Below are 57,671 nucleotides of genomic sequence, written 5' to 3'. Positions count from 1 at the left end.
TACGCCGAGAATAAAGGCGAAGGAGGTCATCAGGATCGGTCGCAAACGCTGCGCCCCGGCATGACGGGAAGCTTCCAGCAGTTCCATCCCTGCATCTTCGTTCTGCTTGGCAAATTCGACAATCAGGATCGCATTTTTTGCGGCCAGCCCGATCAGCACGACCAGTCCGATCTGGGTGAGAATATTATTGTCCATCCCCATCAGGTTGACCCCCAGTATCGCCGCAAGCAAACACATGGGAACAATCATGATGACTGCCAATGGCAGGACCAGACTCTCATATTGCGCCGCCAAAAGCAGGAAAATGAAGATCACCGCCAGCCCAAAGATGACGGTCCCGGTATTGCCAGCCTGCTTTTGCTGAAAAGCCAGCTCGGTCCATTCAAAATCAAAGCCTTGGGGCATCATTTCTGTCGCCAGTTTCTCCATCGTCTCCAGCGATTCTCCGGTGGAATAGCCGCTAACCGTATCACCCTGCAATTCGGCCGAGGGATAGAGATTGTAGCGCACAACCCGATAGGCACCACTATCATCCTTCAGTGTCATTACCGCATCAAGGGGCACCATCTTGCCCGCCGCCGACCGGGTCTTCAGCCGACCGATATCGCTTACCTGGTCGCGGTGCGCCGCGTCTGCCTGTGCGGTGACACGAAAGGTCCGCCCGAGATAGTTGAAGTCATTGATGAAAGTCGAACCCAGATAGGTGCCGAGAGTCGAGAATATATTCTCGACCGGAACGCCTAGCCGTTCCGCCCGCTCCCGGTCGATATCAGCATAGAGGCGGGGTGTGCGGGTGTTGAAGGTGGTGAATACAGAGGTCAGGCCTTCCTCGCCGTTGGCCGCCATCATCAGACCCATGGTTACCTGTTCCAGGGTTTTCAATCCGGCGCCCCCGCGATCTTCGACGATCATTTTCCAGCCGCCTCCGGTGCCGATTCCGCTCACTGGCGGCGGTGGAATGATAAGCACATTTCCCGCTGTGATGGATGCCATGGCGCCACGTAATTCCTGAGCGACCGCATCTGCATCGACTCTTTCGCCGTGCGGTTTCAGCGGAATGAACATGGTCCCTGCATTGGGTGCGAGTGTGAAGGTCGCCCCGTCTAGCCCGGCAAAGGCAACCGTCGCCTCGACCGATTCGTTGGCGAGCGCGACCTCTTGCGCTTTAGCCAATATTTCATCGGTGCGCTGCAATGATGCTCCGGGCGGCATTTGCACGACAGCGATCAGAAAACCCTGATCCTGTGGAGGGATGAAGCCGGTCGGCGTGTCGTTGAAGCGCCATGCGGTCAGCCCGATCAACACGGCATAAACCACCGAGACGATCAACAGCATGCGCACTGCACGCGAGGTGAACCTGCCGTAACGTTGCGAAAGACTGTCGAAACCGCGGTTGAATCTACGGGAAAAACGCCCAGGAAATCCGCGCCATCCTTCCTCCGGCTCCGCATCCCCTCTTGGTTTCAGCAGCAGCGCGGCAATGGCCGGCGACAGGGTCAGGGAGACAAAGGCAGAAATTATCGTTGCACTGACGATGGTCAGGGCGAATTGTTGGTAAAACTGACCGGATATGCCGGGAATGAACGCAGTCGGGATGAACACACCGGCAAGAACCAGTGCGATGGCAATCAGCGCGCCCGAGACTTCGTCCATTGTTTCATGCGCCGCTTCCAGCGCGCTCAATCCTTTTTCTTCCATCAGCCGTTCGATATTCTCAACTACGACAATTGCATCATCGACGACGATGCCGATCGCCAGCACCATGCCGAACAGTGACAGATTGTTGAGCGAGAAGCCAAAGCCCGCGAGCATCGCGAGCGAACCGATCAGAGACACCGGGATGGCGATGATAGGAATGACCGCTGCGCGCCAGCTTTGCAGAAAAACAAGCACGACGATCGCGACCAATATGATCGCTTCAATCAACGTATCCTGCACCGCCTCGATCGAAGCCTCGATATACTCCGTGGGATTATATGGGATTTCGTAGTTCATTCCCGGCGGAAAGCTTTGCGACGCCCTCTCGAGTTCGGCCTTGACCGCCTCGGCCGTTGAAAGCGCATTTGACCCTGGGAGCTGGGTGATCCCGATGGCGACGGTCGGTCGTCCCTTTAGATAAGCGTTGACGCTATAGTCCTGCGCACCGAGCTCAACCCGGGCGACATCACCCAATCGCGTCAGCCGCCCCTGATCATCCCGTTTGACGATGATCTGTCCAAACTGTTCCGGAGTGGTCAGCCTGCCTTCGGTCTGGATGCTGAGCTGGAAGGCGGTGCCGCCTTCGTTGAATGGCGGTTGACCGATTGAACCGGCCGACACTTGTGCGTTTTGGGCGCGCACCGCGCTGGTAATCTCGTCGACCGTCAGATTGCGTGCCGCAGCACGATCGGGATCGATCCATATCCGCATATTATAGTCACGACCGCCGAATTGCCGTACGCCGCCCACTCCGGGAATCCGCAAAAGCCGGTCTATGACCTGCAACTTCACATAGTTGGACACATATTGCTGCGGTAACGAGTCGTCGCCCGAGTAGAAGGTTGAAACCAGTAGTATATCGGGCGAGTTCTTGAGAACGGTAACACCGATTTGCTGGACTTCGGTCGGCAATCGCGGTTCCGCCGAGGACACCCGGTTCTGCACCAGAACCTGTGCCTGGTCGATATCCACGCCCTGGGCAAAGGTCACCGTGATCGTGAGATTGCCATCGCCAGTCGACGAAGAGGACATATAGATCATGTCCTCGACGCCGTTGATCGACTCCTCCAGCGGTGCTGCCACTGTTTCGGCCAGGGTTTCCGACGTCGCGCCCGGGAAGCTGGCGCTGACCACTACGGTCGGCGGAGCGATTTCGGGATATTGCGCCACAGGCAGGCTGGGATAGGCGACGATCCCGAAAATAACGATCAGGATAGACAGGACCGCTGCGAAGATTGGTCGGTCGATGAAGAAATGGGAAAATTTCATTCCTTACTCCGCCGGCGTTGCTTCGGTGGGGGACGGTGCTTTCGCAGGGATCGATACCGGTGCCGTATTGTCGGAGCGCGGCTTGATCTGGGTCAGCTTGGCCTTGACTTCCATCCCCGGCCGCAGCGCGGCCAGACCGTCGAGTACCACTTTTTCGGTTGGTGCAAGCCCGTCGCGGATGACCCGCAAACCTTCCACCATCGGTCCGACCTCAACGACCCGCTGGGTAACTTTTTTGTCCTTTCCGACAACGTAAAGCAATTTTCGAGTTTGATCGGTAATCAGCGCCTCGTCGGGCACAAGCATCGCTTGATAGGTTCCGGAGCCGAGCAATCGTGCGCGTCCAAACATGCCGGGAACCAGGAATCCATCGGGGTTCTGGACTTCGGCATGGGCCCTGATTGTCCCGGAATCCGGATCAATGGCGGAATCGACGAAAGTCATGCGCCCGCGCCAGTTATAACCGCTGTCGTCGGCCAACTGGATTTCGATCGGATTCTGGGCATAGCGCGACGACCGCCGTTCACCCCGCTGATCCTGGCGAATATATTTGAGGTAAAAGCTTTCGGCCCCCTCGAAGCTGAAATAGATCGGGTTGACCGTGCCAACACGGGTCAGCACGGTCTGCCCCGCGATAACCGTATCGCCCAATGCGACGCGCTTGTCCGATATCCGGCCGCTGATGGGCGAACGGACGGTGGTATAGGATAGTTGCAGCCGTGCGTTATCCAGCCGTGCCTGCGCTGCACTGCGCTGGGCTACGGCGCTGCGATAGGTCGCCTGCTTCTGTTCAAATTCTTCCTTGCTCACTGCCTCATAGGCCAGCAATTCCCTGGCGCGCTCCATCTCGGTGCGGGCGTTGGCAACGGTCGCCTTGCTCTCGTCGAGAGCGGCTCGTGCCTCAGCCACCGAATTACGAAACGTTCTTTGATCAATGACGAACAAGACTTGACCCTTGCTGACCTCGACCCCTTCGCGGAAAGATATTTTCTCGATAGTGCCGTTCACCCTCGGCATGATTTCAACGTCCTGGATCGCTTCGAACCGGCCGATGAATTCGTCCCAGTCAACAACTTCCCGTTGCAGCGGCAAGGCTACCGAAACTATATTTGCAGGTGGCGGCGGCGGTGCTGTCTCGCCACAAGCCGCTACCAGCAGCAGCGCAAACAATCCCAGAACAGGCCGAACGCGCCGGGATAGGTAAACGGGGAATGCGAAAGCCATGGACGATTCCAATGAATGATTATCGGTTTTGAAAACTTGTTCATATTGCGGGTAACCTATGAGATGTTGCAGTGCAACATAGCTGTTGTTTTTGCTATTAAACAATTTCACCACCGTTTCAGAATTTTGAACTTCCGGCGTTTTGAGACGAAAAATGTGCGCAGACACGCCATATAGCGCAGATAGACAGCGTAATTTTGTCGAAATGTTTCTTCCTCTCTGGCTGCAACAGAATATGGGTGACAATCCGATTTGGGGCGGGCTGGCGACCGGCCTGCCGGACCGGATCACAGGACTCGGCATGACAAAAGCGGAACCCTGTTGCGAGCGGTTTGACTACTAAGGAATGGTACCGCTCGGCTCCCCTGTCACACCGTTGGCCAACCGTTGGGGGGAACATACAAAGTTGGATCAGCGCAAAAATTTCATTCTTGCAACCAATGAAACCGATCGATAAAGGCTAATGATAATCGATTGCAACAAGGACTTTTTATTTGACACAAAGAGCGATCCGGCTCTGGTTTCTGGCGCACAAGTGGACCAGCCTGCTCTGCACGGTGTTCCTGTTAATGCTCTGTATGACCGGTCTGCCGCTTATATTTCATGATGAAATTGACCTGCTGACCGAAGAGCAGCCTGAATATGGCATGCCTGATGTGGGTTCGTCCAGCGACGCGGAGGGCCTGCTCCCGCTCGATGAAATGATGCGCCGCGCGCTGGCTCTCCGTCCCGGTGAGGTGCCGGTTTACATGGCCTTCGACAATGAACAGCCATCCATGACCATCACAACGGCCCCGCGACCGAATTCGCCAGGAGCGGAAATGACCATCCAGTCATTTGATCGCTCTACCGGCCAACAAATCGGCGTCGCAGCGGACAGTGATGGTGGTGTGATGCACTTCCTGCTGCAATTGCACACGGATATGTTTCTGGGCTTGCCGGGCATGCTCTTCCTCGCGGTGATCGGAATATTGTTCACCGTTGCCCTGATATCCGGTGTGGTGCTTTACGCGACGTTCATGCGCAAACTCGATTTCGGGACCTTGCGCGTATCGCGCAGCCCCCGTCTCAAATGGCTCGATTATCACAACCTGCTGGGCATTGTCGCGCTGGCCTGGATGCTGGTTGTCGGCCTGACCGGCGTGATCAATGCGCTGTCGACGCCGATCGAGGATATCTGGCAGGCAAATGAACTGGCTGATATGACCATCGAATATGCCGGGCGCGAAGCACTGCCACCGGAGCGTTACGGGTCGCTCGATCATGCCATGGCGCAGGCCCGAGCTGTGCTGCCGGGTAACAACCCGCAATTCATCGCCTTTCCCGGCGGAACCTTCAGCTCGAAACATCATTATGCCGTGTTTTTCCAGGGCGATACGCCGCTGACTGAGCGGTTACTGACTCCCGCCCTGATTGATGCAGAGACCGGGACGTTCACCGATGCCAGGCCGATGCCATGGTATTATCAGGCGCTTTCGCTCTCGCGTCCACTGCACTTCGGCGACTACGGTGGACTGCCTCTCAAACTACTGTGGGCGGTGCTGACGCTGTTCACCATCGTGGTGCTGGCCAGTGGCCTCTATCTCTGGCTGGTGAAAGGCGAGCCCTCTTCGCGGGCGCATCTTCGCAAGCTTGAGCAGATGGCGGTCGCGGCAGAATGATCAAACGCAAACAGCACAGCCTGTCGCTCCGCGCAATCTTCGCATGGCCGGCAGCCATCTTCCTGCTCGGCATTGTCGGCCTGGTGATCGCCCTGACCGGGGATGGCTGGCGCGATGGTCTGTCCTGGCTGGGGCTGGCAGCGCCGATCGCCGCCCTGGTTTGGGCGATGCGGACTCGGCGTAGCTGATAATTCCAGATTATATTTTGAGGGAGTTGAATAATGAATCACAAACCTGCGCGTACCGCGCTTCAGTTCACCGTCAGTGCCACAGCGCTTGCGCTGGCCTTCCCTGCATTCGCTCAGGGACCCCAGGCTGACAAAGACCTGATCATCGTCACCGCGCAGCGGGATAACCAAACCGGCGTGAGCCAAAGCGGCAGCGCCGGTGTGTTGGGCGACAAGCCTGCCGAAGACTTGCCCTTCAGTGTACGCAGTTACAATTCTGCCTTGATCCTCAACCAGCAGCCACAAACGCTCGGTCAAGTGCTCGAGAATGATCCGACCATCCGGACGACGACCGGTTTTGGCATCGCAGGCGAACTGTTCAATATTCGCGGTTTCACGCTTGGCGGTGACGATATCGGTTATGACAGCCTGTACGGTATCATGCCGCGCCAGCTGGCGGCGCCCGAACTCTATGAATCGGTGGAGGTGCTCAATGGCTCCAGTGCGTTCCTCAACGGAGCAGCACCAGGCGGCTCGGGGATTGGCGGTAGCGTCAATCTGATTCCCAAACGCGCCAATGATCGTGACACGACCCGTGCGACTGTAGGATATACAGCATCCGAACATGTCGGCGGCAGCTTCGATATTGGTCGCCGACTGGGCGTCGATGGTGAATGGGGCATCCGCGTCAATGGTGCGGTTCGGAGCGGCGATGTCTCGGTCGACGACGAGTTTCGCAGCACCTATGTGCTGGGTGGTGCAATCGACTATGATTCCGGCCCGCTGCGCCTTTCGCTCGATCTCGCTTACCAGCGGATAAAGGTCGCGCACTTCCGTCCGAAATTGCGGGTATCCGGCGTCAACGTGATCCCCGACGAACCCGACGCCAGCACGAATTTCGGCCAGCCTTGGCAATATACAACGCTTCGCGATATCTTCGGCCAGTTCCGCGCCGAATATGATATTGCGGAGAATGTGATGATATACGCTGCCTTCGGCGCGCGCGACGGATCGGAAGAGGGCGTATACAGCACGCCATTGCTCCTCGATGCGACCACTGGCGATATTTCGGTCACCAGTTCTTATATCCCGCGCACCGACAATAATGAAGCGGCCACTGCGGGGTTGCGCGCCCGGTTCGAGACCGGCGGGATTTCCAACGAGATCAATTTCGGCGGATCGATGAACTGGCTGGTGAACCGGAATGCCTATGAATTTTACACCGTCTCACCCGAGCTTAACAATCTCTACGACCCGATCGAGGTAACGCGGTCTTCGACCGTCTCCTTTGTCGGCGGCAACCTAGATGATCCGTTCCCGATTTCGCGGACCCGCCTGCGGAGCGCGTTTATTTCCGACACGGTCGGTTTCTGGGACGACCGTGTGATGTTCACCGCCGGCGTGCGTCTGCAGGAAATTCGTTCGAAATCCTACTCTGCTTTTACCGAGGCGCTGACAGGTGAATATAAGGAAGATGCCTGGACACCGGTATTTGGCCTGGTGGTCAAGCCGGTCGAGGGGCTGTCGCTCTACGCCAATCGTATCGAATCTCTAGTACAGGGCGCAAGCGCGCCTGTCAGTGGTGCCAACCCCAATGGCGGCGCAGCGCTGCCGGTCAGCAATGCCGGTGAAGTGCTCTCGCCCTACGTATCTGAGCAATATGAGATTGGAGGCAAGCTCGCCCTTGGTCCGATGGACCTGACGCTGGCGCTGTTCCAGATAGATCGGGAAACGGCTATTCTCCGTCTCGATCCGGCGGATTCAACAATGCTGGAATTTGGGCCTTTCGGGATCCAGCGCAATCGGGGGATAGAGTTCACCCTCGCAGGTGAAGTCACCAAGGGTTTGCGCCTGATCGCCGGTGGTTCGGTGATCGACGCCAAATTGCGGCAGACGCAGAACGGCGTCAACGAAGGCAATAACGCGGTGGGCGTCCCGGAATTTCTGCTCAACGCCAATGTCGAATGGGACGTGCCCTTTGTGCCCGCGCTGACGCTGACCGGTCGTGTGGTCCATACCGGCGAGCAGCCTGCCGACATTACCAATACATTGTTCCTTGATGCCTGGACGCGGTTCGATATCGGAGCGCGTTACGTAACGCTGGTGGGCGAAAATCCGCTGACGTTGCGGCTCAGCATCGATAATGTGGCCAACAAGGCCTATTGGGCGTCGGCTTTCGATACGTTCCGCCCGGATCTGGCGCTTGGCGCACCGCGCACGTTCAAGGCGTCTGCTACATTCGATTTCTAAGAGGTCATCGACTCCCGCAGTATGTCCTGCGGGAGTCGCTTAACAATCTGTATTTCTGTCAGCCCACGGCAACCAGACCAACCGTGCTAAAGAGCTTCACTCTGTGTCAGTGCGTGGTTCACTCACCGCACGAAGGCCATCCCTTGCGGTTCCTCTTGCATTCCCCGCCGATTCCGTCCCGACAATCTTCTCGCATAATGGCATAGGGTTTCTATTTGGCATGTATAGCTATTCCGGTTTCCAATCACGAGCGAGTTGATCCAGCAGACGCACACCAAATCCGGACGCGCCTTTGGGCGTCAGCGGTCGTGCGGAACTATACCAATCCACACCGGCAATATCGAGATGCGCCCAAGGCAGCGATTCATCGATAAAATAGCCAATGAAATGCGCGCCGGCGCTGGCACCAGGCGCATCAGTGACGCCCGAATTTTTTACATCAGCAATGTCCGAACGCACGGCTTTCGCGTAGGCTGGATGGAGCGGCAATCTCCATAGATGCTCTCCGCTTTTCTCCCCAGCGTTCATCAACTGGTCTGCCACAGAATCTTCGCGAGCGAACAGTCCGGCATATTGGTCGCCCAATGCCCGGCCGACCGAACCGGTCAGCGTCGCAATATCAACCAGCGCAAATGGTTTGTAGCGATCCGCTACATATTGCACCGCATCGGCCAGCACCAGCCGACCCTCGGCATCGGTACTAAGAATCTCCACCGTCTTGCCGCCATAGGTGCGGACAACATCACCAGGGCGCTGCGCATTGGCACCGGGCATATTTTCGGCCAAGGCTGCGACCGCTACGACATTTACCGGCGCACGGCTTTTGGCCAGGGATAATGTTGCCCCCATCACGGCAGCGGCTCCTGACATATCCGCCTTCATCGCCCACATGCCGGTATTGGATTTCAGTGATATACCGCCCGTATCAAAAGTTATTCCTTTTCCTGCGAGCGCTAGCGGAGGCCCGCTTGCGCCGCGATAGCTGACGATCATCATCCGCGACCCGCGCGGGCTGCCTTGGCCAACGCCAACAATGGCGCCCATATTGAGTTTCCGCATCGCTTCTTCATCAAGAATCTCGATGCTCACGTTTGAGATGCCTGCAAAGGCCGCACGTGTGCGTTCCACGAAACTTTGCGGATAGAGTGCGTTGGCCGGTTCGCTTTGCAGATCGCGGACAAAGCGTACCCCCTCGGCGAGATTCCTGTTTCGACCATTCCAAAGCGTTTGTGCCTCGCTCGCTCCGTTGCCTGCAATCGTCACCTTCTGGCTGGCCGGACGCTTTTCAACGTCATATTGATAACGATCAAACCGGTATTGGCCCAGCGCCAACCCGAGCGCTGCGTCCGCCATTGCTGCGGGATCAGGTGCGCCGACAACGGTCAGCTCAGCCTCCTCCTTCATCAATTTTTGGACGGCGCTGCCTGCGGCTCCTCGCCAGTCAGGACCCCGCTCATCGGGCTGGTCAGCTCCGACAATCATTATCAACGGGCGCTCCCCAATGCCCCTGAGCTTCAGGCTTTGACCCTGGTTTCCTTTAAATCCCTCGGCGGCAAGGGCCGCCTCCACCGCGTTGCGCTCCGCCTCGGAAAGGCCCGCTACATCAGGCAACTCCGCGCTTCGGGTCAGGATGACAAGCGCAGTAGTTGCGGGTATTTGCTCTGTGAACCCGATTGGCCGTTCCTGGCTGTTCCCGGTCGTACTCGCCGGAACGCCCGATCCAATGACCGACTGGGCCTGTACCGGTACGGTCATCGCCAGCAGCGGCAATACGGCAAACAGCGCGAGGCCGTGAGTCTTCATCTTTGTCATATATGATCCTTTGTGGCTGTGGCTTTCAGGTTGGCCAATGTTATAACTTTGCGGCAGAGCAAACCAAGTGGAAATTCGAACGCCCTGGAAAAAGGGGATCATGATCAGTTTTTTACCCGGCAAGATGATGAACAATATTCTGCTTTCAATGACCGCGTCAGGACTGGCTATGTTGCGGCGCCACCGTTACTGCATAGCGGACGTGCAATTGAGGTGGCTTTTTTGTCCGGGGGGAAGAGGCAATGTTGAAGCAAGGTAGGTTACTGCGTGTTCTTGGCCTCGCTTTCGGCCTTGCGGCTGTCGTCGGTGGCGTCATTGGTCAGGGAATTCTTCGAAGTCCGGGAGTGGTCGCGGCGTCGACCGGATCGCCTGTGCTTATTTTTGCTCTGTGGGCGGGTGTCGGACTGCTCGTTTTGATCGCCGGGATGTGTTACGCCGAATTGGCGGCGGCTATTCCGCGCGCCGGCGGCTTTTATGCATACGTTGCGCGGGCGATCGGCCCGCGCGTGGGGGTCGCCGTAGGTCTGGCCGGACTATTCGGATCACTTCTTTCTCTCTCCATTCTCTCCTTCGTTATCGGCGAATTCCTGATTCGATTGGGCGTTTCCGACAGCGGCTTTGGCCCACAAGGTCTCGGTCTGCTTGCGCTTGCGGGCTTTTGCATGGTGAACGCGTTGGGCACGCGTGTTTCGGGCGGTTTGCAAGTTGGTTTTGCTGCATTCAAGGGCAGCGTGCTGATCGCACTCGTGATTGCGTTATTGGCCAGCCCCGGCGCCGTGCCTCCGACGCACCCCCCGGCCTTTCTTCGCAGCGACTGGATCGCGATTGGTACCGCGTTGATCGTGATCTGGAATACTTTCAACGGTTGGCAAAATGTAGTGTTTTTTGCCGAAGAAGTGGATGACCCGGGACGCAATATACCACGGTCGCTCGTCTTCGGCATAGTTGCAATCACCGGGATCTACCTGTTGGTGAATTTTGCCCTCGTCCACACGCTCGGCACTGCCGCTATGGCGGGATCGGAACTCGCGGTGGCCGATGCGGCAGGCCTCGCGATCGGTGAAACCGCTGATGTCGCAATTGCTGTTTTCAGCGTGATCTCTGTCGCTGCGATCGCGAACTATATGCTTGTCTCAGCAAGCAGGCTGCTCTTTTCACTGGCGCGCGCGGGCTTGTTCCCGGCGCCAATGGCTTATGTGGATCCCCGTGGCACTCCATTGTTCGCAATGCTTGCGATCGCCCTCGCCGCGAGCGTGTTTCTTGTGACAGGCACTTATCTCACCTTGGTTTCGATGCAGGCACCCTCAACGATACTTGCATTGATCGTGGTTATGGTTGCGCTCGTGATTCTTCGCCGCCGGGAACCGGGCTTGGCGCGCCCTTTCCGGGTTCCGCTTTATCCGTTCTCGGTCGGATTTGTGATTCTTTTCGCGAGTGCCCTGTTCGTGGTCTCCCTTATTCAGGACCCCATATCGGGTGCGCTGGGTCTGCTGGTCAACGGCGGGCTTATCGCCGCAGTCCTGATATTGGCGGGGCATCGCGCCAAGGACGCTATGCCGCCCGATTTGCACGAAACTGAGCAATAGTTTTTGGCCTCTTCTCCGATCGCGTCGACAGACCTCGGGCGGTTTGTCCCGATATTATTTTGTGCCGGTAAAAATTGCAGGCTAACAAAACAGGAAATGCAACGATCTCGGGGACGGAAATCATGAGGAAATTTGGTCTGGTCGGAGGACTGTCGTGGCTTTCCACCATCGACTATTATCGCGAATTGAACAAGGAAGTGAATCGGCACTTCAATGACAATGTTAATCCCCGCCTTTGCGTTGTAAGCCTCAATCAAAAGGAAATTCACGATCTTCAAAAGGCAGACGACTGGCAAACAATTGCCAGCATATTAATCGAAGCCGGAAAAGAACTGCAATCCGTTGGATGTGAGGGCCTGGCCTTTTGTGCAAACACACCTCACAAAATATACGAGGATGTACAGGATCATCTGGACATACCGGTCCTCCACATCGGCGATTCTGTTGGAAAATATATTGGCAAGATGGGCTACAGAAAAATCGGCCTGCTCGGGACACGTTATACGATGGAGGGGAATTTTATCCGGTCAAGGCTGGAAGACCGATATTCAGTTGATGTTATCGTCCCTGAAATGGAAGCAAGATGGAAAGTCCAATCGTTCCTGTATCAAGAAATGTCGCGTGGCGTTTTTTCCGTTGAAGCACGAGATTATTTTCTGGGATTGATCGACGATCTTAAATCCAAAGGTGCGCAAGCCGTGGTCCTTGGTTGCACAGAATTCCCGATATTGTTGAACAATGTCGATGCGGCTTTGCCAAAAATCGATAGCGCGATGTGTCACGTCGATGACATTGGAAAATTCATTCTGTCGATCTGAGCGCGGTGGTTCCGGAAATTGTCAACCTCACCATTCTGGCCGCATTATGCGGATCGCTCTCGTGGCTCCGCTACAAGCCAAAGGTCTAAAACGTCTATTTTTCTAAATGGAAGAATTGAAGAACGCCAAGGCTATCGCTGTTGCCTGCCGCCGCCTTGCAGATGTGATCATTGCGTCACCATCGCCATCAATCTCTCTTTCTATTCGAGCGACCATCTGATGAACATCGCTGTGCGTTATTTCCGCGCCGGTCATTGCGCGAACAAGAACAGGATAAGGCGTCTCCATGAGTTTCTTCTTTTTAAAGCGTGTTGAATAGCCAAATCATATACTAAAATGCCCTGGCGGACATCCTTAAAATTTTTCGGACAACCAACAACGAAATTGTTGATTTCCATTATTCTCCGGCTGCGCGTCAATCGGACATCAGGGTTCCAGACAGATTCAAATAATAGCAAAAAAATATGGGGTGAAACGCAATATCATTCGTTTGAGTGTGGATCATGATGTGTGCAAAAATATTCTCAAACGCATGAAAGGAGTCTCCATGACCATACAGCTTGGGCAGATATCCCCCGACTTCGAACAAGACAGTACCCATGGACGTATCAGCTTCCACGATTGCTTAGGTGATAGCTGGGGCGTGTTGTTCAGCCACCCCAAGAATTTTACGCCGGTATGCACGACCGAACTTGGTGAGGTGGCAAAGCTTCGGCCCGAGTGGGACAAGCGCAACGTAAAGCCCATCGGCCTGTCAGTTGATCCGGTCGAGGCGCACCATAAATGGGAAGAGGATATTGCGGAAACGCAGGGCGCTAAGCTTGATTTTCCGATGATCGCCGATCCTTATGGACGGGTTTCCGCTCTCTATGACATGATCCATCCCGATAGCGATCCAAATGTGACGGTTCGCTCGGTCTTTGTAATCGATCCTGCAAAAAAGGTTCGTCTGATTCTCACCTATCCGCCCAGCACAGGGCGGAACTTTGACGAAATACTTCGCGCCATAGACAGCCTTCAGCTCACGGATGCGCGCAGCATTGCAACCCCGGTGAACTGGGCGCCGGGAGAAGCGGTCGTAATTTCTCCAAAAATGTCAGAAGAAGAGGCTGCCCGTCAGTTTCCGCAGGGGTACAAGACACTCAAGCCATATTTGCGGATCGTTGATTTGCAGTCTGCCAACGAATGAGCAACAAGCTTGTGAAAGGCCCAACGCGCGCAAATTTCGTGATGTCTGACGACTACAGTCTTTTGACGTTATTCGGTAGAAACCGCGCATGGGCGGCATCGAAGACCCTCACCGACCCAAGGTTTTTCGATCGTCTCGTCGATCAGCAACGACCGCGCTATTTCTGGATTGGCTGTTCAGACAGCCGTGTGCCCGCGACCGAAATTGTCAATCTTGATCCGGGCGAAATGTTTGTCCACCGCAATGTGGCCAATTTGGCGTCGGCCTCGGATCGCAGTTTCGCTGCTGCCCTGCAATTTGCCGTCGACGTGCTCCGCGTGCAGCATATCATGGTGGTCGGCCATTATGGCTGCGGCGGGATAGAGGCCGCAATGAATGTTGATAGCGAAGACGCGATTGGCCATTGGCTTGCACCTGTGCGGACATTGTACCGCCATTCGTGCCAGGAAGATGGCGGCCAATTGTCTGCCAATGCTTTATGCGAACAGAATATATTTGCCCAGGTAGAGGCGCTGGCGGCCAATCCAATCGTTCGCGCCGCATGGAGTCAGGGGGCATCCCTCGAACTCCATGGCTGGATATATGCGATCGAAGATGGTTTGTTGCGACCGCTTTGCGGGCCGGTTCGGGCGCCTGGCACCACCGGTAGTTCCGCAGTTCCAGCAGCACCGTTGTGATTGTCTGTCGTGATTGCAAGCATATCAAAACAGATATCCCGAATGCGATATCTGTTCACAAGCCGATGACACAATCGATCGGGCGGGGGCCGTAGCCAAGCAGTGACGACACGCGCTTTGCTATTCTAAAATCGTCAGATATCATGCCACGAATATCTGGTAGGAAAGTTGGAGCAATGGGGGTTGTAAAAAGCGCAGCCGTTATATCGCCGGGCAAGGATATGGAATCGATACACGCGGCCCTGAATAGGAGGGGATTTGTGCAATGGATATTGTCGTAGCCCGAACCTTTCTGGAAGTGGTGAAAACCGGAAGTTTCGTGAATGCAGCCACCAATCTCAATTTGACGCAAACCGCAATTAGCGCCCGCATACGGGTATTGGAAGAACAGCTCGATCGACCGCTTTTTGTGCGCAGCAAAGCCGGTGCCAAGTTAACCCCCGCCGGGGAGAATTTTTTCCGTTTCGCCACCACCTTGGTCAAAGTGTGGGAAAGCGCCCAGCGCGCAGTCGCTTTGCCTCCAGGGCGCGATACGGTGGTCTCCGTAGGGGCGGAACTAAGTTTGTGGAGTCCGTTGCTGCGTCACTTTCTTTTGGGGATGCGCCGCGAGTGTCCGGAGATAGCCATGCGGATCCGGATCGAACAATCGGAACAGCTGATTGAACAAGTGCAGGATGGGTCCCTGGATGTCGCTGTCGTTTACGCCGCCCCGCACAGACCCGGTTTGATTGCCGAGCTTTTGTTCGAGGAGAAACTTGTGCATGTGCGGACCACGCCCATCGATCAGGATTTGACACCCGAAGACTATATTGAAATTGACTGGGGTGAAGAATTCGCCGCCAGCTATCGCTCCGCGTTTCCGGATATGCCCAATGCGGTGGTTTCCGTCAGCTATGGGCCATTGGCACTTGATTATCTGTTGGCCACAGGCGGCAGCGGCTATTTTCGCAAGGGATCTGTTCAGCCTCATCTGGAGGAGGGCCGACTTGCACTGCTTCCGGATAGTCCGCAATTCTCATATTCGGCTTATGTCGTTCATTCCTCTACCGCCAATATGGAAGTCATGGCCCGTATCCGTCGCGGATTGCGGATCGCATCGGAGATTTCGAGATGAGCAATAGTGATTCACCGCCAAACAGCACCGAGTATGGAGCGGATGGCTCTCCGCTCACCCATCCGGGACTGCTTGACGCCCTTAACCTGTTGCTGGAAGCCGAGCGCGCCGGCACCCGGGTCGCCATTTTTACGGACAAGGAAGTCCAATCGGGTGATCTCAAGAAATTTCTCGTCATGCTCAAACATGACGAGGCCCATTGGTGCGACATGCTGACACGCCATATCGAAAAACGGAATGGCACAGCGTCTCTGCAGTGCGGGGATTTTTTCGACAAGTCGATAGCCATTGATGATATCCGCGAGAGGCTGGAATTTCTCAATCGTGGCCAGGCGTGGGTCGTTCGCAAACTGGACGTTCTCCTGAGCAGCACGACAGACGCCGAATTGCGTGCCGATTTACAGATGATGCGCGACAACCATGTTGCCAATATAGCGGAAACCACCCGAATATTGGATGCCAGCTAGAATCTCTGCACCAATCATCCATCAATATAATTGGGGTAAAGCAGCAGAAAATTGCGTTTCGGTCGGCTTGATCCTTATGATAAATTCAAACCAGAAACTGAGCTTTTCATAGACCGTACCGATTGGGTTTCTGGATGGCTCCAGAGTGTCTCTTTCGGGCAAGCCAGCTTGGTGTCGATTGGCACCTGATTTGCTCTCCAGAGGCGTGAGGAGGCAGAATTGGCGTTGACGAATGAACTGTTACATGACGGGTTCCACCCGCCGATCGATGAACGCAGGCCCGCTTTCATGCAAAGATGGTTCATGTCCACCAATCACAAGGATATCGGAACGCTATATTTGATTTTCGCAATATTTGCCGGAATCGTGGGGGGCGCTATTTCCGGCCTGATGCGCCTTGAGCTTGCTCATCCCGGGATCCAATATTTGACGCATTGGGTGGCCAGTGGCGATTATACCGAGGCGCTCCATCTGTGGAATGTGCTGGTTACGACTCATGGCCTGATCATGATCTTCTTCGTGCTCATGCCGGCAATGGTCGGCGGTTTCGGCAACTGGTTTATACCGATCATGATTGGCGCACCGGATATGGCTTTTCCCCGGTTGAACAATGTTTCTTTCTGGCTCCTGGTACCGGCATTCTGCTTGCTGTCAGGGTCCGTCTTTGTGCCGGGAGGGACCGGCCTGGGGGCTGGAACAGGATGGACCTTATACGCTCCTTTGGCTACCGCAGGTTCTACCGGGCCGGCCGTGGACATGGTAATCTTGTCGATCCATATTGCCGGCGCATCTTCCATTCTCGGCGCAATAAACTTCATCACCACTATATCCAATATGCGCGCACCCGGCATGACCCTGCACAAAATGCCGCTGTTTGTTTGGGCTATTCTGGTCACCGCTTTCTTGCTGCTGTTGTCGATTCCCGTGCTTGCGGCTGCTATCACGATGCTGCTGACGGATCGCAATTTCGGCACGGCGTTTTTTGACTCGGCGAGCGGCGGAGATCCGGTACTCTATCAGCATCTGTTCTGGTTTTTCGGTCATCCAGAAGTCTATATCATGATCCTGCCCGGCTTTGGCATGGTCAGTCAGGTTATTTCTACATTCAGCCGCAAGCCCGTGTTCGGTTATCTCGGCATGGCCTATGCGATGGTCGCGATCGGCGTGATCGGTTTTGTGGTTTGGGCGCATCACATGTTTACCACCGGTATGTCGGTGAACGTTAAACTATATTTCACGGCCGCTTCCATGGTAATCGCTGTCCCAACCGGGATCAAGGTTTTCTCCTGGTTGGCGACGATGTGGGGAGGTTCGATCAGTTTCCAAACGCCACTGCTCTGGGCGCTTGGTTTCATATTCCTGTTTACCATCGGAGGCGTAACCGGAGTTGTGCTTGCGAACGGCGGAATAGATGATGCGTTGCACGATACATATTATGTGATCGCTCATTTCCACTACGTGCTGTCTCTTGGCGCGGTCTTCGCAATTTTTGCCGGATTCTATTATTGGTTCCCCAAAATGTCGGGGCGCATGTACAATGAGTTGCTGGGGAAATTGCATTTCTGGTTCTTTTTTGTGGGCGTGAATATTCTGTTTTTCCCGATGCATTTTCTGGGGCAGCAAGGAATGCCACGCCGGATACCGGACTATCCGGCTGCCTATGAATTCTGGAATTATATCGCGTCTCTGGGATACGGGGTCCTGCTCGTTGGTATGCTTTTCTTTTTTCTGAACATGGCGGTCTCGTTTATGGGCAGACGCTATGCCCCTGCCAATCCGTGGGGGCCTGGTGCAACGACACTCGAGTGGACGCTCTCAAGCCCGCCGCCCTATCATCAGTTTTCAATTCTGCCCCGGATAGATTGATGCTATGATAACAGGCCGAGACAAACAGACGCACCGGCGGGCGGGCATCATACGTCAGAGTTTATTCGCAATGTGAAGGTTCAATGAAACGGTAATCGAGTAGGAAATGGGAATCCCGGCAACACGGAAATCTGATCAAACGCCAACCCGATGTATGGATATGGCTGTTGCGGCAAGACTTGCAGCAAAGCGATATTTTGATGGCGCTGGGAATGTAGACGATATTTCCCGAAAAATCGTCCGCCAGTTTCTCAGCAAGAATGAATATCCGTCAGATGATTTGAACAGTCCCTATCAGTTGAAGGTACTGACCAGCGAACTGGTTCGGCAGGCGACTGCGATCATCGAACATAAATTGACCTCTGACCGGATTGATGAAGCATCAAGAGAGTCTTTTCCCGCAAGTGATCCACCTGCGTGGATCCACTGACCAGATTTGTTTCAGGCTCACAGGCCTGATCTTTCGCAAAGCGTTTGCGCGCTGATGCGGTTAGCATCCAGGCCGGATCATTTGGAAAGGGATTTGAGATAGGCGATGATCTGTTTCCGTTCCACCGGATCTTTCAAGCGGAATCCCATCGCGGTTCCCGGCGCAACAGCGGTGGGATTGGCGAGCCAGCGATCCAGATTTTTCTCGTTCCATCTCAGATTGAGCTGCTTGAGCGCCTTGGTATAACGATAATCAGGAACGGTTCCCGCCTTCCGTCCGAATAGGCCGCGATGGCGGGGCCCGACACGGTTCTGATCAACCGAATGACAGGCCCCGCACCGGCGGGTGTACAGTTGTTTTCCGGACATGACAGCACGGCCGGACATCAAGGCGGATACAGGAATGAATTGGGCTTCGACCGGAGCGCTATCATGAACAGCGACAGAGGCCGATGGCATTGAAACGGCGCGCTCCGTAGGGCTCTGCACAACGATGAATGCTGCGATAGCCGCAATCAACCCCAGCGCGATCTTCGGTCGAATATTCATTTCATGATACCTGCTTGCATGATGGCTGTCTTATCCGAATATCAAAGCGGCTTTCGGAATGGGTTCGCCCAGCGCATTGCCCAGAATCGCGGCATGGAACGCCTCGTCACCCGCCATCTGGGCGGCAACTTGATGAAAGTCGACGCCCAGCGAGGGGATAAGACCCAGATAGGCGTTCGCCGCGCCGCGCTCCAGACCGAGCGCGAGACGCAGGACGTCGGCCTGGTTTTTCAACGATGCAACATTCAGGGCCTCGGCATATTCGGCGTCCGTTTTCGCCGCCACAGGCGTTCCTCCCAGTTGTCTCACAGCTTTTTCCAGTTCGTCGCGATGGCCTTTATGGTGGCCCTGGAATGTTACCCCGATATCGACGACAGCGGGATCGAGCAGTCCGCTGGTTGCGGCAATCTGATAGGCGGCAATACCTTCGTGTTCGAGCGCAATGGCGGCGTTGAGCAACGATACGTCCTGCGCTGTATCTCCGCTGCCATTGGCGGTTGCCGCATTGGAACAGCCACCGACGATCATTGCGACCGCAGCGACCGACAGAGTCTTCCCCGCTCCTCCAATAAGCGAACGGCGCGAAGGCATTGGCAGTTGTCGGTCAGTCATGTTTCATTCTCCATTCTGGTTGATGCATATTGCGTTAAGAATCCGGTCCGTCATTGCCTCGCAATCTGCGCCTGCAAACACGATCATGTCGTCGAACAGGTCGGCATATTCGGTTTCCAGATCCTGACGTAAAAGTCGGCGCGCGCGAAACAGCCGGGACCGGACAGTCGCCGGATTTATGTCCAGAATATCGGCTGTTTCAGTCACCGACATTGCCTCGACATCGCGCAGCACAAAGACCGTGCGAAATTGCTCCGGTAGGCGGCCAATCGCGAGCTTTAGAAACTTGCCGAGTTCTTCTCTTACCAACCGGCTATCAGGCTGGCTGCGTGCACCACCGAGCGAAGCATAGTTGGAGCGATAATCTTCCATCAGGGCTACATCCTGCTTGTTAAGTGCGGCTTTGCGACGCTCAATCGAGCGCTGGCGATCTATCGCCGCATTCAGCGTAATCCGGGTGAGCCAGGTGGAGAGCGAGGACTGCCCCTCAAATTGTCCGATTACGGCGAACGCCTTGAGATAGGCATCCTGAACAACATCCTGTGCATCGGCATGATTGCGCAAAACGCTCCAGGCGGTCCGAAAAAGCCGTTGATTGTTGCGCATGGTGATCAGACTGATTGCTGACCTGTCCCGGGCATGGGCGTATCTGGCCAGTTCCTGATCGTTCAGTTTTTCATAATTGATAGCGGCGTTAGTCATTAACTATTTCGTCCTTCTGGCCATTTGACGACACAGATCAGAAAATGTTCCCGGCTTGACTTTTCCCTTCGAGAATTCGAGATTCCGGACATTGCGAAGACTAGCGATACCGAATGGATCAGGATGCACCGCTTTCTGTCACGTCAATGGCTTGTCATAGTCGAGTTTTTCTCATTTGTTGTCCACACGCGGTGATTTTTTCCGCATCCCGACCTTGCAGTCGGGAGTAGTCTTTCGGGCGATTTTTTGTTATAAGACGGGCACGATGTTCGGGGATTCGAGTCGGGAATGTGCATAGACATTGCGACGTGGAAGTGAGACCGACATGCAAGAAACTTTTGTATCGACATTTGCTGTTGAAGACGGGGTGCAGTTGGCACCGCATCTTTCATTTTGTACGAAATAAGCCCGCATATATATTTTAGGCAAAGATCGCAGATCAAGGATCAATGGCCGCCGATGTGGTTCCTGTTCCCCACCGGCATCGATTGAAAATCCTGATCGTAAACTCGTACCATAACAACCAGATTCTCGGGGGTCCGTAGATCATTATCATCACAGAAGGATCAGACGATGTACAACGCACAACAGATCAAAGCAGGTATGGAGGTCATTGACAGCGAAGGACGGCATATCGGAATTGTCGACCATGTTGACAAAGATGCTGTCGGTTTGGCCCGTGAAGGATTTTCCGATAATCTCCATCATTTCGTCCCCCTGGCTGCCGTGTTAAAGATCGATGGTAGGAAGCTTGTCGTCGAACCCGGTCACGCGACTACGATCGAAGCGGTTGAGGGTGCCATTCTCTATGCAAGACGTAGATCGCCGGCACAGCCTCCGATTTTCGGCACGAGTGGCCATGGGACGGGCAGTGGTGGTTCTGGCTTTTGATTGTTTCACCGCTCGTTTGCGGTAAAAGAGTCCTGAGACAGGGCGTAAACAAACCGGATTTGTCGGCGGCTTCATCGACGTGGTGCAGTGCATCCAGGCACGGACCCGTCGCGGGGGGTGTCGGCAGCCATCCGATCTCAGCCAAACAATAGTCACACGGACCAAAAGGAATTGCACATATGCAACCCGGGGCAAAGCATGAGAAGGTGACGAATGACGGGCAAGCATGAGGTCTGGATTGCGCGCATTTATGACAGGGACGCAAAAAGTCGCGGCGTCCGCCTGCTGATCGATCGCTTGTGGCCGCGCGGCATCGCAAAAAAGGAAATCGATGAATGGATCAAGGATGTCGCTCCAAGCAATGAATTGCGCAAATGGTTTGGCCATGATCCGGAAAAATGGGATGAATTTCGCAGGCGCTATCGCGCCGAGCTCTGTGAAAATCAGGATGCAGTCGAGCGATGCCTTGAATGGCTGCACAAGGGCGATGTGACTTTGCTTTACGGCGCAAAGGACAAGGAGCATAATCAGGCCATCTTGCTGCGCGACTTTCTTTTGGAAAAAGCCAGACAGCAATAGTGGCGGATCGTCGCTCCCTTCCCCCGTCCTGCAAGAGTATTTTCCTTAACCCGGTCAACCATATCCGTTCCAACCCGTCAGCCCGCAGCTTCTGAACGGAGCGCTCCTGTAACAGCAATGATTCTCTTCGGGCGCGATCAGTGAATCCCCTCCCCGGTTTTCAGGGAAATAGAAAAAAACTGCATTCGGCGGCTATGGTCGTCCTCCTGTCGATGAGGTTGGATTGTAATGTTGGTCGGTCCCGATATCCGCCCAGATTACCGACTATAGATTCACAAACTCGACGAACTCAGATCGCACTGTTACGCTGCAATCGGGTAGCGGTGTCCGCTCGCGGTCAAGAGAGGGCCTTCACCGGGTTCACACATTATATGAAGGACGGGCATGAGCAACAGGATTACTGAAAGAGGGAAACTGCTGGACGAAAATGGCATATTGAAGCGTGCCGGATGGGCCAATGCTCCGTTGCTTGAATATAATCGATCAGACATTCGTGCTTCGAGATTTAGAATCAAGGAATGGGACTATTACTGCATTTTGACAGAAACGCATGGCGTGGCTTTCACCATTGCGGATAACGGTTATATGGGCCTTGTTGCCGTAACTATCTTTGACTTTAATAACGCGCGGGAAATATCAAATTCCATTGTGCTGCCTTTCCCCATGGGTTCACTTAACTTGCCGCCCAGTTCGGAAGCTGGCGACGTTATTTTTGAAAGTGAAAAGCTTTCACTCAAATATATCCATGCGGAAGAAGCGAGACTGATCAAAATAGATTATGGGAATTTTTTCGAAAATGAGAACCTGTCCGGGTCTATCTTGCTGAAGCAGCCAGACGCGCTCGAATCGATGGTGATTGCCACCCCCTTCCCCAAAGACCGACGGGCATTTTACTATAACCAAAAAATAAACTGCATGGCTGCGGAGGGCGAACTGCGTCTGGGAAGCAAAACAATTGCATTTTCGCCCGATAGCGCTTTCGGTGTCCTCGACTGGGGGCGCGGTGTGTGGACGTATTCCAATACCTGGTATTGGGGATCAGCCTCCGGCAAAGTCGAGGGGAAAAGTTTCGGTTTTAATATTGGATACGGGTTTGGTGATACGTCAAAAGCGTCGGAGAATATGGTTTTTTATGAGGGAAAATCACACAAGCTTGATCGGGTAGAATTCCACATCCCGGACGATGATTTTCTGAAGCCGTGGCAATTTTCCAGCAATGACGGTCGATTTACAATGGATTTCGTGCCAATCCTTGATCGGCATTCCAATGCCAATATTATCATTGTAAAATCGACGCAGCATCAGGTTTTTGGAAAGTTCTCCGGAACAGTTCGGCTGGATAATGGCGAAGATATTGTCGTGAAAGATTTTTTGGGATTTGCTGAAAAAGTCTATAATCGATGGTGAACTTTCCCCGTGCTCGATATCCTCTCCCGTAGAAAATATCCGGCCTGGTTCCTGTGCTGTTCATAGGGGCATTGCTTGCCCCGCATGGGCCAAAGGCGTTTTTCCGGTGAGTTACGTACCGACGACCCCGCGACAATTTGATACAAAATGAACCTGTCCTGACAAGCGCCTGCATCCTATAGGGCCCCTGCGTTCTATTGGGTCGGGCAAGGATATTATCCTGAACCGGTGGCGGGAACGATGCCAAGATTGGCGGCGACTTCCGACAAGGTCCATTACCCATAAATTTTTGTAACCATCGCAATCGCGCGGCAACCAAACAGGAATTGATCAAATTGAGATTTATCAAACTAGAGAGGTTTTCCGTTCAATGATTGCCGTGCAAGCGCCCCTCGCCGACCGCATGCAATTAACGCAACGGACAACTGATAATTAGAGCTAGCGCCTTTCCAGACGCTTTGCTTCACCCGAAAATATAGCTTTACCAGCCCATTGGAGTCCCCCTTCCCATGTTACGTAAATATTATGTTGGTCTGCTTGTGCCGCTATTGCTGCTAAGTAGTTGCGACAACGCGACCGACAACAGGGCCAATGCCGAAATAGCCGTCGGTTACGTCGATATCACGCAAGAGAATATCACATTGGAAACAGAGTTATCAGGCAGGGTATCTGCTTCGGTAACTTCAGAAGTGCGACCGCAGATAACTGGCATTATCCAGAAAATGCTTTTTAAAGAAGGCAGCGTTGTCCGCGCCGGCCAGCCCTTGTACCAGATTGACTCCGCCACCTACCGCGCCAGCTACAACCAGACGAGTGCAGCGCTGAAAAATGCACGCATAGCCTTGGCTGCGGCCGAAGCGAAGGCCAGACGGTATGAAAGTCTGGGTGATATCGAGGCGGTCAGCAAACAGGATCGGGATGATGTTCTGGCTGAAGCACGACAAGCCCGGGCCGCAGTCGAACTGGCACAGGCCAATCTCCAATCCAATGCTATCAATCTTCGCTACACCAGCATCAAGGCGCCGATCAGCGGGCGTATCGGTGCTTCGGCCTATACCAAGGGCGCTCTGGTCACCGCAAGCCAGTCCGAGCCTCTCGCCACCATTCTGCAGCTCGATCCAATCTATGTGACGATTCAGCAATCGGCCGCGCAGATATTGCGATTGAGAAAGGCGCTGGCCAATGGCAACGTATTTCCCGCAACCGCGGATGTCAGCATCGTTCTGGAAGATGCCAGCGTCTACCCGATAAAAGGGCAATTGCAGTTCAGTGAGCCGGTTGTCGACGAAACGACAGGAACGGTAACGCTCCGCGCGACGGTGGCGAACCCACAGGCATTATTGCTTCCTGGCATGTATGTGACCGCGGTCTTGCCCGAGGCCGAGGTACAGGGCGCAATCCTCGCTCCCCAACAGGGCGTAAAGCGCAGCGCGACTGGCAAAAGCACTGCCTATGTCATCGATAAGGATGGCAAGGCAGCCAAACGCACCCTCGCCGTTGATCGGGCCATTGGTAACAAATGGCTGGTTACAAGTGGCTTGAAGGCGGGCGACAAGCTGATCGTTGAAGGTCTCGACAAGATAAAGGAAGGAGTGTCGCTAAAGCCGGTCAAGTTGAAATTACCCGAAGGCAGCGGTGCGCCGACCGTTATCGAGAATGGCTCTAATGCCGATACAAAAGCTGACAAAAAATGATCAGCAAATTTTTTATCGAGCGCCCGGTTTTCGCGTGGGTTATTGCCATAGGCATCATGTTGGCAGGTATCTTTGCCATCAACAATCTTGCCGTCGCGCAATATCCCGACGTCGCGTCCCCCAGCGTCAATATTAGCGCCACCTATACTGGCGCTTCCGCCGAAACTGTCGAAAACAGTGTTACCCAGATATTAGAGCAGCAACTGACTGGTCTCGACGGGCTGTTGTATTTCTCGTCGACTTCGACATCGGATGGCAGTGCGTCGATCACTGCTACCTTTGAAAAAGGCACCGATCCCGACACCGCTCAGGTTCAGGTGCAAAACAAGGTCCAGCAAGCTCTGGCACGGATGCCCGAGACCGTGCAGACGCAGGGCCTGACCGTCACCAAGTCGAACAGCGACTTTTTGATGGTGGTCGCGCTTTATGACGAGACGGACCAGTCTACTCCTACGGAAATTTCGGACTTTCTGGTCCGCAATTATCAGGACACATTGGCGCGTGTACAGGGTGTAGGCTCTTCGCGCGTCTTCGGTTCCGAATTCGCCATGCGGGTCTGGCTCGATCCGAACAAGCTGGCCAGTTTCAATTTGATGCCGTCGGACATAGATGCCGCCATCAGCAGCCAGAATGTGGAAGTATCGGCAGGGGAAATTGGCGCCTTGCCGGCAGTTGAAAGCCAGCGGTTGACGGCGACGGTTACCGCGAAAAGCAAGCTGGAAACACCGGAACAATTTGAAAATATCATCGTGAAATCGGCGACCGACGGCTCGGTCATATTGTTGAAAGATGTCGCCCGGGTGGAGATGGGACAGGAGAATTATGGCGTATCAGCACGATTGAATGGTCATCCAAGTGCCGGTATTGCGATCAATCTTGCCGCTGGTGCTGATGCCCTGGAAACCGGGGTCGCGGTCAAGGCCAAGATAGCCGAACTCGCTGACGACCTTCCCGATGGTTACAAGATAGCCTATCCGCGCGACAGCACCGAATTTATCAAAGTGTCGGTCGAAGAAGTCGCAGAAACCCTGATCGTCGCAATCCTGCTGGTGATCGTGGTGATGTATATTTTCCTGCAAAACTGGCGAGCGACATTGATACCGGCTGTTGCTGTCCCTGTAGTGCTCCTCGGCACATTTGGCTGCCTCGCACTATTTGGCTACTCGATCAACACTCTCACTATGTTCGGCATGGTATTGGCAATCGGCTTGTTGGTTGACGATGCCATCGTCGTCGTCGAAAATGTCGAAAGGGTGATGCGGGAAGAAAATCTCGATCCCAAGGCCGCGACCATCAAATCCATGGAGGAAATTGGCAGCGCCCTGATCGGAATCGCTGTTGTCGTCTCCGCCGTATTGCTGCCAATGGCATTTTTTGGAGGGTCCACCGGGGTTATCTATCGGCAGTTCTCGATAACCATCGTTTCCGCCATGCTCCTGTCGGTTGTCATGGCACTTATTCTATCTCCGGCAATGTGCGCGACTCTCTTGAAACCCGTAGCGGCACATTCGCAAAACTCCGAACCGGATGATCAAAAAACCGATATTCGCGGGTCGTTGCAACGCGGTTTTACCCGTTTCAACGATATGTTTGCCGCCATGTTGAAACGATATGTTTCCACAGCCTCATCGGTCATTGGCAAACGCAAACTCCATCTGATCGTGTATGTTGTTATCGTCGGTACCTTATCCTTGCTATTCCTTCGGCTCCCGACCAGCTTTCTGCCGACCGAGGACCAGGGCCAGGCGATGCTCTCTTTTCAGCTTCCCGCCGGTGCAACCGCAAATCGCACCGAAGTCGTGCGCGAGGAAATTATCGATTATTTTCTCAATGAAGAGAAAGAAAATCTGAATGCATTTTTCGCGATTGTGGGCACCTCTCCGAACGGATCCGGTCAGAATGCGGGGAGAGCGTTTGCGAGCCTCAAAGACTGGTCTGAGCGGACCGATGCCAGCCAAAGTGCGACCGCTATCACCCAGCGCGCAACGAAAAACCTGTCCTCGATTATCGATGCGCAAATCATCGCCATGACGCCCTCGCCTATTCAGGGCCTCGGCGATAGTAACGGTTTCCAATTTCAGTTGCTCAACAATAGCGGAATGAGCAATGACGAATTCGAGGCGGCACGGGACCGCGTTATCGCAGCGGCAAACGCAGATCCCGTGCTTACCGAAGTACGTGCCGGCGTGCTGCCTGATGCTCCCCAGTTGAAAGTCGATATAGACGACAGAAAGGTTGCCGCTCTTGGCCTGTCCGAAGCGGACGTGACGACAACGCTGAGTCATGCATGGGGCGGCACCTATGTTAACGATTTCATTGACCGCGGCCGGGTCAAGAAAGTCTATATGCAGGGTGATGCGCAATATCGCAGTTTACCGGAAGATCTCTCCCGCTGGCACGTACGTTCATCCGACGGAAGCATGGCTCCTTTCTCGTCATTTTCGACAACCCGATGGACCGAAGGGCCTTCAATCCTGTCACGTTTCAACGGTATTTCTTCGTATGAAATACAGGGTAGAGCCGCTGATGGGTCGAGCAGTGGGGAGGCGATGGAAAGGATGGCAGAAATCCAGCAGGAACTAGAACCCGGTCTGAGTTTTGCGTGGAGCGGCCTTTCCTACGAGGAGCAACAGTCCAGTGGGCAGGCTCCTCTGCTCTATGCCCTGTCTATGCTGGTCGTCTTTCTCTGCCTCGCAGCGCTGTATGAAAGCTGGGCGATACCTTTCGCCGTGCTGATGGTGGTACCGCTGGGCCTGATCGGTTCTGTTCTGGCGGTCACATTTCGCGGGCTGGACAATAATATCTATTTTCAGGTCGGGCTGCTCACGACGATCGGCCTGTCCGCCAAAAATGCCATTTTGATCGTTGAGTTTGCAGAAATGTCCGTGCGTCAGGGCACCGGCCTTATTGCCTCGGCGCTGGCGGCGGCACGCACGCGGCTGCGTCCGATCATCATGACTTCACTTGCTTTCATCGTCGGAGTGCTGCCGCTGGCATTGGCCAGCGGGGCGGGCGCGCAAAGCCGAATAGCGATCGGAACGGCGGTGGTAGGCGGCACATTGACCGCGACATTCCTGGCAATATTCTATGTGCCGATGTTCTTCGTCATCATCGCTGCCCTTTTTGGCCACGGCAAAATCGACGAAGGCGAACTCGAACAAGGAGAAAGCGAATGAGACGGACATTTATTACCACTCCGCTTCTCGTGGCATTGCTTAGCGGCTGTGCGATTTCGCGTGATTATGCAAATTATGAGAGACCTGCGGCCCCCATACCGGCCTCACTGCCTGACGAGGGTATCTACGCTCCACTGCCGTCTGCGGCACAGGCAGGTCTTGCTTGGCAGGAGTTGATTCAGGACGAGAATCTGACTGAACTTGTCCAAACAGCCCTGACAAACAACCGTGATCTTGCGTCTGCCGTCGCCAATATCGGTATGGCGCGCGCGCTGTACCGGGCGCAGAGCAGCGAACGTTTGCCGACGATCAGCGCAGGCGTTTCGACGGGCAGCACCGATGTAACCAGCTCCAGTAGCGGCGTGAACAGTTATGCAGCCAATATCGGGCTCAGCGCGTTCGAAATAGATCTGTTCGGGCGGGTCCAGTCGCTCACACAGGCAGAACGGGAAAGCTACTTGTCCAGCCGTGCCGCTGCCGAGTCCACGCGGATCAGTCTAATCGCCGAAATAGCGACCAGCTACGTGACGCTGGCCGCCGATCAGGAATTGCTCGCATTGGCACAGCGTACGGAGGCCTCCCGGGAACGCTCGCTGCAACTGACGCTTGCGCTCAATAATGCCGGGCTGGCGAGCAAGGTTGACGTGCGGCAAGCCGAAACAAATCTCGCATCTGCCCGTTCCGATATCGCCGCAAGTATGACGCAAGTGGCTCAAGATAAAAATGCGCTGGCTTTGCTTCTGGGCGTACCATATGAGGAGCGATGGAATCCGCCGGCTCTCGAAACGGTGGAGCAGCATATTTCAACGGTGCCGATCGGGCTTTCTTCGACCATATTGTTGGCACGCCCGGATGTGATGCAGGCGGAACATGAATTAATGGGCGCCAATGCCAATGTCGACGCCGCGCGCGCGGCCCTGTTCCCGACCATCAGCCTGACCTCCAGTCTCGGATTTGCGAGCAATGCGCTGGCGTCGCTGTTCACCGGTGGTGCCTTTGGAGTTCCGGCAAGCGGTAGTGCAAGCATAGATATATTTGGTGGCGATAGGCCGGCAAATCTCGAATTTAGCAAAGCCGAACGCGCTCTTTATCAGGCTCAATATGAGAAAGCCATACAGACCGCATTTCGTGAAGTCGCCGATGCACTCGCCAGAGCGGCAACTATCGAAGAGCAGATGCAGGCGCAAAATGATCTGGTTCGTTCAGCCGGCGAAAGCTTGATATTGGCCAATGCCCGTTACAGTAAAGGCATTGATGATTATTTTTCCGTTCTTGATGCACAGCGTACCGCCTATAGTGCCGAACAAAGCCGCATCGCTACCCTGCTTGCCAAAATCAGCAACCGGATTACCCAATATCGCGTGATCGGCAACGACCGCGATGATGGCTGGACAGCGAAAATATCGACACGGTAAAGGACCGATGCCTGTTCCCGTCCTCACCGTGTTCAGGGTTGGCCGCTTGTTTTTGCCAAAACCGCAATCACGCGGGACAGCTTGTCGCGAACAGCGGATGCGGCCTTTTTCAACGCGGGATTGTCGATCGCCTGCATTGACGCAACAGGATTGATCGCGGCGACTTCCACTTTTCCGTCATCGAACTGCTGGATGATGACATTGCAGGGCAGCATGGTTCCGACCTTGCCCTCTAGCAGCAATGCCTGATGGGCCAGCTCGGGATTACAGGCACCCAAAATGGTATAAGGCCGGAAGTCCACATCGATTTTAGTCTTCAATGTCTGCTGCACATCGACGCGGGTAAGCACTCCAAAGCCCTCGGTCTTGAGCGCCGCTTCGGTGCGTTCAATGGCTTCGTCAAAAGACATGTCCAGCGTTGTGGCCATATAATAGTTCATAAGCGCCTCAGCAAAGGATCGTTCTTTGGGGGATGGTGCGTGTTTCCGAAATACGCAGTTCTACATAGCCCGCTGACGACGGCCTGCGGCTTTCCCCGATCCTCATTCCGCTCGGCCGATCCTAAGTATCATTACGAGTTTATTCTGAACCCGTCTTTCGGGATTCTCTCGGCTTATCGCGGGAGGTGCGTTGAGCCGCCCTGACCCAGTCAATGGGAAATCTAGAAAGGAAAATATGATGAAACCCCTTTCCACTTCGCTTGCAGCCATTATTTTCCTGACCTTATTGTCGACACAGGTCTCTGCACAGAAGCATGGAAAAGCGCGTAACGACAGTGGTCCCCAGCACACCGAGCGCCACCGCGTCGCTCCTCCGACAAAATCATATTCCGGTCCGTCCCGATATCATCCGGGCACGGTCCGCGCAATCTTGACCAGCTTCGGCACAAAATTGTCCCCAACACCTATCGACACAATTATCGTGCTGTAAAACGTTATCGTGCAAAGCCCTATGTCAGGCCAAGGGGCTGGTATTCCCACCGTTGGATTTACGGCGATATTCTCCCTTCGCTGTTCTGGACACGGAAATACTGGATCGATGATTTCTGGCGCTACGGCCTGTCTATCCCTCCGCATGGTCATGTCTGGGTACGGTATGACAAGGATGCCTTGCTCGTCGAGATCAGCACCGGCGTTATCCTGCAAGTGATTTACGACATCTATTATTAGCGCCAAAGCGGAGACCGGGCGATGCTAGTCTGCCTTTTCTGCACGGGCTTTTATTATCGGTGCAATGAACCCATAAGGCGTATCAACGGGCTTTTGGTTCAAGTCGGGATAACCCTTTTTCCACCCCGTCCGGGAAAGGCCAGTTTGTTTGCTATCCTTGTTCCGGTGACAATTGGAACATGATTTGATCGCCCGTCTTTCATCCGGAACTGTCCTCCGGACGGCGTGGCACCGGCCTGAAGCCACCAGCAAGCCCCGTGCGCCGCCGCAACAGAGTCTGGCTTTCTCAACATTTTGGATGTAGATCAGGGTTCTAACCGCAGGATGGGAGAGTGGGTGTGGTAATCTGGATTATTATTGGTGTTGCCGTTCTGGTGATATCCTATGTGGTCGTCATATATAACCGGCTGGTTCGACTGCGCGCTCTGGTCCGCGAGTCCTGGAGCGGAATTACCGTACAGCTTCGTCGGCGGGCAGATCTCGTGCCGAACCTTGTCTCCGCGGTAAAGGGATATGCCTCGCATGAGCGCGAATTGCTCGAAAATGTCACCGCCCATCGTGGCGATGCGATATCAGCAAAGAGCGTCGGCGCTACCGCACAGGCAGATGCGGCACTCAGCGGGATGTTGGGGCGTCTCATAGCCGTGGCAGAGGCATATCCCGACCTCAAGGCGGATGCAAATTTCCGGCAGCTCCAGGATGAACTTTCGGAAGTCGAGGAGGAACTGGCAAGAGCGAGACGCTATTACAACGCCACCGTCCGCGACCTGAACACGCAGGTGCAGTCATTCCCGGACGTCGTGGTGGCCCAGCCGCTGGGCTTCAAGGTGGAGGAACCGTATGCCGACGCGGATACGGCGATACAGACCGCGCCAAAAGTCGATTTCGGCTGAGGGGACCGAGGCCATGAACGCTTTGCGTTGGTTTTTCGCATTACTGATTCTGTCGATTCCGGCAGCGCTTCCGGCGCAGGCTCCAGGCACGACAGGGGATCTCTGGGACGTTGCGCACAAACAGGAACGCATTCTAAATTTTCTGAGTGCAGTAACGGTGGAGCCGAATGGCGATCTTGATGTTACCGAAACAATCAGACTGGTTTCGCTGGGCCAGGAGATCAACCACGGCATCCAGCGCGACTTTCCGACAAGCTACCGCAATCGAGCAGGCCAGCAGACCAGAGTGGGCTTCACCGTCATCTCGGTCCAGCGTGACGGGCAGGACGAGCCCTGGGAACGGATCAGCCTGAGCAACGGCGTACGCATCCGTATCGGTTCTGCCGAGGTCACATTGCCTCCCGGCGAACATGTCTATTCCATCCGTTATCGCACCACCCGTCAGATCGCTTACGGCGACACAAATGACGAACTCTACTGGAATGTTACCGGCACAGGCTGGACCTTCCCGATCGACGCGGCGGAGGCGCGCATCACCCTGCCCGCAGCAACCGGCTTTGGCGACCGCGCGGTTTATACCGGGCCTCAGGGCGCGACCGATAATAATGCCGAACTGATCGAGGAAAAGCCCGGCTATATCGCATTCCGGACCAATCGGCCGCTCGGTCGTGAGGAAGGACTGACCGTAGCCGTTGCTTTCCCCAAGGGCGTACTGGACCGCCCCGGTGCAGCGCAACGCACTGCCTGGTGGTTTCAGGACTGGGGGCCCTTATTCACGGCGCTGCTCGCTTTGCTCGGCCTGATTGTCTATTATATACGCGCGTGGTGGATCGCAGGGCGCGACCCTCGACCGGGAACAATCGTCCCGATATTCTCCCCGCCCGACGATTTGAGTCCGTCGGCGGTGCGCTACATCACCAACATGAAGTTTGACGATCGCGGCTTTTCGGCTGCCCTGGTCTATCTCGCCGTGCGCAAATATCTCCACATCAGCCAGGAAAAAGGCGGCTGGCTGAGCAAGGGCAGCACGACGTTGAGCCGCACCGATCGGCCCGGCACCGCCGCCGGTCCCAGCCTGCCGCCGCCCGAAAAGGCGATGTATGTAAAATTATTCTCCGGACGTGAGGAAATCGAGCTCAAGCAAAAAAATCATGCGGCGCTGCAGGCGGCGCGCGCAGAGCTGATGAAGGGCCTTGACGATGCGTATGCTGGCTCGATGTTCCGCAAGAACAGTGATTGGGCAGTCTATGGATTGCTTCTGATATTGCTGGCAATGCTGGGCACCGCCATGGTCGGTCTGCTCGCGGCGTCGGCGGTGCCAATGGGCCTGAAGGTCGGGCTGCCGCTGCTCGCCGCAACCCTGCTTGCTGCTGCCTGGGGCGTGCGCAGAAAGGCCGCCAATACCAAGGGATGCATTCTGTGGGCCGTCGCGGCCGGTCTCGGGCTGGCGGGTGTTGCCGCCGCGCTTGCCACGATCGGCTTCGCTCTCGAGATCGGAACTTTCACGCTATTCCTGCCGCTTTTGATACTGCCGGTCGCGATCAGTGCCTTCTGGTGGATGTATGCGCCGACCGCCGAAGGGCGCCGGGTAATGGACAGGATCGCTGGCTTTCGCCAGTATCTCTCGATCACGGAGGAGGAGCGGCTGGAGTCCATGCATCCACCGGAAAAGACGCCCGAACTGTTCGAGCGCTATCTTCCTTATGCTATCGCGCTCGATGTAGAGAATAGCTGGGCGGAGCGATTTTCCGGCGTGCTTGCGGCTGCGGCCGCAGCCGGTGCGACGGCCCAGACCGCGAGTTGGTACAGCGGTGACAGCAACGTCTGGGATAATCCGAGCGGTTTCGCCAGCAATATCGGCTCTTCCTTTGCAAGCACCGTTTCTTCCGCATCTGCGTCGCCGAGTAGTGGTGGCGGTTCTTCGGGTGGAGGATCATCCGGCGGCGGTGGCGGTGGTGGTGGTGGCTCGGGCTGGTAGAACCCTTTCCCGACAGGATGGCAGCTATGTGCCACCATGTCTTCAGACCGGCAAACACCCATAATATCCATCGCTGGCACGCCTCCCGATTTTGCGTAGCGGCTCTTCGGCATGCACGCGCTTCATTTCTTGGTGCATTTCAATTGCATGATGACAGAATCGCCGGTCACAGTTATGTGCCCGACTGATGGATGGTCTGCGCTCCTTGATTCGAAATCATCGGCATAGCGTTCTCGCGCTGCTTGTGCTGGTGCTTTGCATCAAGGCACTGGTCCCCAACGGGTTCATGGTTTCGGAATCCGGTGAAAGCTTTTTGACCGTCACGATCTGCTCTGAAAGCTCCGGCGACCTGAAACAGGTTCAACTGGTTATTCCCCGTACGGAACAGGGCGGCCAACATTCTGATCACAGGCCGAAGGGCGAGCATTGTGCTTTCGCCGGACTGTCCCATTTTGCGCTGGGCGGGGTAGACATATTCCTGCTCGCTCTCGCCTTGGCTTTTCTCATCATACGCGGTCTGGCACCAACGCAGTGTCAGCCTTATCGGTTCATCTCCAATCTCCGTCCGCCGCTCCGCGGACCTCCGGCGGCCGCCTAACACTCTCGATTGATTTTGTTGGCCAATCCCGACCGCATGTCTTGCATGCGCGCCGGACTATCGGAGATAAACCATGTATTCGATTCACAATTGCCCCGACGGGCAGTCCTGCCCGGCAATGCCCGCACCACGTGCTGGCGATGCACCTGTTACGCTCCATCTGTTGGAGAACCGATCCAGCCTCTCGCAAGACGCACGCGTCACGTTTACCACGCTCATTTGCTTGTTCATGGTCATGACCATCCTACCTGCCGCAAAGGGAGAATTGCTTGTGCCAGTCTTTTCTCTCGGCACGATGGCGCTGTTACTCGGAGCGATCGAATGGCACCGACGGAAATCGCCGGCGAACGAATGGTTGACCATAGAGGAAGAACGTCTTCGATGGTGGAGCAACAGCCACGATAAAGTTGACTTCCCCAAACGTCTTACGCGGTTGGTAAAGGTCGAGCCTACCCCTTCATGCCTGCGGCTATTTCTGGAAACCCGGTCCCGGCGGATCGAGATCGGGCGTTGTCTTAGCCTCGACGAGAAGCGCTCTGTCGCATCACTTATCGCACTCCGGTTGAAGGAGACCCCCGCGTGAGCTCTGAAGGCTTTCCCAACCAACCCTGTTACCTGTCGTCTGATCATAACGCCGCCATTGTCGGCGGATGTTTTTTCTACACCAACATATTGGAGATTATCTAATGCCTGTTCGTTCAATATTTGCCGCTGCGGCTCTGTCCGGCGTGGTTTTGCTGTCCGCCTGTGATCCCGCTCCCAAATCCGAAACTCAGGCTGAATCTGAAACAGCATCCAGCCAGATCAACATTAGCAACGCCTGGTCACGCGAGACCGCCCAAGGTCAAGACGCTGGCGGCGCATTCATGACCATTGTGAACACCAGCGATGGCGCAGATCGTCTGTTGGGCGGGACAACGTCGGTCGCGCAGGAAGTCCAGGTCCACACCGTCGACATGACCGGCGGCGTTATGAGAATGCGCCAGTTAAAGGATGGCCTGGAAATACCGGCAGGTGGCACGGTCATGCTCGCGCCGGGCAATTTTCACATCATGCTGATGCAACTGAAGCAGCCGCTGGAACAGGAAACCACCGTACCGGTTGTACTGCAATTTGAAAAAGCAGGAGATGTCGAGGTTGAGCTTGTTGTTCAGCCCGTCGGCAGCGAAGGCCCGATGGGGAATGATCATGACTGATAATATTCCTCAAACGGACGCCGAACATGTCGCTGCATCACGTCCTAAAAAACTCAGACTGGTGCGTCTCTTCCTCTGGTCGGCTGTTGCGCTACTGGGCGGCGGGCTGCTGTTCATGATGGTGAACGAAAATGGCCGCGAGACGGTGGAACAGGACAATTACGCCGGCTCTGTTGGTGGGCGGTTTGCGCTGACGGCCCCAGACGGCAGCATCGTTACGGACCAGACGCTGAAAGGGAAGCCCTTTGCGATCTTCTTCGGTTTTACCCGCTGTCCGGATGTCTGTCCGACCACCCTCTCCCGCCTGACCAAGTTGCGCAAGGAAATGGGCGAGGACGGGAATAAGTTCGAGATCGTGTTCGTCTCGGTCGATCCGGAATATGACAGCCCGGAAGATATCGGGCGCTATATTGCATTATTCGGTACTCCGATCATTGGTCTCACCGGTTCGAGCAAGGAAATCGCCGATACCGCCAAGGCCTACCACGCATTTTACGAAAAAGTGCCGGTCGAGGGCGGTGACTATACAATCGATCATAGTGCCGGTGTCTATCTCATGGATGCCGAAGGCAATCTCCAGTCGATCATTGATTATCACGAAAAGCTTGAGACCTCGCTCGCAAAACTCAAGCGGCTGGTCGGATAATAGGAACATTCAGGAGAATATGTGCTCGGGGCGTTCGGCGTGTCTACGCCCCTGCCCTTCGGCGCCCATGTGGAGGGAGGACCAGATCGCGTCATATTCACACCTGTTCACATCCGGGCTGGCGGAACCGCGGTAAATCAGGGATCGAGGTGCCTCTCCATATAAGAGGCGTCTGGACCATATTTTGTCAAAACGTCTTTCGCGCCAGACGGGCGGGTTGCGGAGAAGCCATGGCGCTGCCAGAAACTTGCCGCATTCCCGACCGACACCAGGGCGACAATCCTGAAATTGAGAAAATGCGCCAAGGCCATTGTCCGGGCTACGATCTTGTCTGCCATTCCCAATCCGCGAGCGCTCGGAGACAAGGCAAGGTCGTGAATATAGAAAGCATCAGGCTCATCCGGCAACGCCCCTAGCAAATTGTCGAGAGGCGCGGGGCATCCGCGGGTCCAGGGGTGGGACAGAATATATCCGGCAGGCTCATTCCCGGACATCAGCATTGAGCAGCCTCGCGGAAAAAGACTCAGCTTCTCGCGCAGGACGTCATCCGATTCAGGAAAATCGGGATGAATATCTGCGGCCAGTTTTGATACCGAGACGATATCCGGTAGCTGCATCGGTCGCCATACGGTTTTGGGGCTGGGATCGGTGGCCATATTCGTCCTCGTTGCTGTTGAACCACGATGTTCCGCAGTCGTAATTTCGTTGCCTGTCGTCATGACTGGCTAATAGCCGGACGTTATACCGACTTTGTGCAAGATCAACTTTCGCAATTCAGATTCTCCAAAAACCGGCGCGCGCTTATGGGGTTGGCGGATAGGTAACTTCGCGTATGGCGCGCGGCATGGCGTTTAGCTAAATTTCTTGTCTGGCTGGAGAGAAACAGCAACTGGGCTTTGAAAATATGACCGCTATTGAGCCATCCCGAACGCACGAAAAGCGGCATGACGCCAATGCCATGATCGCCTCGGCGTTGCGCGAAGCCGCTGCATTGCTGAAAGCGCAGGATGCCAGCCCCTTTCGCAGCATGGCCTATCTGAAAGCAGCGACCACGATTGAAAATCTGGACGAAGATATTTCTGAAATCGCCACAGGCGGAATGGAAGCTCTCGATGCAATACCCAATATTGGCAAAGTTATTGGCGCGGCTATCCTTGAATTGCTGTCGACGGGACGGTGGTCACAACTCGACCGGCTTCGGGGAGGACTGGAACCGGAAGCCGCCTTCCGTGCGATTCCCGGCATTGGACCAACGCTTGCCCGTCAGATACATGAGCATCTTGATGTCGATACGCTGGAAGCACTGGAAACCGCAGCGCATGATGGCCGATTGGGAAAAGTTCCGGGTATCGGTCCGCGGAGACTGTCGATCATTCGCAATGCCCTTTCCGGAATGCTTTCACGCTACCACAGGGGCAGACGCTATTACCCAGATCAATCACCGCCGTCGGTCGATCTGTTGCTGAGCGTCGACGATGAATATCGCACCAAGGCAGAGGCAGGAAAACTGCGCCAGATTGCACCATCGCGGTTCAATCCCGAAGGCAAGCCATGGCTGCCTGTTCTGCATACCGAAAGGGGGCCATGGCATTTTACTGCACTTTATTCCAATACCGCGCGGGCGCATGAACTTGGTAAAACCGGCGACTGGGTAATCATATTCTGCAGCAGCGACCACCAGTCGGAAGGACAATATACGGTTGTTACCGAAACGTCCGGGCGCAACAAAGGGAAGCGTGTCGTGCGGGGCCGGGAAAATGAACAATGACACCGGTACGTTTCGCGGCGCTCATGCAGGCACTTTTCTCCCGGTTGAGGCGGTTATGCAACTCTGGTGCCCGACTGGAACATCATCAGACTAGGTCGAGCTGATGTAGATGATATAGTGATTCAGAAGATAGATTGTGAACAAGGCGATGCTGATCCATCCCACGGTGTGAAACAGTCTCGTTTGCGGGCGGTATAGCAATCCAATGACGACAACGCCGCTCATCACTACTGCCGCCATGGCCGTCGCCCCGTGTATCGGCGAGGCGGATGCGAGAAGCGGCCCGTCAAAATACAACCCGTCTTCAATGGCGAGTATCAAAATGTTGAACAGGTTGCTGCCAAGGAGGTTGGCAATCGCCATATTCACCGCGCCTTGGCGCAACGCCGCCATTGACACCGTCAGCTCCGGCAGGGACGTTGCGGCGGCAACCAGCACTGTTCCAAAAAACCCTCGGCCAATATTCATTTGATCCGCAATATTGGCTCCAAAAACCGGGAGCAGAGTTCCGCCAATCAAAATCGCGACAGCAGCCCCCAGAACCCACATTTGCGCTTCTGGTAGCGAGACCGCCGACGGGGCTTTTACGGCCTCCAGTGCGGCACCTTCCCGTATCTTGGCTTCATAATTGTAGATCGCACGGGTCGCGATAACATAGAGCAACACGATCACGAGAGAGGTTGCGCTGAAATGCAGGATGGTTGGACTGATACCAAGGCTGCCGACCATGACGGTCAGGCCGGCAAAACCGGTTAACATGATCCCAAAGCCGGCCGACAAAATATGGGCCTGTCGCGCCCGGCGATAAACCGATTCTCCGCGCACAGCGAAATCGAGAACCACCAGCATGACCAGATTGAATACGCAGCTACCAAATACCGCCCCGACTGCCAATTCGGGCGCATTGGCGATGCCAATCGACGATATGCCGGCGGCAAGTTCCGGCAATGATGTGATCGAAGCTAGCAGAATAAGGCCGATCCAGTCGTCGGACAGTCCTCTTTTGGCAGCAATAATTTCCGCATTTTGGGTAAGCTTCGGTCCGGCCACCAAAATCAGCAGCGCGCAGATTCCGAATAACAGCCACTGAACGATCAGGGTCATCCTGCTCCACTTCCTGGAAAAATGATCAATTCCTGTTCGATGAATCTGCCTCCTGTAAAATGCGACTGTTCAAAGTCAGGGTCAGATATCCGCCAATCTCCCCGATCTGCGTTTGCCGAAGGACCAGTTCCGACGGAACGTGACATTTTTCGGCGTTGCACCATCGCAGACTGCCGCTGCCCCTATCGGAGAGTTAATATCGCAGGTCGGGACGCCGGATGGATTCCGGTCTCCCGGTTGTCTGAAACCGGCGTGCTTCCCGTCGGCAGGCCATTTCCTACAATATTCGTCATGATGTGATTTGTCTCTCCGGAACGGGATATTTGGGGGTGGAGGGTCAGGGATTACCGTTCCGGCGAGACATAATTTATATCGTCGAAAGCGTGATCGAGAAAAATCAGGAATTATACCTAGCGACAATTGCCTCCGGGGGAATTGGGATCTCTCTCTGCAGCCCATATCCTGAGAAGAATAGGGCTATGATTCCTCCCCCGGCTCCTGCCCTGCCGGCGATATTGGGTTGAATCAATTGGAGGAAATTTCCCGAACCTGTATGGGATGACAATATTCGTTCGACTCTGGCGACAAGGATCAATCCCGCGAAAGGCGGTTATCCGGGCTTGCTATCCGGTCGAGGGTGCCGAAGGCCAGAAGCACCAACATTCTTGCGTGGGATGAAGATTCGGCCACGGTTGTGAAAAATCACGGAGGGATTGGCGTGACGGAAAATCAGACGGACACGGCCGAAAGGGCTACGCCGGAGAACACCAACAAACCAACGGAGGCATCCCCTCCGGCCCAGCCGGATGCGGGCAAGATCGATATTGATTTCTCGCACGGCCTCGCGACTTTTCTGGCGACAAACAATATCTCGCTCGGCTTCACATCCTATCAAACCGGACGTCTCTATCTGGTCGGCTCCGGTGCAGACGGAAAGCTTGCCCTGCACGAAGCGCAATATCCCCAGGCCATGGGTATCGCCGGCGACAATGAACGGATTTATCTCGGAACCCTGACCCAGGTTGTCCGGATGGAAAATGTACTCGCGGCAGGGCAAACCGCCAATAATGTGCATGACAAAGTCTATGTACCGCGCAATATGCAGACCACCGGCAATATTGATATTCACGAACTGGGCATCCGCAAAAACGGGCGGCTGATCTTTGTCAACACCCGCTTCAGTTGCCTGTGCGAGCCCGATATCAAGCATAGCTTCAAGCCGGTCTGGAAGCCCGAATTCATCTCCAAACTCGCGCCGGAAGACCGCTGTCACCTCAACGGTCTGGGGATGGTCGATGGCGAACCGAAATATGTGTCCGCCGTCTGCCGCAGCGATGTCATCGATGGCTGGCGTGATCGGCGCCATGATGGCGGCGTGATCATCGATATCGACAGCAACGAGATCATGGCAGAGGGCCTGTCGATGCCGCACAGCCCGCGATGGTATGATGGAAAATTATGGATATTGAATTCCGGCAGCGGTGAAATGGGCTGGATCAATCCCGCCGATAAAAGTTTTCAGCCGGTTGCCTTTTTCCCCGGCTTCCTGCGCGGGCTATCGTTTCACCGGCATTTCGCCATCACGACCTTGTCAAAGCCGCGCAATGACCGTTTCGAAGGTCTGGCGCTGGACGACAAGCTCAAGCAGAAAGACGCCGACGCCTGGTGCGGCTTCCATATCGTCAATTTGCAATCGGGCAATGTGGCCCATTGGCTGCGCCTTGATGGTGCGATCACCGAATTGTTCGATATCTGCGTGTTGCCCGGGGTCAGAAATCCGATCACACTGGGACCAAATTCGCAGGAAATCAGGGATTTTATCACATTTGATTGAATCGACAACCGGGCAGGTTTTGCCTGCGTGCCTGGCAATTGCTTGTAGTTGGAAGCGCAACAAATAATGAATGCACGGTCGTGCGCCTATCTCACGGATGGGCTGTCCCAACCCTGTTTCGCCGAAGCGATTGATCCCGTTTGACATCCTTTGTAATTTATATAATGACTGTCATTATATGAAATGCGGAGCCGAGTCGATTGCCTGAAACAAACAAGCCATTGCGGGGAAGACCGCCCGGAGACGCTCGCGAGAGGATCTTGCAAGCCGCGCGACAATTGATTGGCGATGCCGGCTATGAAGCAACGTCCGTCCCGCAGATCGTCGACGCAGCCGGCGTCGCTCAGGGTACTTTTTACCGCTATTTCAAATCCAAGGCAGAGCTGTCGAAAGCATTTGCCGATATTTTCAACGAACAGTTGATGAGTAAATTCGATGAGGCTTTCCGGTCTCAGATACCGATGTCCGAAATGATGCCGGCGATTATCGAACAGCTGTTGAAACTGTTTCAGGAATATCATGACATCATGCCATTTCTGGAAGAACATTCAATGCCCTTCGGTACATCCGAATATGCAGCGGACCTCCGGGAAAAACATTTCGCCCGGATGGCAACCATCATCACCCGCGATCAGCAAAACGGGCTGATCCGAAATGATATCCCACCGGAACTCCTCGCCCGGCTTGGCGGCGGCGTTATGACGAATCTCGCACGGATGGTCGCGCTCGAGGAGAACGATCAGGAGCCTGCCGAACTATTCATGAGTGGCAGAGCATTTGTAATGGCCGCGCTAGCGCCGCAGGAGAAATAAACATGCCAAAACGGACCATCATCATTGCGGCGATTGCGATCATTTTAGCTCTGGCTGCGATTTTTACATCAGGTTTCGGGCTGTGGTCCGGGGACGACGCACAGGCGGAATTTTACGGCAATGTCGATATCAGGGAAGTGGATCTCGCCTTTGAACAATCCGGGCGGATCACCGAAATGAACTTCGATGAAGGGCAACGGGTCGAGAAAGGCGCGGTGATGGCGGTCATCGATCAGCAATCCCTCAGCGATGACCTGCGCGCGGCACAGGCGCGGCTGACCAGCGCCCAGGCGCAACTGGTCAAGAGCCGGAATGGCAACCGTCCCCAGGAAATTGCTGCAGCCGCCGCGCAGGTCGAGCAGGCCCGCGCGCAGCTCAGGCAGGCGCGGGCGGCATTCGAACGGCGGCGCGGACTGGTGGCCAGCGGTGCTGTTTCCCGCGCCCAGCTCGAACAGTCACGCGAAGCGTTTGAAGTGGCGCAGGCCGCCGTAAACAGCGCCACCCAACAGCTCTCGCTCCTGCGTGCGGGAAGCCGCCGCGAAGATATCGCGGCCAACGCCGCTGCCGTTGAACAGGCGAAGGCCGATGTTGCACAAGCGCGTACGCGGCTGAGCGAAGGCCAGCTTGTCGCGCCGTCAGGCGGTATCATTCTTTCGCGGGTTCAGGAACCGGGGGCAATCGTTAGCCCTGGCGCTACGATCTACACTCTGACGATCGACAAGCCGGTTTATATTCGCGCCTATGCCCCGGAACCGCAGCTTGGCTTGCTGGCACCGGGTAGCAAGGTAAATATAAAGACCGATAGCAGCGACAAAATCTATCACGGTACGATTGGCTATGTCTCGCCAAGCGCGGAGTTCACCCCGAAAACCGTTCAGACCGAAGATTTGCGAGCAGATCTCGTTTATCGTTTCCGTGTAATCGTGCAGGATCCCGACGACGGACTGCGACAGGGGCAACCGGTGACGGTCATGGTGAAACGCAGCGAACGCCAAATTCAGGCATCGGATGAATGACCAGTCTCATTGCCTCGGCCACCGGTGTCGTAAAACGATTTGCTGCTGAATCGGGAAAGAAGGAAGATATTATAAACGCTCTGGACGGCGTCGATTTCGATGTCCGTGCCGGAGAAATAACCGGACTGGTTGGCCCCGATGGCGCGGGAAAAACCACGTTGATCAGACTGCTTGCAGGGTTGATGAAACCGGATGACGGCACAATTTTTGTCGATGGGGTCGACGTTATTGCAGACCCTGAATCGGTCTACCAGTGTATCGGCTATATGCCCCAGCGCTTTGGCTTATATGAGGATCTGTCGGTCCAGGAAAATCTTGATCTCTACGCCGACCTGCGGGATCTGGACAAGGTTGAGCGCCAGGACACATTTGCGCGGCTGCTTGATTTTACCGATCTGCAGCGCTTTACAAGCCGTCTGGCGGGCAATCTTTCTGGGGGTATGAAACAGAAGCTGGGCCTTGCCTGCGCGCTGATCAACACGCCAACCCTGCTGCTGCTCGACGAGCCCGGAGTCGGTGTAGATCCAGTTTCCCGGCGCGAGCTGTGGAAGATGGTCAAGGATCTGACCAGCGAAGGAATCGGTATCGTCTGGTCGACCGCCTATCTCGACGAGGCCGAAGCGTGTGATCATGTCCACCTGCTCAATCACGGACAGAGGCTGTTCGGCGGAAAACCGGAAGATCTGACCGGGTCGGTCAAAGATCGCGTCTTCAGGCTCGATCATTTTACCGGCAATAAACGCGAAGTGCTGGCCAGTGCCCTGAACCGCGAAGGAGTGCGCGATGGCACGATACAGGGCGACGCTATTCGTTTGTTATTCGCTGAAAATGTTGCGCCCGATATCGACGGAATCAACGGCGCGGAAAATGGCCGCCTCACTCCGGTTGCGCCTCGCTTTGAAGACGCGTTCATCGACATATTGGGCGGAGGACCGGATGGACGCAGTGCGCTGGCCAATGATTATCGAGAGATTGACGAGACCGACCAACCCCAGATTGTCGCCGACCGGATGACCAAGAAATTTGGCGATTTTACGGCCGCGCATGACATGAACTTCTCCATCCCCCGCGGCGAGATTTTCGGCTTGCTCGGGCCGAACGGTGCGGGCAAATCGACGACCTTTAAAATGCTGTGCGGCTTGCTCAGTCCAACCGAAGGAAACGGCAGCGTCGCAGGCTATGACCTCAGGCATTCGCGTGCCGACGCACGGGGCGCTCTGGGCTATATGGCGCAGAAATTTTCGCTCTATGGTGAATTGAGCGTTCGCCAGAATCTTGAATTTTTCGCCGGGATATATGGCCTGTCCGGAACAACGGCGAAACATCGTATCAAGGCCATGATCGATACGTTCGAGCTTGGCCCGTTCCTCGACAGCGATGCCGGCGGCATTCCCCTGGGTTTCAAGCAACGTCTGGCGCTGTGCTGTGCGGTGATGCACCAGCCACCGGTGCTGTTTCTTGATGAGCCGACCTCGGGGGTCGACCCGACCACAAGGCGGGAGTTTTGGCAGCATATCAACGGACTTGTCGACAAAGGCGTCACCGTATTGGTCACAACCCATTTCATGGAAGAAGCGGAATATTGTGACCGTATCGCTCTCATCTATCGTGCCGAGACAATCGCTTTCGGCACCCCCGATGACCTGAAAAAGGAAGCGGCAACAATGGCAGGCAGGGAGGATTCTGCCCATTTCACCATGGAAGATGCGTTTATCGCGATGATCGAAAATGCTGATATCGTTCGTGAATCTTCAAACCAGACGAAGGAAGCCGCCTGATATGGCAGTCCAATTCTCTTCCCGGCGGCTGCGCGCTCTTTTTACCAAAGAGACGCTGCAAGTCATGCGCGATCCTTCCACGATCCTCATCGCCGTGTTCCTCCCGGTGATGCTCGTCTTCCTGTTTGGCTATGGCGTCTCGCTCGATACCTCGGTTGTCAAACTGGGACTGAACCAGCAAAGCAGCGGTTCCGCAAGCCACAGTCTGGCTTCGTCTTATGTAAATTCACCCTATTTTGCCGTAACACAATCTCATGACAAGGGCGCTCTGTTGGCGGATCTGACGGCAGGCCGGATCAGAGGTATCGTGACAATACCATCCGATTTTGACCGACGCTATGCCGCAAGCGGAAAGACCGCAAAGATAGAGATCGTAACCGATGGCAGCAACCCGAGCACAGCCAATTTTGTCACCGCCTATGCGCAAGGGGTTCATGCCGAATGGTTGGCTTCTCAAAGCGCGGAGGGCACTCAAGTGCGAAGTGGCGGAATCCAGGTGTTGCCGCAATTCTGGTATAATACCGCGCTGACCAGCCGTAATTTCCTTGTCCCGGGTTCCTTTGCTGTCATCCTGACCATGATCGGAAGCCTGCTGACCGCTCTGGTTGTCGCCCGGGAATGGGAGCGCGGAACGATGGAAGCGCTGATCGCAACGCCGGTTACCATCCCGGAATTTATCATCACAAAGATGATCCCCTATTTCCTTCTTGGGCTTATTGCGGCGACCATCTGCACGTTGATGGCCGTCTATATATTCGACGTTCCGTTTAGAGGGTCGATACTGGCTCTATATGTCCTATATGCTGCTTTTCTGATGCCGGCGCTCGGTCAGGGACTGTTGATATCCGCAGCCCTCAAGAACCAGTTTGTTGCCTCACAGGTCGCGCTTCTGACCGCTTTCCTGCCGGCGTTTTTGCTTTCCGGGCTTATCTTTGAAATCAGTTCAATGCCGAAATGGATTCAGGCGATCACCTATGCCGTGCCTGCGCGTTACCTGATCCCGCCGCTGCAAAGCCTTTTCCTGACCGGCAATGTCGGGGCGCTGTTGATTCCCAATATTGCGATACTGCTCGGATTTGGTTCGCTATTCTTCGTCCTGATATTTCGGGTTACCAGAAAGAGTCTCGACTGATGGCTGAACACCCATTTGCAAATTGGCCGGCCTGGGCAAGGATGAAGGCGCTGGTGATCAAGGAACTGCTGGCCATGCTCCGCGACAAGAAGGGGCGGCTCATCCTCGTTGCGCCACCGATATTGCAGCTCGTTCTGTTCAGTTTTGCGTCGACGCTTGCCGTCGAAAATGCCGATATCGTGTATCTCGACCGGGATGGCGGCCTAGCCACTGCGGAGTTTATCCAGCGGATCCAGGGGAGCCCGAATTTTCGCGCCGTGACGCGCGTGGCATCGGAGAAGGCGATAGAAGAGGCAATTGACGATCAGGATGCGATCGCCGGAATCTATTTTCCGCAAGGATTTAGTGCTGATCTGAAGGCCGGACACCCTGCCCCGCTCCAGATCGTCTATGACGGCCGCCGGTCCAATGCGTCCCAGATCGTCAACAGTTATCTTGGGCAAATTGCGGCCAGTCTCAACATGTCGCTCAGCGCTGCCCGGCAGGGTAATAGCACAAGGACACCAAGCGAAATTGTCGCGACCAATGCCTTCAATCCCAATCTGGAATATCTGTGGTTTGTGCTGCCCAGTTTGATCGCGATGATCAGTGCCATTGCCACCCTGTCGGTTACCGCCCAGTCGGTTGCGCGTGAACGGGAACTTGGCACGTTTGATCAACTGATGGTAACGCCACTGAGAGTGCATGAAATCCTGATTGGAAAATCAATCCCGCCGTTTTTGGTCGGGCTATTGAACTCGGCGATCTTCATTATTGCAGCGGTATTTTTCTTTAAAGTACCGCTTCAGGGATCACTCATTCTTCTTTTCGGAGCGATTATTTTTTACCTGCTGTCCGTCATAGGGGTCGGGCTTTTCATCTCCTCGCTATCCACTACGCAGCAACAGGCCTTTCTCGGTACATTTATCTTCATCACGCCCGCTGTGCTGTTGTCGGGCTATGCTTCGCCGATCGACAACGTTCCGTACTGGCTCGAGAGGATTGCACTGGCCAACCCGATCCGTCATTTTATCGAGATTGTGCAGGGCGTGTTCCTGAAGGCAATGCCGCTCATCGAAGTGCTCGCCAACACCGTTCCGCTCATCATCATATCGATCTTTACACTGTCTGCGGCAGCCTGGCTGTTCCGCCACAGAATGGAGTAACCGCAATATGTCCCAGTCACCCGGAATATTTGTCCTGAGCGCGGCGATATTGTTATCGTCCTGTACCGCCGTGGGTGCTGAACATATCCGCCCCGGTATTACGCCCCCCGCACAGTTTCATTCGATTGATGACAGCAGCCCGGTTGACGGACGCTGGTGGCAGCAATTTAATGACCCCCTGCTTACCGCGCTTGTTGAGGAAACGGCGAGGCGCAATCTCAATGTCGCCGAAGCGGCGGCCCGGGTTCGTGAAGCGCGCGCCCTGCTCGAAGCGGCGAGAGGGGGGCGTCTCCCCGAAGGCGCGCTAACCGGGTCGGTCACCAGCAACCGGCTCAGCGAGGAAGGACCGATACCGGTCGGCAAAATTCCGGGCTTGGAGCGTGACTATACATTGTTCGACGCTGGTTTTGATGCCTCGTGGGAAATCGATCTATGGGGTCGCGAGAGCAACAATATCCAGGCGCGGGCCAATGACCTTGCCGAGAAACAGGAGCTGCAACGCTCTGTCCTGCTCAGCGCAATAGCAGAAACCGCCGCGGCCTATATCGATCTACGCAGCGCCGAGGCATCCGCCGATGCCGTTGCGGCACAGGCAAAAGCTTTGCAGGAAAAACTGCGTCTGTCCCGGCTTCGCAGCGATAACGGGGAAGCACCCAAATCCGAGACCGTGCAAATCGCTGTGCAGGCAGAAGAAGCCGCCGCGCAATTGGCACCATTACAGGCCAACGCCCGCGTCGCCGCCTATCGCCTGGCCCTGTTGACCGGGCGCAATCCGGCGGACCTGCTCGAGCGGGTCGTCGATATCGGAAGCTTGCCGGACCTGCCGACTGCCGTATCGGCAGGAACGCCATCGGATGTCCTGCGCAACCGTCCCGATATTCGGGCAGCCGAATATAGCCTCGCTGCGGCAACAAACCGGGTCGGAGCCGCAACCGCCGATCTCTTTCCGCGATTTTCCCTCCTCGGCAGCGTTGGCCAGCAATCCCGCGATGGAGAGGGGCTGTTCTCGGCGGGGTCGACACGCTTTTCCTTCGGACCTTCCCTCTCCTGGCCGATTTTCCAGATGGGAACGATCAGGGCCCAGATCCGGGCGGCAGATGCCCGTAGCGAGGCCGCCGCAATCAATTATGAGCGCACGATCCTGACTGCCCTGAACGAAAGCGAAACGGCGCTCACGCACTATACGCGTGCAGTTGAACGGGTCGCCCGAACCAGCTCCGCATTGGCCAATGCGGTCGAAAACGAAAGCTTGTCGAAAAAGCGCTATGCCGCGGGTGAAGACAATAAGCTTGCGCTGATGGATGCGATGGCGGCAACCGCCCGGTCACGGGCTTCGCTCGCCAGCGTGAAAGGCGACGCGCTCAGGCAGGCGGTTGCCGCCTATAAGTCATTGGGCGGCGGATGGCAGGCTTTCGAGCAGGACGAGACGGACGGAGAATAGCTCTCTGCCACGCTGGTCATTGTCTCGAAAGGCTGGAAAGCCATGATGCCACCCCGGGTCCACGACCCGTGATCAGGTGGCGCGTTTTCTATTGTTTGACGGGACGGGTACTGGAGCTTGCATATCCGGCATAGGAATCGGTGAAGGAAAATAGCACGCCATCGGCCTCTTCCGTGGCAAAGCTGGTCGCTTCGCTTGCCGAACTGCCAAATGCCATTTCGTCTTTTTCCATTGCCGAAATCATCGCTTTGCGCTCGGCTGCACAAGCATCTTTGGCCGCTTTCTTGAACGCCGACGTGCCGGTTTTTGCATCCAGTTGCGCCGTTGTAAAGTCGACGAGACAGTTGGAATAAGCGACCCGCGCGGTTTCCGCATCGGCGATGGTGGTGGCAGATACTGTAGTGAATAAGGCAACACTCAAAAATGCAATCATGACTATCATTCCTCAAATGAAGCCTTCTTATACCATATTTACTTTTCTCGCGGGAAGCAGATTCAGCATCCTCCGCTCCGAATTATCTCTATTATAAACAATATGTTAAGCGCCATCTGGCCGAATGTCCCAATCTTGTTTCGAGGCGCAAGGGGCCCCGGAAGACACGACTCGCTGACAAAATGAAAATTGGGGGTTGCAAGCTGAATGATCTGGAGCGAATAGAGCGCCAGATATCGGGTTTCTCTTAATCGAGAATTTAAAGGGAAACCGGTGAGTATTGGGTTTGCGCCCGATTCGAATCCGGTACTGCCCCCGCAACTGTAAGCGGCTAGCCGATATGCCACAGGCCACTGGATCTCCGGATCTGGGAAGGCGGCATATCAGCAGCGATCCGCGAGTCAGGAGACCTGCCCTATATCGTCGTTCTTCAGCCGGACGGGGTGTGTCGGGTGAACGGGGATTTCCCTGCGTAACGGCAAATGATGTCGTTAACAAAAGGGAATATTCATGTCTAAATTTCATTTCATTGCCACGCTTCTGGCGTCTTCCGCCTGTGTCCCTACTGCACTCGCGCAGCCCGCAGATGATCGCGAGATCATTGTCACCGCCACCGGTATCGAACAGGATATGGAAGAAACCGGAGCTGCAATTTCGGTCATCACCGAAGCGGATATCCGGGAACAGCAGGCGGTGTCGATCAGCGATCTGCTGCAGGAACTGCCGGGCGTCAATGTCACCCAGAGCGGCGGACTGGGTTCGCAGACTTCGGTGCGGATACGCGGCGCGGAAAGCGACCAGACATTGGTGCTGATTAACGGCATCCGGGTCAACGACCCCTCCTCTCCCGACGGTGCATTTGATTTCGGCAATCTGACCGCTGGCAATATCGAACGGATAGAAGTCCTGCGCGGCGCCAATAGCGTGACCTGGGGTAGTCAGGCCGTCGGCGGCGTGGTCAATGTGATCACCAAAAGCCCGACCGAGGACTTGAGCCTGTTCGCCCAGGGAGAATATGGCGCGCATGACACGGTGCGGTTGGTCAGCAATGCCTCTGGCAAGGTTGGCCCCGTCGGTCTGAGCATTGGCGGCGGCTATGTCAGCACCGACGGCATCAGCACCTATTCCGGCGGAACAGAAGCCGATGGCTATCGCCAATATTCGGCATCCGGGCGGCTGCTGGTTGACCTCACCGACACGATCCGTTTCGAAGCCAATGGCTATTATGCCGACAGCAGGGTCGACAATGACAGCGTCTTTCCACCGTTCAGCTCCGATAGCAGCCAATATTCTCTGGCCGAGGAATTTTACGGCAGTGCGAGCGTTCACGCGACCGCATTTGACGGACGGTTCCAGAACCGCTTTGCCTTCAGCATTGCCGACATCAACCGCGATATCATCAATCCCTTTTTCACGTCGCTTCCACGGGGCCGTACCGAGCGGTTCGAATATCGCGGTGACTTTGCGGTCAGCGAAATATTGCGCTTCGTTTTCGGGACCGAGATGGAGAATAGTCGTTATGAAAACAGCGGCGTAAGCGATTCGACCGGTATCGACTCGCTGTTTTTCCAGACGGTTTACAAGCCAGTGGAAGGCCTCACCCTGACCGGCGGGGTGCGTCATGACGAGCATGATGATTTCGGCGGCAACACCAGCCTTGCGGGCAATCTGGCCTATCAGATCAGCGAAAATGGTCCGACGATCCGGGCCAGCTATGCCGAGGGTTTCAGGGCCCCTTCCCTGATCGACCTCGACGACCGTCCGTTCGGATATGGCACCCCGGATCTGCAACCGGAGACCGCAAAATCCTATGAAATCGGCATCGATCAGTCCCTGATCGGCAATGCGGTACAGATGTCGGTGACCCTGTTCCAGCGCGATACAAGAAACCAGATCGCCTTTGCCGCCTGTCCGGTGGCCCCGGACCCGGCACCGGAAGTCTGCACCAGCGGCAATCGTCCGTTCGGCACGACGCTCAATATCGAACGCAACCGTACCCGCGGGGCGGAAGCGATATTGTCGATCGCGCCGACCGAACGTTTCTCGTTCAACGCCAACTATACCTGGCTCGATACCGAGAATCGCTCGACCGGAGCGAATTTTGGCAACGAACTGGCCCGGCGTCCGGCGAGCAGTCTCTATCTTGATGCCCGCTACAGGACCGGTTTCGGACTGGATCTAGGTGCGGACATGCAGATGGTCGGCGACAGTTTCGATGATCTCGCCAACAGCCGCCGGATCGACGGCTATATCGTGGCGGGCATCCGGGCGAATATGCCGGTTACCAGCAATGTCGAACTGTTCGGACGTATCGACAATCTGTTCGATGTCACCTATGAAACAGCCACTGATTTTGGCACGCTCGGTCGCTCGGCCTATGTCGGCGCTCGCGCACGTTTTTGAAATCATCAAGCAAAAGGGAATATTATCGATGCAAATCCGTCAATCTTCTTCACCCACTGAAAATATCTGGGCGGCCATTCTGGCAATGGGTTCGGTTTTGGGCAGCCTTGCGCTGGCCTGCATATTCCCTTTCGCCGCGCTGGCGGCGTTGCTGGCGGCTACAGTGCCGTTTCGCAAGGCAATGCTGTGGATGGGCGGCGCCTGGTTCGCCAATCAGGCGGTTGGCTATCTGCTGCTCGGCTATCCCCATAGCGCGACAAGCTACGGACACGGTCTTGCCATTGGCGTCACCGCCATTGTCTCGCTGGTGGTAGCGAAAAAGATCCTCGACATGCGCGGTGATCGGTCGCTGCTCTCGGTTGGTCTTGCCTTTGCCGGAGCTTTTGTCGCCTATCAGGCGCTTCTGCTGGTTGCAGCACTGTTCCTTGGCGGCGTGCAGAATTTCGTTCCGGCGATCGTCTGGCAGGTTGCCCAGAATGACATGATGTGGTTTGCAGGTCTTGGTCTGCTTTATCTTGCGCTCGACGGCACGCTCTTTGCACGATTCGGGAACAAGACGCTTCAGGGTTAGGCCATGACCTGATCCGTCAGGCGTAGAATTTTGGAAAGGCATCGCGACATGGGTCCGCGATGCCTTTTTCTTTGATGCCAGGCGTGGGGCGACGACCCGCTTATCAAAGCCCGCGCCCACATGGTGACCTTCTCCCCTAAGGGAGAAGGTTCATATCACTCATATATGCAAGACACGCCCATAAGCGTCGAGCACGCTCTCGTGCATCATCTCGCTCAGCGTTGGATGCGGGAAGACGGTGTTCATCAGTTCCGCTTCGGTCGTTTCCAACGTCTTGCCGATGGTATAGCCCTGAATCAGCTCGGTCACTTCTGCGCCAATCATATGGGCACCGAGCAATTCACCGGTCTTGGCGTCAAATACGGTCTTGATGAATCCTTCCGTCTCACCCAGCGCGATGGCCTTGCCATTGCCGATGAAAGGGAATTTTCCGACCTTGACATCATGACCCGCTTCCTTGGCCTTGGCTTCGGTCAGGCCGACGCTGGCGATCTGCGGATGGCAATAGGTGCAACCGGGAATATTGTTCACATCCATCGCGTGGGGATGACCGTCCTTGCCCATCGACTGGGCAATGGCTTCTACCGCTATGACGCCTTCATGGCTCGCCTTGTGCGCCAGCCACGGGCCAGCGGTGCAGTCGCCGATTGCGTAGATGCCGTCGATATTGGTCCGGCAATATTTATCGGTCTTGATATGGAAACGCTCGTCCGGTTGGACACCCAGTTCATCAAGGCCGATGGTCTCGATATTGGGCTGGATGCCGACAGCGACGATGACATGGCTGAAGTCATGGCTTTCCTTCTTGCCCTTGCTGTCTTCAATCTCCGCCTTGACGCCCTTGTCGCCGGTCTCAATGCTCTTCACCCCGGCGCCGGTCATGATGGTCATGCCCTGCTTTTTCAAAGATTTCTCGAGGAACTTTGAGATTTCCTCGTCTTCCACCGGCACGATCCGGTCGAGCATTTCGACAACCGTCACATCCGCGCCAATATCATTGTAGAAGCTGGCAAATTCGATGCCGATCGCGCCCGACCCGATAACCAGCAATTTGCTTGGCATTTCCGGCGGTGTCATCGCATGGCGATAGGTCCAGATGCGCTTGCCGTCCGCCTTGGCAAAAGGCAGGTCGCGGGCACGGGCGCCGGTGGCGATGATGATATTTTTTGCCTCAAGCTCGACATCACCCTTATCGGTTTTGACGCTCAGTTTGCCCGGAGCGGTGATCGTGCCATCGCCCATGACGACCTCGATCTTGTTCTTTTTCATCAGGCCGGTGACGCCCTGATTGAGCTGCTTGGCCACGCCGCGCGACCGTTTGACAATGGCATCCAGATCCGCGCTGATTTTCTCCGCTGCAAGGCCGTAATCCGCGGCATGTTTCATATTGTGAAACACCTCCGCCGAGCGTAGCAACGCCTTGGTCGGGATACAGCCCCAGTTGAGGCAAATGCCGCCCAGATTTTCCCGTTCCACAATCGCGGTTTTAAGGCCAAGTTGCGAAGCGCGGATCGCGGCTACATAGCCACCGGGGCCGGAGCCGAGTACGATAAGGTCATATCCGTTTGCCATTTTATTCCTTTTCGATAATCTTTAAACCAGTGCGGGCACCTGTACCGGATTGCCATCTTCGTCCACCGCCACAAATATGTATACGCCGGACGCTGCCTTCATCATTTCATTCTCATGCCGGTCCCGCCGATAGGCTTCGACCTGTACGGTCATCGAACTGCGACCGATTTTTGAGAAATCGGCATAGACCGAAAGTTCATCGCCAATTCCCACCGGATGGCCAAAACTGACATCATTGGCACCCACGACGACCGACTGGTGCTTGCTATGCTTTGCCGCCAGCGCTCCGCCAGCCTGCGCCATCTGCCCCATCAGCCAGCCCCCGAAAGCGACGCCGTAAGGATTGCCGTCGCTGGGCATGACGATCGTCCGGATCGCCGGGACTTTTTTGGCCAGATCAGTCAAGCGAGCATTCCCATCGGATTTTCGCACAATTCCTTGAACACTTTCATCAATTGTGCGCCATCCGCGCCGTCAATCGCGCGGTGGTCAAAACTGCCGGTGGCGCTCATGATCGTTGCGATCTGCAGACTGTCATCGATAACATGGGGCCGCTTCTGGCCTGCCCCGATAGCCATGATCATCGCTTGCGGCGGATTGATCACAGCATCGAAATTCTTGATCCCGAACATGCCCATGTTGGAGATGCTGGCGGTGCCGCCCTGATATTCATGCATCTTGAGCTTGCCGGCCTTGGCGCGATCGGCGAGATCCTTCATCTCGGTCGAAATAACGCTGAGCGATTTTATGTCGGCGCTCTTGATGATCGGTGTGATCAGACCACCAGGGATGCTGACTGCCACCGAAATATCGGCGCGCTCGAATGTCTTGAGCTGATCGCCTTCGATCGAAACATTGCATTTAGGTACCTGCATGAGGCTGACTGCCAGCGCCTTGATCAGCAGATCATTGACCGACAGTTTAATGCCACGTGGTTCCAGCGACTTGTTCAGATCGCCGCGCAGTTTGAGCAACTTGTCCAGTTCAACATCCACCGTCAGATAAATATGCGGGATCGTCTGCTTGGCCTCGGTCAGGCGGCGCGCGATGGTCTTGCGCATGCCGGACAGTTTCTCGATGCTGTGCGGGATATCCAAATCATCCGAGGTCGCTGTGGCGGTCTTTGTGGGGCCTTTTGCTGGTTCAGGAGCCGGAGCAGCCGTTTCGCTCCTGGCCGGAGCGGTGCCACCTTCTGCCGCATCGACATCCGCCTTGATAATCCGTCCACCAGGACCGGAGCCGGACACAGCGGTCAGATCGACGCCCTTCTGCTCCGCGAGACGCCGCGCCAGCGGGCTGACCTTGATACGCTCATCGTCCGTCGAACCACTGGCCTTTGGCGTATCATCCGCAACCTTTGGCGCACTCTTCTGCACCGCTTCTGCGGCTTTGGGAGCCGGTTCTGCTACCTTTTCCGCCGCAGCCGGTTTCGCAACATCACCCTGCGCTGCACTTTCGCCAACTTCCACATTATCGACAGACACTTCTTCTCCTTCTTCGGCAATGATGGCGATCACATCGCCAACCTTCACATTTTCGGTTCCTTCCGGGACGACAATTTTGGCGATCACACCTTCGTCAATCGCTTCGAACTCCATCGTCGCCTTGTCGGTTTCGATTTCGGCGAGCAAATCACCGGAAGACACATTGTCCCCTTCCTTCACGAGCCATTTCGCGAGGGTCCCTTCTTCCATCGTCGGGGAGAGCGCAGGCATTTGGAGATTGATGGGCATGACCGGTTATCTTTCCTGATTAGTCCTGATGTCGTCAAAAGCTGTCCAACATTGCGACTATATCGTCAAGGGCAGTAGCTTGCCTTGCGCGCATTTTTATCGCAACAAGTGTTTCTGACAGGGCGAGGAGGGTTCATGCGTACGTATCTGGTGGTGATCGACGAGACCGATGAGGCCAGCATCGCGCTGCGCTTTGCCTCTCGTCGGGCAATGAAAACGAACAGTGCCCTGCATATTCTTGCGCTGGTCGAAAGCGAGGGCTTTGTTGCCTGGGGCGGGGTACAGGCAACGCTCGAGGAGGAATCCAAAAGCCGGGCCGAAGCACTGGTTTCGAGCGCTGCCGGAACGTTGTTTGACGAGACCGGAATAAGGCCCGCGATAACCGTCAAGCAGGGAAAGGGGCCGAAAGTCGTCCGGGAGATGATGGATGAGGTCGACGGTCTGGCGGCCTTGGTGCTCGGCGCAGCAGCAACCGGTTCGCCCGGCCCGCTGGTCAGCCATTTTGCCGCCACCGAGGCAGGGACACTGCCCTGCCCGGTGATGGTTGTCCCCGGATCATTGACCAAGGAAGAGATTGATCGGCTGAGCTAGCGCTTTTACGCCAGTTCGCCACGGGCCGGATAATCATTTTCCAGCGCGAAATCGATTCCCTGAAGCAGTTGATCGAGGGGCGGTCGGGTGAACGGCATGCTCTGTATGCTCGCGAAATAGAGAGTCTGGTCTGGCTTGACCAACAACAGCGCAGGCTCTGAGAAAATCTCGGGCTCCGCACTGTCAGGACGGCCCGACGAAATATAGAGATCGAAATCGCGAGCTTGATCCTCGCTAAGCCCATAGCCGAGCAGAAGGTTGTCTATTCCCCATTCGTCGACCGATTTCTGGGCCCGTTCCTTGCTGTCCATGCTGATCGCGACAACGGTGATTCCGCGTTTGTCGAAATCATCCAGCTTGCGCTGCAATTCGCGCAACTGCATCTTGCAGATCGGGCAATGCACGCCACGATAGAATAGCAGAAGGGTAAAATTGTCGCCGAGCCGCTGGCTCAGTTGAAACTGGCCGCCATCGATAAGGGGGACTGTAAAATCGGGGACGGTTCGGGTTGGAAGAATATTAGGCATGGGGGTTCCTTTTTCATGAACATGGTATACCCCTATTCAAGCCAAAAGGTTGCCTTGTTACAACGAACTATTTCTTTCGCCGGGCCTTGCCTTTATTGCCACGGATGTTGGCGGGGCGACCCGGCTTGCCCTTGCGATGCGTGTTACCCTTGCGCTTGCGATAGGGTTCCGGGCGGGCCGCCATATGATTGGCGCCCTCTGCCAGCACGAACAAAAGGCTGCCGGTCGCGGCATTGGCCTCGACCAGACGCAATTCGATTTTCTGGCCGATATTATAGGTGGTGCCGCTGTCCATGCCTTTCAGCTGCTGTTTAGACTCGTCATAGTCAAAGCGCTCGGCGCCCAGCGTGCGCACTGGCACCAGGCCGTCGCCGCCTAGATCCTCGACAGTGGCGAAAAAGCCGAAATTCTGGACGCCGGTGATCCGGCATTTGACAACCTCGCCAACCCGGTCCGCCAGATGTGCGGAAATATAGCGATCGACCGTTTCCCATTCAGCCTTCATCGCCCGGCGTTCGAGTTTGGAGATGTTCTCCGAAATCACCTCGAGACGGGCCGCTTCTTCCTTGCTCAGCCCGGAATATTCCGGAATGGCGTTGTTTTTCGGGGCCGGCTGCTCCAGCTTACAGGCACTGACCAGCGCGCGGTGCACAATCAGATCGGCATAGCGGCGGATCGGGCTGGTGAAATGCGCGTAACTGCCCAGCGACAGCCCGAAATGACCCATATTGGTGTGGCCGTAATAAGCCTGGGTCTGACTGCGCAATATCTGTTCCATGACCAGAGGCAGCAGCAATTCGTCATCGACCTGCGAAATAAGATTGTTGAAGACCGACGGTTTGATCACCTGCCCCATGGCAAAGCTCATGTCGAAGCTCTTGAGATAGTCTTTCAGCGCAATCAGCTTCTCGCGGGACGGTGTTTCGTGAACCCGATAGATGACGGGAGATTTTTTCGATTCCAGCATCTTCGCCGCCGCGACATTGGCGACGATCATATAATCCTCGACCAGGCGGTGGGCGTCGAGCCGTTCCCTTACGGCAATTTCGACAATCTTGCCCTGATCGTCGAGGACCACCCGCTTTTCGGGCAGATCGAGATTGAGCGGTTCGCGTTCGTCGCGGGCCTTCGCGAGCAGCTTCCAGCAGGCCCATAAAGGTTTCAGAGCCCTGTTCTTCAGCGGATGGTCCAGTTTTCCGTCCATCGCTGCCTGTGCATCTTCATAGGCGATATTGCCCGCAAGCTTCACAATCGCGCGGGTAAAGCGGGAGCCAATCACCTTCCCTTTCGCGTCGATGGTGACATGACAGACCAAAGCGGCCCGGTCGACACCCTGTTTCAGCGAACAGACATCGGTCGACAAAGCTTCGGGCAACATCGGCACGACCCGGTCGGGGAAATAGACGCTATTCCCGCGCTTATAGGCTTCGCGGTCGAGCTTGCTGCCCGAACGGACATAATAAGAGACATCGGCAATCGCGATCAGTGCCTTGAAGCCGCCCTTGTTATTCGGACTGTCATCCGGCTCGGCCCAGATCGCGTCATCATGGTCGCGCGCATCGGCGGGATCGATCGCAACAATCGGCAGATGGCGTAGATCTTCCCGATGCTCTTTCGAGATGTCCAGCTTGGTGGCCTGCTCGGCCTCCTCCTTCACCGCATCGGGAAAGTGCACCGGAATTTCGAATTTGTGGATGGCTATCAGGCTGAAAGATTTGGGAGCGAACGGATCGCCCAATATATCCTTCACCCGCGCCTTCACTTCGGAGCCGCGCTTTACCGGCTCGGCCAGCACGAGATTTCCCGGCTCGGCTTCGCCCAGCTCTATAATCGGCGTGCTCCGCCGGATTTTCCGGTCCACTGGCTTGAGCCAATAGCGGTCGCGTTCGTCTTTCTCGACCACACCCATCAGCATCTCGCTGCTCTGGGCGAGCTTCTTCATCAAAAAGGCGATATGCCCCTGCCCGCGTGTTTCGGTTCGCGCGAGTATCCGGTCGCCGATTGCCAGTGCCGCACGGCGCCCTTTCTCCCTGATCCGGAGCTTTGGCGCCGGTGCGTTGCCCGCTTCCCAGCGTTCCG

General features: G+C 55.5%; 51 protein-coding genes and 1 riboswitch (2 of these 52 cut by a window edge). Of the genes, 35 read left to right on the top strand and 16 right to left on the bottom strand.

Going from position 1 to position 57,671, the window contains the following annotated elements; translation table 11 throughout:
* Window positions 1-2,967 carry the 5' portion of an efflux RND transporter permease subunit gene (locus ACN0VD_RS00505; RefSeq protein WP_417590483.1) on the bottom strand. Its footprint begins 210 nt before the window's first position, so only the first 2,967 of its 3,177 coding nucleotides appear in the window; it begins with the start codon at window positions 2,965-2,967; the stop codon falls past the left edge of the window.
* Window positions 2,968-2,970: 3 nt separating this feature from the next.
* Complete coding sequence (locus tag ACN0VD_RS00500; protein WP_417590481.1) at window positions 2,971-4,191, bottom strand: efflux RND transporter periplasmic adaptor subunit; 1,221 nt, start codon at window positions 4,189-4,191, stop codon at window positions 2,971-2,973.
* 494 nt (window positions 4,192-4,685) lie between these two features.
* Between ACN0VD_RS00500 and ACN0VD_RS00495 the strand changes: the two genes are divergently transcribed.
* The 3 genes from ACN0VD_RS00495 to ACN0VD_RS00485 are packed head-to-tail and all read left to right on the top strand — an operon-like array spanning window position 4,686 to window position 8,269.
* The gene (locus ACN0VD_RS00495) at window positions 4,686-5,852 is read left to right on the top strand and encodes a PepSY-associated TM helix domain-containing protein (RefSeq protein ID WP_417590479.1); all 1,167 of its coding nucleotides are present in this window, start codon (window positions 4,686-4,688) and stop codon (window positions 5,850-5,852) included.
* The gene (locus tag ACN0VD_RS00490) at window positions 5,849-6,040 is read left to right on the top strand and encodes a hypothetical protein (protein ID WP_417590477.1); all 192 of its coding nucleotides are present in this window, start codon (window positions 5,849-5,851) and stop codon (window positions 6,038-6,040) included. Before ACN0VD_RS00495 ends, ACN0VD_RS00490 begins: the two co-directional genes overlap by 4 nt.
* A 33-nt stretch (window positions 6,041-6,073) precedes the next feature.
* Window positions 6,074-8,269 carry a TonB-dependent receptor gene (locus ACN0VD_RS00485; RefSeq protein ID WP_417590475.1) on the top strand — a complete coding sequence of 732 codons (2,196 nt, stop codon included), beginning with the start codon at window positions 6,074-6,076 and terminating at the stop codon, window positions 8,267-8,269.
* Window positions 8,270-8,497: 228 nt separating this feature from the next.
* On the opposite strand, the gene ACN0VD_RS00480 is transcribed toward ACN0VD_RS00485, so the two are convergent.
* On the bottom strand, window positions 8,498-10,081 hold the full coding sequence (locus ACN0VD_RS00480) for a leucyl aminopeptidase (protein ID WP_417590473.1): 1,584 nt from the start codon (window positions 10,079-10,081) through the stop codon (window positions 8,498-8,500).
* A gap of 242 nt (window positions 10,082-10,323) precedes the next feature.
* Between ACN0VD_RS00480 and ACN0VD_RS00475 the strand changes: the two genes are divergently transcribed.
* Window positions 10,324-11,667: an APC family permease gene (locus ACN0VD_RS00475; RefSeq protein WP_417590471.1), complete on the top strand. Its 1,344-nt coding sequence runs from the start codon at window positions 10,324-10,326 to the stop codon at window positions 11,665-11,667.
* Between the two features lie 122 nt (window positions 11,668-11,789).
* Window positions 11,790-12,485: an aspartate/glutamate racemase family protein gene (locus ACN0VD_RS00470; protein WP_417590469.1), complete on the top strand. Its 696-nt coding sequence runs from the start codon at window positions 11,790-11,792 to the stop codon at window positions 12,483-12,485.
* Window positions 12,486-12,587: 102 nt separating this feature from the next.
* On the opposite strand, the gene ACN0VD_RS00465 is transcribed toward ACN0VD_RS00470, so the two are convergent.
* Window positions 12,588-12,773, bottom strand: a complete 186-nt coding sequence (locus ACN0VD_RS00465) for a hypothetical protein (RefSeq protein ID WP_417590467.1) — start codon at window positions 12,771-12,773, stop codon at window positions 12,588-12,590.
* Window positions 12,774-13,032: 259 nt separating this feature from the next.
* Here ACN0VD_RS00465 and ACN0VD_RS00460 point away from each other — a divergent pair, with 259 nt between their 5' ends.
* The 6 genes from ACN0VD_RS00460 to ACN0VD_RS00435 all read left to right on the top strand — a co-directional run bounded on the left by ACN0VD_RS00460 (window position 13,033) and on the right by ACN0VD_RS00435 (window position 18,228).
* Window positions 13,033-13,674: a peroxiredoxin gene (locus ACN0VD_RS00460; protein WP_417590465.1), complete on the top strand. Its 642-nt coding sequence runs from the start codon at window positions 13,033-13,035 to the stop codon at window positions 13,672-13,674.
* On the top strand, window positions 13,671-14,351 hold the full coding sequence (locus tag ACN0VD_RS00455) for a carbonic anhydrase (RefSeq protein ID WP_417590463.1): 681 nt from the start codon (window positions 13,671-13,673) through the stop codon (window positions 14,349-14,351). The genes ACN0VD_RS00460 and ACN0VD_RS00455 overlap by 4 nt, the downstream gene beginning before the upstream one ends.
* A gap of 265 nt (window positions 14,352-14,616) precedes the next feature.
* On the top strand, window positions 14,617-15,465 hold the full coding sequence (locus ACN0VD_RS00450) for a LysR family transcriptional regulator (RefSeq protein ID WP_417590461.1): 849 nt from the start codon (window positions 14,617-14,619) through the stop codon (window positions 15,463-15,465).
* Window positions 15,462-15,932: a DUF6306 domain-containing protein gene (locus ACN0VD_RS00445; RefSeq protein WP_417590459.1), complete on the top strand. Its 471-nt coding sequence runs from the start codon at window positions 15,462-15,464 to the stop codon at window positions 15,930-15,932. The genes ACN0VD_RS00450 and ACN0VD_RS00445 overlap by 4 nt, the downstream gene beginning before the upstream one ends.
* A gap of 225 nt (window positions 15,933-16,157) precedes the next feature.
* Complete coding sequence (gene ctaD / locus ACN0VD_RS00440; RefSeq protein WP_417591063.1) at window positions 16,158-17,798, top strand: cytochrome c oxidase subunit I; 1,641 nt, start codon at window positions 16,158-16,160, stop codon at window positions 17,796-17,798.
* A 160-nt stretch (window positions 17,799-17,958) separates the two neighbouring features.
* Entirely contained in the window at window positions 17,959-18,228 is a 270-nt protein-coding gene (locus tag ACN0VD_RS00435; protein ID WP_417590457.1) for a hypothetical protein, read from the top strand.
* A 77-nt stretch (window positions 18,229-18,305) separates the two neighbouring features.
* Here ACN0VD_RS00435 and ACN0VD_RS00430 read toward each other — a convergent pair whose 3' ends face one another.
* From ACN0VD_RS00430 to ACN0VD_RS00420, 3 genes are read right to left on the bottom strand one after another with little or no spacing between them, the layout of a single operon-like run.
* Complete coding sequence (locus tag ACN0VD_RS00430; protein ID WP_417590455.1) at window positions 18,306-18,776, bottom strand: c-type cytochrome; 471 nt, start codon at window positions 18,774-18,776, stop codon at window positions 18,306-18,308.
* A gap of 30 nt (window positions 18,777-18,806) precedes the next feature.
* A complete protein-coding gene (locus ACN0VD_RS00425; RefSeq protein WP_417590453.1) occupies window positions 18,807-19,388 on the bottom strand; it encodes a ferritin-like domain-containing protein in 582 nt (193 codons plus the stop codon).
* 3 nt (window positions 19,389-19,391) lie between these two features.
* Window positions 19,392-20,090, bottom strand: a complete 699-nt coding sequence (locus ACN0VD_RS00420) for an RNA polymerase sigma factor (RefSeq protein WP_417590451.1) — start codon at window positions 20,088-20,090, stop codon at window positions 19,392-19,394.
* A gap of 573 nt (window positions 20,091-20,663) precedes the next feature.
* Between ACN0VD_RS00420 and ACN0VD_RS00415 the strand changes: the two genes are divergently transcribed.
* The 6 genes from ACN0VD_RS00415 (at window position 20,664) to ACN0VD_RS00390 (ending at window position 29,252) form a co-directional block, all read left to right on the top strand.
* Window positions 20,664-20,981 carry a DUF2171 domain-containing protein gene (locus ACN0VD_RS00415; protein WP_417590449.1) on the top strand — a complete coding sequence of 106 codons (318 nt, stop codon included), beginning with the start codon at window positions 20,664-20,666 and terminating at the stop codon, window positions 20,979-20,981.
* A 213-nt stretch (window positions 20,982-21,194) separates the two neighbouring features.
* On the top strand, window positions 21,195-21,560 hold the full coding sequence (locus tag ACN0VD_RS00410; protein ID WP_417590447.1) for a DUF488 domain-containing protein: 366 nt from the start codon (window positions 21,195-21,197) through the stop codon (window positions 21,558-21,560).
* A gap of 384 nt (window positions 21,561-21,944) precedes the next feature.
* A complete protein-coding gene (locus ACN0VD_RS00405; RefSeq protein WP_417590445.1) occupies window positions 21,945-22,967 on the top strand; it encodes a DUF2804 domain-containing protein in 1,023 nt (340 codons plus the stop codon).
* A 509-nt stretch (window positions 22,968-23,476) separates the two neighbouring features.
* Complete coding sequence (locus ACN0VD_RS00400; RefSeq protein WP_417590443.1) at window positions 23,477-24,661, top strand: efflux RND transporter periplasmic adaptor subunit; 1,185 nt, start codon at window positions 23,477-23,479, stop codon at window positions 24,659-24,661.
* A complete protein-coding gene (locus ACN0VD_RS00395) occupies window positions 24,658-27,837 on the top strand; it encodes an efflux RND transporter permease subunit (RefSeq protein ID WP_417590441.1) in 3,180 nt (1,059 codons plus the stop codon). The genes ACN0VD_RS00400 and ACN0VD_RS00395 overlap by 4 nt, the downstream gene beginning before the upstream one ends.
* The gene (locus ACN0VD_RS00390) at window positions 27,834-29,252 is read left to right on the top strand and encodes an efflux transporter outer membrane subunit (RefSeq protein WP_417590439.1); all 1,419 of its coding nucleotides are present in this window, start codon (window positions 27,834-27,836) and stop codon (window positions 29,250-29,252) included. The genes ACN0VD_RS00395 and ACN0VD_RS00390 overlap by 4 nt, the downstream gene beginning before the upstream one ends.
* A 32-nt stretch (window positions 29,253-29,284) precedes the next feature.
* Here the strand turns inward: ACN0VD_RS00390 and ACN0VD_RS00385 are convergent, their stop codons facing one another.
* Window positions 29,285-29,680 carry a DUF302 domain-containing protein gene (locus ACN0VD_RS00385; protein ID WP_417590437.1) on the bottom strand — a complete coding sequence of 132 codons (396 nt, stop codon included), beginning with the start codon at window positions 29,678-29,680 and terminating at the stop codon, window positions 29,285-29,287.
* A gap of 393 nt (window positions 29,681-30,073) precedes the next feature.
* On the opposite strand from ACN0VD_RS00385, the gene ACN0VD_RS00380 reads away from it, so the two are divergent.
* The 7 genes from ACN0VD_RS00380 (at window position 30,074) to ACN0VD_RS00350 (ending at window position 35,732) form a co-directional block, all read left to right on the top strand.
* Window positions 30,074-30,421, top strand: a complete 348-nt coding sequence (locus ACN0VD_RS00380; protein ID WP_417591061.1) for an RcnB family protein — start codon at window positions 30,074-30,076, stop codon at window positions 30,419-30,421.
* A 332-nt stretch (window positions 30,422-30,753) separates the two neighbouring features.
* The gene (locus ACN0VD_RS00375; RefSeq protein WP_417590435.1) at window positions 30,754-31,314 is read left to right on the top strand and encodes a LemA family protein; all 561 of its coding nucleotides are present in this window, start codon (window positions 30,754-30,756) and stop codon (window positions 31,312-31,314) included.
* A 13-nt stretch (window positions 31,315-31,327) separates the two neighbouring features.
* Window positions 31,328-33,292 (top strand): DUF2207 domain-containing protein, encoded by a 1,965-nt coding sequence (locus ACN0VD_RS00370; protein ID WP_417590433.1) that lies wholly within the window; start codon window positions 31,328-31,330, stop codon window positions 33,290-33,292.
* A 205-nt stretch (window positions 33,293-33,497) separates the two neighbouring features.
* Complete coding sequence (locus tag ACN0VD_RS00365) at window positions 33,498-33,890, top strand: DUF2946 family protein (RefSeq protein ID WP_417590431.1); 393 nt, start codon at window positions 33,498-33,500, stop codon at window positions 33,888-33,890.
* Window positions 33,891-33,963: 73 nt separating this feature from the next.
* On the top strand, window positions 33,964-34,473 hold the full coding sequence (locus ACN0VD_RS00360; RefSeq protein WP_417590429.1) for a DUF2244 domain-containing protein: 510 nt from the start codon (window positions 33,964-33,966) through the stop codon (window positions 34,471-34,473).
* 103 nt (window positions 34,474-34,576) lie between these two features.
* Window positions 34,577-35,086 (top strand): copper chaperone PCu(A)C, encoded by a 510-nt coding sequence (locus ACN0VD_RS00355; protein WP_417590427.1) that lies wholly within the window; start codon window positions 34,577-34,579, stop codon window positions 35,084-35,086.
* On the top strand, window positions 35,079-35,732 hold the full coding sequence (locus tag ACN0VD_RS00350) for an SCO family protein (protein WP_417590425.1): 654 nt from the start codon (window positions 35,079-35,081) through the stop codon (window positions 35,730-35,732). The genes ACN0VD_RS00355 and ACN0VD_RS00350 overlap by 8 nt, the downstream gene beginning before the upstream one ends.
* Before the next feature lie 137 nt (window positions 35,733-35,869).
* Here the strand turns inward: ACN0VD_RS00350 and ACN0VD_RS00345 are convergent, their stop codons facing one another.
* Complete coding sequence (locus ACN0VD_RS00345) at window positions 35,870-36,388, bottom strand: GNAT family N-acetyltransferase (protein WP_417590423.1); 519 nt, start codon at window positions 36,386-36,388, stop codon at window positions 35,870-35,872.
* A gap of 248 nt (window positions 36,389-36,636) precedes the next feature.
* Between ACN0VD_RS00345 and ACN0VD_RS00340 the strand changes: the two genes are divergently transcribed.
* Complete coding sequence (locus tag ACN0VD_RS00340) at window positions 36,637-37,500, top strand: helix-hairpin-helix domain-containing protein (RefSeq protein WP_417590421.1); 864 nt, start codon at window positions 36,637-36,639, stop codon at window positions 37,498-37,500.
* Window positions 37,501-37,590: 90 nt separating this feature from the next.
* On the opposite strand, the gene ACN0VD_RS00335 is transcribed toward ACN0VD_RS00340, so the two are convergent.
* Entirely contained in the window at window positions 37,591-38,604 is a 1,014-nt protein-coding gene (locus ACN0VD_RS00335) for a sodium:calcium antiporter (RefSeq protein ID WP_417590419.1), read from the bottom strand.
* A gap of 718 nt (window positions 38,605-39,322) precedes the next feature.
* Between ACN0VD_RS00335 and ACN0VD_RS00330 the strand changes: the two genes are divergently transcribed.
* The 7 genes from ACN0VD_RS00330 to ACN0VD_RS00300 all read left to right on the top strand — a co-directional run bounded on the left by ACN0VD_RS00330 (window position 39,323) and on the right by ACN0VD_RS00300 (window position 47,762).
* Complete coding sequence (locus ACN0VD_RS00330; RefSeq protein ID WP_417590417.1) at window positions 39,323-40,438, top strand: TIGR03032 family protein; 1,116 nt, start codon at window positions 39,323-39,325, stop codon at window positions 40,436-40,438.
* A gap of 260 nt (window positions 40,439-40,698) precedes the next feature.
* Window positions 40,699-41,250, top strand: a complete 552-nt coding sequence (locus ACN0VD_RS00325; protein ID WP_417590415.1) for a TetR/AcrR family transcriptional regulator — start codon at window positions 40,699-40,701, stop codon at window positions 41,248-41,250.
* 2 nt (window positions 41,251-41,252) lie between these two features.
* Entirely contained in the window at window positions 41,253-42,266 is a 1,014-nt protein-coding gene (hlyD, locus tag ACN0VD_RS00320) for a secretion protein HlyD (RefSeq protein ID WP_417590413.1), read from the top strand.
* Complete coding sequence (locus tag ACN0VD_RS00315) at window positions 42,263-44,044, top strand: ATP-binding cassette domain-containing protein (RefSeq protein WP_417590411.1); 1,782 nt, start codon at window positions 42,263-42,265, stop codon at window positions 44,042-44,044. Before hlyD ends, ACN0VD_RS00315 begins: the two co-directional genes overlap by 4 nt.
* Window position 44,045: 1 nt before the next feature.
* Window positions 44,046-45,176, top strand: coding sequence for an ABC transporter permease (locus ACN0VD_RS00310; protein WP_417590409.1), 1,131 nt, complete (start codon window positions 44,046-44,048; stop codon window positions 45,174-45,176).
* Complete coding sequence (locus ACN0VD_RS00305; protein WP_417590407.1) at window positions 45,176-46,321, top strand: ABC transporter permease; 1,146 nt, start codon at window positions 45,176-45,178, stop codon at window positions 46,319-46,321. Before ACN0VD_RS00310 ends, ACN0VD_RS00305 begins: the two co-directional genes overlap by 1 nt.
* Before the next feature lie 7 nt (window positions 46,322-46,328).
* Window positions 46,329-47,762: an efflux transporter outer membrane subunit gene (locus ACN0VD_RS00300; RefSeq protein ID WP_417590405.1), complete on the top strand. Its 1,434-nt coding sequence runs from the start codon at window positions 46,329-46,331 to the stop codon at window positions 47,760-47,762.
* Window positions 47,763-47,850: 88 nt separating this feature from the next.
* Here the strand turns inward: ACN0VD_RS00300 and ACN0VD_RS00295 are convergent, their stop codons facing one another.
* Window positions 47,851-48,195, bottom strand: a complete 345-nt coding sequence (locus ACN0VD_RS00295; RefSeq protein WP_417590403.1) for a hypothetical protein — start codon at window positions 48,193-48,195, stop codon at window positions 47,851-47,853.
* A gap of 221 nt (window positions 48,196-48,416) precedes the next feature.
* A riboswitch (cobalamin riboswitch) is annotated at window positions 48,417-48,628 on the top strand.
* Window positions 48,629-48,705: 77 nt separating this feature from the next.
* On the opposite strand from ACN0VD_RS00295, the gene ACN0VD_RS00290 reads away from it, so the two are divergent.
* Window positions 48,706-50,598, top strand: coding sequence for a TonB-dependent receptor plug domain-containing protein (locus ACN0VD_RS00290; RefSeq protein WP_417590401.1), 1,893 nt, complete (start codon window positions 48,706-48,708; stop codon window positions 50,596-50,598).
* Window positions 50,599-50,626: 28 nt separating this feature from the next.
* Window positions 50,627-51,169: a hypothetical protein gene (locus tag ACN0VD_RS00285; protein ID WP_417590399.1), complete on the top strand. Its 543-nt coding sequence runs from the start codon at window positions 50,627-50,629 to the stop codon at window positions 51,167-51,169.
* A 159-nt stretch (window positions 51,170-51,328) separates the two neighbouring features.
* On the opposite strand, the gene lpdA is transcribed toward ACN0VD_RS00285, so the two are convergent.
* Genes lpdA through ACN0VD_RS00270 form a run of 3 tightly spaced genes read right to left on the bottom strand, consistent with a single transcriptional unit; the run spans window position 51,329 to window position 54,474 of the window.
* A complete protein-coding gene (gene lpdA, locus ACN0VD_RS00280; protein WP_417590397.1) occupies window positions 51,329-52,741 on the bottom strand; it encodes a dihydrolipoyl dehydrogenase in 1,413 nt (470 codons plus the stop codon).
* Between the two features lie 21 nt (window positions 52,742-52,762).
* Complete coding sequence (locus ACN0VD_RS00275) at window positions 52,763-53,146, bottom strand: acyl-CoA thioesterase (RefSeq protein ID WP_417590395.1); 384 nt, start codon at window positions 53,144-53,146, stop codon at window positions 52,763-52,765.
* Window positions 53,143-54,474: a pyruvate dehydrogenase complex dihydrolipoamide acetyltransferase gene (locus ACN0VD_RS00270; RefSeq protein WP_417590393.1), complete on the bottom strand. Its 1,332-nt coding sequence runs from the start codon at window positions 54,472-54,474 to the stop codon at window positions 53,143-53,145. Before ACN0VD_RS00270 ends, ACN0VD_RS00275 begins: the two co-directional genes overlap by 4 nt.
* A 135-nt stretch (window positions 54,475-54,609) precedes the next feature.
* Here ACN0VD_RS00270 and ACN0VD_RS00265 point away from each other — a divergent pair, with 135 nt between their 5' ends.
* Complete coding sequence (locus ACN0VD_RS00265) at window positions 54,610-55,065, top strand: universal stress protein (RefSeq protein ID WP_417590391.1); 456 nt, start codon at window positions 54,610-54,612, stop codon at window positions 55,063-55,065.
* Between the two features lie 5 nt (window positions 55,066-55,070).
* Here the strand turns inward: ACN0VD_RS00265 and ACN0VD_RS00260 are convergent, their stop codons facing one another.
* Both ACN0VD_RS00260 and rnr read right to left on the bottom strand, forming a co-directional pair.
* Window positions 55,071-55,592: a peroxiredoxin-like family protein gene (locus ACN0VD_RS00260; protein ID WP_417590389.1), complete on the bottom strand. Its 522-nt coding sequence runs from the start codon at window positions 55,590-55,592 to the stop codon at window positions 55,071-55,073.
* A 67-nt stretch (window positions 55,593-55,659) separates the two neighbouring features.
* Window positions 55,660-57,671, bottom strand: the 3' portion of a protein-coding gene (gene rnr, locus ACN0VD_RS00255; RefSeq protein ID WP_417590387.1) for a ribonuclease R. The gene runs 286 nt beyond the window's last position; 2,012 of the gene's 2,298 nt are visible here — the last part of the coding sequence; its start codon lies off the right edge, out of view; it ends in the stop codon at window positions 55,660-55,662.

The organism is Parasphingorhabdus sp. (assembly GCF_048267785.1).
Classification (GTDB): Bacteria; Pseudomonadota; Alphaproteobacteria; order Sphingomonadales; family Sphingomonadaceae; genus Parasphingorhabdus.
The sequence above is the reverse complement of the archived record's forward strand: the minus strand, read 5'-3'. Positions and strand labels throughout refer to the sequence as shown.

Bases quoted from the DNA above. Each gene is read 5' to 3' on its own strand.
- ACN0VD_RS00500 (WP_417590481.1), bottom strand. From the start codon at position 4,191: ATGGCTTTCGCATTCCCCGTTTACCTATCCCGGCGCGTTCGGCCTGTT.
- ACN0VD_RS00490 (WP_417590477.1), top strand. From the start codon at position 5,849: ATGATCAAACGCAAACAGCACAGCCTGTCGCTCCGCGCAATCTTCGCA.
- ACN0VD_RS00485 (WP_417590475.1), top strand. From the start codon at position 6,074: ATGAATCACAAACCTGCGCGTACCGCGCTTCAGTTCACCGTCAGTGCC.
- ACN0VD_RS00480 (WP_417590473.1), bottom strand. From the start codon at position 10,081: ATGACAAAGATGAAGACTCACGGCCTCGCGCTGTTTGCCGTATTGCCG.
- ACN0VD_RS00475 (WP_417590471.1), top strand. From the start codon at position 10,324: ATGTTGAAGCAAGGTAGGTTACTGCGTGTTCTTGGCCTCGCTTTCGGC.
- ACN0VD_RS00470 (WP_417590469.1), top strand. From the start codon at position 11,790: ATGAGGAAATTTGGTCTGGTCGGAGGACTGTCGTGGCTTTCCACCATC.
- ACN0VD_RS00465 (WP_417590467.1), bottom strand. From the start codon at position 12,773: ATGGAGACGCCTTATCCTGTTCTTGTTCGCGCAATGACCGGCGCGGAA.
- ACN0VD_RS00460 (WP_417590465.1), top strand. From the start codon at position 13,033: ATGACCATACAGCTTGGGCAGATATCCCCCGACTTCGAACAAGACAGT.
- ACN0VD_RS00455 (WP_417590463.1), top strand. From the start codon at position 13,671: ATGAGCAACAAGCTTGTGAAAGGCCCAACGCGCGCAAATTTCGTGATG.
- ACN0VD_RS00450 (WP_417590461.1), top strand. From the start codon at position 14,617: ATGGATATTGTCGTAGCCCGAACCTTTCTGGAAGTGGTGAAAACCGGA.
- ACN0VD_RS00445 (WP_417590459.1), top strand. From the start codon at position 15,462: ATGAGCAATAGTGATTCACCGCCAAACAGCACCGAGTATGGAGCGGAT.
- ACN0VD_RS00435 (WP_417590457.1), top strand. From the start codon at position 17,959: ATGGCTGTTGCGGCAAGACTTGCAGCAAAGCGATATTTTGATGGCGCT.
- ACN0VD_RS00430 (WP_417590455.1), bottom strand. From the start codon at position 18,776: ATGAATATTCGACCGAAGATCGCGCTGGGGTTGATTGCGGCTATCGCA.
- ACN0VD_RS00425 (WP_417590453.1), bottom strand. From the start codon at position 19,388: ATGACTGACCGACAACTGCCAATGCCTTCGCGCCGTTCGCTTATTGGA.
- ACN0VD_RS00420 (WP_417590451.1), bottom strand. From the start codon at position 20,090: ATGACTAACGCCGCTATCAATTATGAAAAACTGAACGATCAGGAACTG.
- ACN0VD_RS00415 (WP_417590449.1), top strand. From the start codon at position 20,664: ATGTACAACGCACAACAGATCAAAGCAGGTATGGAGGTCATTGACAGC.
- ACN0VD_RS00410 (WP_417590447.1), top strand. From the start codon at position 21,195: ATGACGGGCAAGCATGAGGTCTGGATTGCGCGCATTTATGACAGGGAC.
- ACN0VD_RS00405 (WP_417590445.1), top strand. From the start codon at position 21,945: ATGAGCAACAGGATTACTGAAAGAGGGAAACTGCTGGACGAAAATGGC.
- ACN0VD_RS00400 (WP_417590443.1), top strand. From the start codon at position 23,477: ATGTTACGTAAATATTATGTTGGTCTGCTTGTGCCGCTATTGCTGCTA.
- ACN0VD_RS00395 (WP_417590441.1), top strand. From the start codon at position 24,658: ATGATCAGCAAATTTTTTATCGAGCGCCCGGTTTTCGCGTGGGTTATT.
- ACN0VD_RS00390 (WP_417590439.1), top strand. From the start codon at position 27,834: ATGAGACGGACATTTATTACCACTCCGCTTCTCGTGGCATTGCTTAGC.
- ACN0VD_RS00385 (WP_417590437.1), bottom strand. From the start codon at position 29,680: ATGGCCACAACGCTGGACATGTCTTTTGACGAAGCCATTGAACGCACC.
- ACN0VD_RS00370 (WP_417590433.1), top strand. From the start codon at position 31,328: ATGAACGCTTTGCGTTGGTTTTTCGCATTACTGATTCTGTCGATTCCG.
- ACN0VD_RS00360 (WP_417590429.1), top strand. From the start codon at position 33,964: ATGTATTCGATTCACAATTGCCCCGACGGGCAGTCCTGCCCGGCAATG.
- ACN0VD_RS00355 (WP_417590427.1), top strand. From the start codon at position 34,577: ATGCCTGTTCGTTCAATATTTGCCGCTGCGGCTCTGTCCGGCGTGGTT.
- ACN0VD_RS00350 (WP_417590425.1), top strand. From the start codon at position 35,079: ATGACTGATAATATTCCTCAAACGGACGCCGAACATGTCGCTGCATCA.
- ACN0VD_RS00345 (WP_417590423.1), bottom strand. From the start codon at position 36,388: ATGGCCACCGATCCCAGCCCCAAAACCGTATGGCGACCGATGCAGCTA.
- ACN0VD_RS00340 (WP_417590421.1), top strand. From the start codon at position 36,637: ATGACCGCTATTGAGCCATCCCGAACGCACGAAAAGCGGCATGACGCC.
- ACN0VD_RS00335 (WP_417590419.1), bottom strand. From the start codon at position 38,604: ATGACCCTGATCGTTCAGTGGCTGTTATTCGGAATCTGCGCGCTGCTG.
- hlyD (WP_417590413.1), top strand. From the start codon at position 41,253: ATGCCAAAACGGACCATCATCATTGCGGCGATTGCGATCATTTTAGCT.
- ACN0VD_RS00315 (WP_417590411.1), top strand. From the start codon at position 42,263: ATGACCAGTCTCATTGCCTCGGCCACCGGTGTCGTAAAACGATTTGCT.
- ACN0VD_RS00310 (WP_417590409.1), top strand. From the start codon at position 44,046: ATGGCAGTCCAATTCTCTTCCCGGCGGCTGCGCGCTCTTTTTACCAAA.
- ACN0VD_RS00305 (WP_417590407.1), top strand. From the start codon at position 45,176: ATGGCTGAACACCCATTTGCAAATTGGCCGGCCTGGGCAAGGATGAAG.
- ACN0VD_RS00300 (WP_417590405.1), top strand. From the start codon at position 46,329: ATGTCCCAGTCACCCGGAATATTTGTCCTGAGCGCGGCGATATTGTTA.
- ACN0VD_RS00295 (WP_417590403.1), bottom strand. From the start codon at position 48,195: ATGATTGCATTTTTGAGTGTTGCCTTATTCACTACAGTATCTGCCACC.
- ACN0VD_RS00290 (WP_417590401.1), top strand. From the start codon at position 48,706: ATGTCTAAATTTCATTTCATTGCCACGCTTCTGGCGTCTTCCGCCTGT.
- ACN0VD_RS00285 (WP_417590399.1), top strand. From the start codon at position 50,627: ATGCAAATCCGTCAATCTTCTTCACCCACTGAAAATATCTGGGCGGCC.
- lpdA (WP_417590397.1), bottom strand. From the start codon at position 52,741: ATGGCAAACGGATATGACCTTATCGTACTCGGCTCCGGCCCCGGTGGC.
- ACN0VD_RS00270 (WP_417590393.1), bottom strand. From the start codon at position 54,474: ATGCCCATCAATCTCCAAATGCCTGCGCTCTCCCCGACGATGGAAGAA.
- ACN0VD_RS00265 (WP_417590391.1), top strand. From the start codon at position 54,610: ATGCGTACGTATCTGGTGGTGATCGACGAGACCGATGAGGCCAGCATC.
- ACN0VD_RS00260 (WP_417590389.1), bottom strand. From the start codon at position 55,592: ATGCCTAATATTCTTCCAACCCGAACCGTCCCCGATTTTACAGTCCCC.